Origin of the sequence: Phenylobacterium sp. (assembly GCF_016124325.1) — a bacterium.
Taxonomy (GTDB): Bacteria; Pseudomonadota; Alphaproteobacteria; order Caulobacterales; family Caulobacteraceae; genus Phenylobacterium.
Genome location: NZ_WGNY01000036.1, coordinates 54,860 through 110,299, shown reverse-complemented (window position 1 = coordinate 110,299; position 55,440 = coordinate 54,860). Strand labels below are relative to the sequence as shown.

Genomic DNA, 55,440 nt, shown 5'->3' with positions numbered 1-55,440 from the left:
CCGGGGTGGGGAAGTGTCCTGGAACGCCTGTGCGCGGCCGGACAGGCGCGGCGTGCGGCTTCCCCACCCGTCGCCCCCGGATCAGGTCCGGGGGCGCCACCCTCCCCATGAAGGGGAGGGAAAGCGCCGGGCCGAGGCGGGGCTGTGTCCTGCGCGCCACCTTCCCGGCAAACGGCGGAAAACGCGAATCACGTTCCTTGACCGCCACGGCGACGCCGCCTAGCTTCCGCCTCCTTCGAGGCTCGAGCAGGAGGTACAGCATGGCATTGTTTGTCTCGCCGAAACTCCGCGCGCGCCTCGGACCGCCGCCGCTCCGTTAAGTCCGAGCCGCTTCGCCGCGTGGCCTGACCGGGCCGCCCCGCGAAGCGATCCCGCGCGCCCGCGGCCCTCCGAGCCCCCAAAAGCTCCGACCCGCCACCCCAATTCCATCCGTTCCGCGCCGCGCCGGCGCGCGCTCCTCGTCAGGAGCCCCGGCGCGGCGCCCCGATTTCGAGACGTGTCATGACCGACCACTACGAGGACACCGAGGACCAGCGCGAAAGAGTGCTGAAGAACCGGCAGGTCCTGGGCTTCATCGCCAGCTTCTGGACCCGCCGGCCGATCCTGCTGACGGGCACGGTGGTGTTCACCCTGATCGCCATCGCCTTCGACCTCGCCCTGCCCAAGGCGGCGGGCGCGCTGGTGGACGCCGTCGGCGAGGGGCCGGGCAACGCCGATCCCGTGTGGAAGGCCTGGGCCTTCTTCGTCGGCGTCTACCTGGGCTTCTCGGTGATCCGGAACCTGGCCATGCGGTTCCTGATCCCGATGTCGGCCTCCAACATGAAGGAGATGACCGACGAGGCCTTCCAGCGGGTGCAGTCGTTCAGCGCCGACTGGCACGCCGACACCTTCGCCGGCGCGACCGTGCGGCGGGTGAGCCGCGCCATGTGGGGCTACGACGTCGTCACCGACGCGGTGCTGATCTGGTTCGGCCCCGCGGCGGTGGTGCTGCTGGGGCTGTGCGCCATGATGGTGGCGCGCTGGCCGTCGGTGGGGGCCTTCGCCTTCGTCATGACCGTGCTCTACATCGTCGCCAACCTGGTGATGACCTCGCTCTACGCGCGGCCGGCCAACCTGCGCTCGGTAGCGCTGGACTCGCGGATCGGCGGGGCGCTGGCGGACTCCATCTCGTCCAACGCGACGGTGAAGGCCTTCGGCGCCGAGCCGCGCGAGGAGAGCCGGATCGCCGGCGTCACCAACCTGTGGCTGAAGGCCACGATCAGGACCTGGACCCGCTTCACCAACCTCTGGCTGGTGAACAACCTGATCCTGGTGGTGCTGCAGGCCGGCATGACGGGCCTCCTGCTGCTGCAGTGGGCGCAAGGACGGGCGAGCCCGGGCGACGTCGCCTTCGCCATCACCTCGTTCATGCTGATGACCGGCTATCTGCGGAACATCGGCGACAACATCCGCATGGCCCAGCGCGGCCTGGACGACACCGAGGACGTGGCGCGCTATTCGCAGATGGCACCCGAGGTGCTGGACGCCCCCGCCGCGCCGGCCTTCCGCGCCGACCTGGGCGAGATCGTCTTCGACCGGGTGACCTTCCGCTACAAGTCGGCGGCCGCGCCGCTGTACGACCGCTTCACCCTGCGTATCGCGCCGGGCGAGCGGGTGGCGCTGGTCGGGGCCACGGGCTCGGGCAAGTCGACCTTCGTGAAGCTGATCCAGCGGCTCTACGACGTGGAGGCGGGCGCGATCCTGATCGACGGCCAGGACATCGCGACGGTCACCCAGGGCTCCCTGCGGCGCGCCATCGCCGTGGTGCCGCAGGACCCGGCGCTGTTCCACCGGACGCTGGCCGACAACATCAGCTACGCGCGCCCCGGCGCCACGGCCGATGAGATCGCGCTGGCGGCGAAGCGGGCGCGGGCCGACGAGTTCATCGCCAAGCTGCCCCAGGGCTACGACACCCTGGTCGGCGAGCGGGGCGTGAAGCTGTCGGGCGGCGAGCGGCAGCGGGTGGCCATCGCCCGCGCCTTCCTGGCCGATGCGCCGATCCTGGTGCTGGACGAGGCGACCAGCTCGCTGGACGTCGAGACCGAGCGCCAGGTGCAGGCGGCGATGGAGGAGCTGATGGTGGGCCGCACCACCATCGTCATCGCCCACCGCCTGTCGACCATCCGCGGCGCCGACCGCATCCTGGTGTTCGACAACGGCCGCATCGTCGAGGAAGGCCGCCACGCCGACCTCGTCCGCCAGGGCGGCGCCTATGCGCGGCTCCACGCGGTGACGGAGGGGGTGGCGTAGAAGCCCCCTCCGTCTCGCGGCTTGCGCCGCGATCCACCTCCCCCGCGATGCGGGGGAGGAGCGAGAGGTGATCTGCTCCTCCCCTGCGAAGCGGGGGAGGGGGACCGCGCGCAGCGTGGTGGAGGGGGCGCTACGCCGCGCCGCGCCGGAGCCAGTCGGCGACCGCATCCGGATCCTTCAACACGTCGACCGCCGCAATACGAACCACGCGAACACCTCGGCTTTCCAACCAGGCGTCTCGTCGCCCGTCTCGTTCCGGCCGATCGGCGGTCATGTGGGCAAGGCCGTCGACTTCGACACAGAGGCGAGCCGTCGCACAGAAGAAGTCGAGGACGTAGGGGCCGATCGGATGTTGGCGGCGGAAGGTCGGAATGCCAGCCTCCCGACGGCGGAGGCGAACCCAGAGCAGCTTCTCAGGCAGGCTAAGGTCTTGGCGGAGCGCGCGGGCGCGCCGGTGCGTGGATCCAGGCGCTCTCATGCTTCACGCCCCCTCCGTCTCGCGGCTTGCGCCGCGATCCACCTCCCCCGCGATGCGGGGGAGGAGCGAGAGGTGATCTGCTCCTCCCCTGCGAAGCGGGGGAGGTGGCGGCGAAGCCGACGGAGGGGGCGTTTCAGATCGCATCCGCCAAGGTCGCCGACAGATCGCCGCGCTTTTCCACGCGCACCGAGTCCAGGCCCAGCCACCCGGCCATCCGCTTCAGCTCGTGGGCCAGGCGCGCGGGCGTCTCGGCGTTGGCCCAGGGTTCGGCGTGGCTGGCCTGGACGACCAGCACGCCGGCCTTGCGGTCGGCCTTGAGGTCGACGCGGGCGGTGAGGGCGTCGCCCTCCAGGAACGGCAGGACGTAGTAGCCGTGCTGGCGCTTCTCGGCCGGAACGTAGATCTCGATGCGGTAGCGCACGCCGAACATCCGCTCGGTGCGCTCGCGGAACCAGATCAGGTTGTCGAAGGGCGAGAGCAGGGCCTCGGCGTGGATGCGGCGCGGCCGGCGCGCGGCGGGATCGAGATAGGCCGGCTCGCGCCAGCCCTTCACGCTCACGGGTAGGAGGTCGCCCGCTTCGACCAGCTCGGCCAGGCGGTCCTTCGCGCCCTCGACCGGCATGCGGAAATAGTCGCGCAGGTCCTTGGCGGTGGCGACGCCCATGGACCGCGCGGCCATGCGGTAAAGCTGGCGGTGGGCCTCCGCGCGGTCGGGGGTCGGCGCATTCAGCACCGCGCGCGGCAGCACCTTCTCCGGCAGGCCGTAGACCCGCTCGAACGTGCCGCGCCGGGTGGCGGTGGTGAGCTCGCCGGTCCAGAACAGGCATTCGACGGCCCGCTTGGCCTCGCTCCAGCCCCACCAGCCGCCTTCGCCCTTGTGGCCCATGTCGAGCTCGCTGGCGGCCAGCGGGCCCCGGTCGCGGATCTCGGCCAGCACCCGGTCGACGAAGTCGCGCCGCTCACGCAGGAACCTGGCGACGCCCTTCCAGACGCCGACGCCGTCGTGCGCGTCCTCCATCCGCCAGCGGAACAGCGGCTGGCTGCTCAGCGGCAGCAGCGAGGCCTCGTGCGCCCAGTATTCGAAGAGCGGCCGCTTCTTCGCCCAGGCGATCTCCTCCAGCAGTTCGCGCGGATAGGCGCCCAGCCGCGAGAAGGCCGGCAGGTAGTGGGTGCGCGAGACGACGTTGACCGAGTCGATCTGGACGACGCCCAGGCGCTCGACGAGGCGGGTGAGCTGGCGGCGACCGATCTCGCCGTCGCGGGCGGCGCCGAAGCCCTGGGCCGCGAGCGCGATGCGGCGAGCCTCGCCGGCGGTCAGCGTGTCCTTCATCCGAATCCTGTGGCGCGAGTCCCGGAAGGCTACCGACCGAACAAAGAAAGAACAATCTTTCCTTAGCGAATGGTTAACGGCGGCTCGCGCCTCTCGGCGTCACCCGGAACATTTGCAGATTATACGCGACAATTTCGCCCACTCGCCCTAGAGGCGAGCGCATCGCGGTCAGAGGTGATCGAGCACCGGCTTGGCCTGGTAGGGAGCCTCCAGGGTCTTGATCTCGTCGTCGCTCAGCTTGACGTCGAGGGCCGAGACCGCCTCCTCCAGGTGCCCCAGCTTGGAGGCGCCGATGATCGGCGCGGTGACGGTGGGGTTCTTCAGCACCCAGGCCAGGGCCACCTGCATGTTGGAGAGCCCCCGCGCCCGGGCGACCTCGGTCACGGCGTCCACCACCTTGAAGTCGGAGTCGCGGTAGTAGAGCCGCGGGCTGAACTCGTCGGTGCGCGCGCGCTCGGTGTTGCCTTCCTTGGGCGCGCCCCGGCCGCCGGCCAGGAAGCCGCGGGCCAGCGGCGACCAGGGGATCACGCCGACGCCTTCGTTCCGGCAGAGGGGCAGCATCTCGCGCTCCTCCTCGCGGTAGACGAGGTTGTACTGCGGCTGCATCGAGACGAAGCGGGTCCAGCCGTTGGCGGCGCTGACCGCCAGCATCTTGGAGAACTGCCAGGCGAACATCGAGGAGGCGCCGATGTAGCGGGCCTTGCCGGCGCGGACCACGTCGTGGAGCGCCTCCAGCGTCTCCTCGATCGGCGTCTCGTAGTCGAAGCGGTGGATCTGGTAGAGGTCGACGTAGTCCATCCCCAGCCGGGTCAGGCTGGCGTCGATCTGGGCCATGATCGACTTGCGGCTCAGGCCCTTCTCATTGGCCCCCGAGCCCATCGGCCCGTTGACCTTGGTGGCCACCACGATCTCCTCGCGCTTGGCGAACTCGCGCAGCCACCAGCCCGTCACCACCTCGCTCTCGCCGATGGAATAGATGTTGGCGGTGTCGAAGAAGGTGATCCCCTTCTCGATGGCGGTCTGGAAGAAGGGCTTGGAGGCCTCCATGTCCAGCACCCAGGGCCGCCAGTCGGGCGAGCCGTAGGTCATGCAGCCCAGGCACAGGCGGGAGACCTTGAGGCCGGTGTTTCCGAGGCGGACCTGTTCCATGGCGGGGTTCCTTTGATTCAGCGCTCCAGTCGCCCGTCGGTGAGGCAGGCGATCTCGAAGGGGAAAAGGACGTCGGGGTCGGGCTCGGGGATGCCGCGGGCGATCTTGCCCGGCGCCAGGATGTCGACGAGGTAGCTCAGGATCGCGAGCTTGGCGGCCTTCTTGTGGTCGGAGCGCACGCAGATCCAGGGCGCGTTGGGCGAGGCCGTCCGGCGCAGCATCTCGTCGCGCGCGGCGGTATAGGCGTCCCACTTCTCCTGGGCGGCGGCGTCGAGCGGCGAGGACTTCATCGCCTTCAGCGGATCGGTGCGGCGTTCCTCCAGCCGTTTGGCCTGCTCGTCCTTGGAGACGTCCAGCCACAGCTTCACCAGCTTGATGCCGCTCTCGGTCAGCATGGCCTCGAAGGTGGGCACGTCGCGCAGGAACACCTCCTGCTCCTCGGGCGTGGAGAAGCCCATGACGCGCTCCACGCCGCCGCGGTTGTACCAGGAGCGGTTGAAGACGACGGTCTCGCCCGCGGCCGGCAGGTGGGCGGCATAGCGCTGGAAGAACCACTGGCTCCGCTCGCGGTCGGATGGCTTGGCGAGGGCCACGACCCGGGTGTTGCGGTTGGAAAGGTGCTCGGTGAGCACGCGGATCGTGCTGTCCTTCCCGGCGGCGTCGCGCCCCTCGAAGATGATCAGCACCTTGTCGCCGTCCTGCATGGCCTGCTGTTGCCAGCGGACCAGGGCGAGCTGATGCGCTTCGAGTTCGGCCTCGTGATCTTTCGACATGAGGTGACCCTAGGCCTCTTGAGGGGCGGGAGGCTAGAACCAGCGCATGATCCGCCTGTTCGTTCCGCACGATCTCTCCGCCGGGGCGCGCCTCGATCTCGACGAGGGCCAGAGCCGCTATCTGGCGGCGGTGATGCGCCAGGCCGTCGGCGACGAGGTGGCGGTGTTCAACGGGCGCGACGGCGAATGGCGCGCGCGGGTCGCCGCGGTCGGCAAGCGGGCGGTGGCGCTGGACGCCGAGGAACGGACCCGGCCGCAGAGCGAAGGCCCCGACCTGGACCTGATCGTCGCCCTGGTGAAGCGGGCGCGCCTGGAGACCATCGTGGAGAAGGCGGCCGAGCTGGGCGCGCGCCGGGTCCGGCCGGTGATCACCGAGCGCACCAACGCCGACCACACGCGCATCGACCGGTTGCAGGCCATCGCCGTGGAGGCGTCCGAGCAGACCGGCCGGCTGGACGTGCCGCAGGTGGTCGAGCCCGTGAAGCTGCCGCGGATGCTGGCCGACTGGGAGGCGGGACGGCGGCTGCTGTTCTGCGACGAGGCGGGCGATGCGAAGCCCGTGCTGGCGGCGGTGGGCGAGCCGGGGCCGTGGGCGATCCTGATCGGTCCCGAGGGCGGCTTCTCGCCGACCGAGCGCGAGATCCTGCGGGCGCTGCCCTACGCCACGGCGGCCACGCTGGGCCCCCGGATCCTGCGCGCCGACACCGCCGCGATCAGCGCGCTGACGCTGTGGCAGGCCGCGATCGGCGACTGGCGCTCTTGAGCTTGGCCGAATTGCGCCCACCTATCCTGACGGCGTAAAGACGCTCATCGGCGCGGGGCCCACCCGGCGAGACGGCGTTGCGGCCGCGGAGGAAATATATGGCCGAGGTCGTGTGCGGCGATCGTCCCCTGGTGTTCGACGATCTCGTCGCGTGGATGGCCGAAGGGGCCAAGCCGGCGAGCGAATGGCGCGTGGGCGCCGAGCACGAGAAGTTCGTCTTCAGGCTGGATAGCCACGAGCCGGTCCCCTACGAGCCGCGCGGCATCAAGGCGCTGCTGGAGGGCCTGACCCGCTTCGGCTGGGCGCCGGTCTACGAGGGCGACAACGTCATCGCGCTGGAGCGCGCCGGCGCCAGCGTCAGCCTGGAGCCCGGCGGCCAGTTCGAGCTGTCGGGCGCGCCGCTGGAGACGGTGCACGACATCTGCGAGGAGACCGGAACCCACCTCAGCGAGGTGAAGGCGGTCGCCGACGAGCTGGGCCTGGGTTTCCTGGGCCTGGGCTTCACGCCCACCTGGAGCCGTGCCGACGTGCCGGTGATGCCCAAGGGCCGCTACAAGATCATGCGCGCCTACATGCCGAAGGTCGGTGGGCTGGGCCTCGATATGATGTTCCGCACCTGTACGGTGCAGGCCAACCTCGACTTCGCCGACGAGGCCGACATGGTGGCGAAGTTCCGCGCCAGCCTCGCGCTCCAGCCGATCGCCACCGCGCTGTTCGCCAATTCCCCGTTCATCGAAGGCAAGCCGTCGGGCTTCGTGTCCAGCCGGGCCAATGTCTGGACCGACACCGACCCCGACCGCACGGGAATGCTGGATTTCGTGTTCCAGGACGGCTTCGGGTTCGAGACCTACGCCCGCTATGCGCTCCAGGTGCCGATGTACTTCGTCAAGCGCGACGGCCGCTACATCGACGTGGCGGGGCGCTCGTTCGCCGACTTCATGGAGGGCAAGCTGCCCGAGCTGCCGGGCGAGCGGCCGACGATCAAGGACTGGGCCGACCACACCACCACCATCTTCCCCGAGGTTCGGCTGAAGAAGTACCTGGAGATGCGCGGCGCCGACTCCGGGCCCTGGAGCCGCCTGTGCGCCCTGCCGGCCCTGTGGATGGGCGTGCTCTACGACGACGCCGCCCTGGCGGCGGCCTGGGACCTCTGCAAGGACTGGAAGATCGAGGATCACGAGCGCCTGCGCGCCGACGTGGCCCGCCGCGGCCTCAGAGCCGAGATCGCCGGACGCACGGCCCAGGACGTGGCCAAGGACCTGCTGGCCATCGCGCGGGCGGGGCTGAAGGCGCGCAACCGGCTGTCGGCGGGGATGGTCGACGAGGCCAACTACCTCTCCGAGCTGGAGGCCATCGCCGACAGCGGAATCACCCCGGCCGAGCGGCTGCTGGAGCTGTACGAGACCCGCTGGGCCGGCGACGCCAGCCGCGTCTACGAGGACTTCGCCTACTAGAGGCCTTCCCACTCACGATGAGGCGTCGTGAGTGGGCGAGAAGGCCTCTAAACTCAAAGACGTGTTCTGGGACCACTTCCGCGGGTCTGGCGCTGGCGCGCCGGCTTGCGGCCGCTCACGCTGGCCGGATGGGCGAGTGGTCGGGTTCCTGTCACTGCGGGGCGGTGCGCTTTCGGGGCGAGGCCGAGATCGACGAACTCACCCGCTGCGACTGCTCGCTGTGCCGCCGGCGCGGCGCCCTGATGGCCAAGGTCCACGAGAGCGCCCTGACGATCGAGGCCGGCGAGGACGCGCTGGTCCTCTATCAGTGGAACACGAGGCGGGCCCGGCATTGGTTCTGCGGCCGATGCGGCATCTATCCGTTCCACCGCAAGCGCGCGGCGCCCGACTTCTACGGCGTCAACGTCGGCTGTCTCGAAAACTTCGACGTGGAAGCCTATCCGTGGCGGGTGGCCGATGGGTTGACGATGAGCGTACGCTCCGGCGAGGCTCGATCCGAGTGGAGCGGCCCGCGCGAGGACTGAGATGGTGGACCTGCCGAAATACGCCCACTGGGTGGCCGAGCGGCGCTTCCTGGTCGATCCCGCGCGGTTGCCGCCGCTGGAGCCCGGCGAGAGTCGGCTGATCGAGGATCTCTACATCGACGGCGGCCGCCTGCGGCTGCGGTCGATCACCTATGCCAAGACCGGCGAGAAGGAGTTCAAGCTCGCCAAGAAGTACGCGCCGGACAATCCGATGGTCGGGCCGATGACCAACCTCTACCTGAGCGCCGAGGAATACGCCGTGCTCAACGTCCTGCCCGGCGCGCGGATCACCAAGCGCCGGCACAAGATCGGCGCCTTCACGGTCGACATGTTCGAGGGGCCCCTCGAGGGCCTGGTGACCGCCGAATGCGAGGCGACGAACCGCATGGCGGCCCTGCGCTTCGACGTGCCCGACTGGTGCGTGCGCGAGGTGACCAGCGAGATCGAGTACACCGGCTGGAACCTGGCCCAGACCCAGGCCCTGCCCACGCCGGCATGATCCGGGACGTCATCCCGGCCGGAACGCTCGCCAGGGCGCGGAGAGCCGGGCGCCAGCCGCACGCACGGCGTTGACGCCGCTCCGGCTCGCTGCATCGGCATCTGAGCGGCTGGGTCCCGGATCTTCGGGCGCCTTGCGCCCTTCGTCCGGGATGACGCGGGGCGGCGGCCTGACCTACCGAACCCCGCCGTCCGCTTCGGAGACGTTGGGAGGCCAGCGGTCGCGCTGCGAAAGGCCGTCGCCTTCGTCGGTGTGCTGGACGGCCGCGTCGACGTCGGCGTTTGCGTGATGCGGATTCACCGCCGCGTCGTCGACCGCGTAGATCTCGACCTTGTTCGGATAGAACGCCAGCCGGCCCGCGATCTGGGCCATGGCCGGGAAGGGGGCCTCGTAGGACCAGACCGCGTTCTCGGCGACGTCGCCGTCCATGGCGATGGAGTAGTAGCTGGCGTCGCCCTTGTAGGGGCAGTGGGTGCTGTGATCGGTGCGGCCGAGGAACTCCATCGAGACGTCTTCGCGCGGAAAGTAGATCACCTGCGGGTAGGTCGCCTCCTTCAGCACCAGGGCGTCGCCGCTGTCGGCGATGACGTGGGGGCCGTAGCGCACGCGCCAGCGCTGCTTCGCCGCGGCGATGGTGATGGGATGGTCGGGCCCGGGCAGTTTCATCGTCTCGCTCCTCATTCGCCTATCGAACGAACGTCCGGCGCCGCGGTGAAGCTTCATCGCCGTCGCTTGCTTGTGCCGGAAACCGTGGCGTGGTCATCTCCGCGAAAATCCAGGCCCTCCGCCGCGGCCGGTCCCCGGGATCCCCGCGCGTCTCTGAGGGCGCCTTAGGGATCCTCTCACGCATGGATATCGTCTTCCTCGCCGGCGTGGTCATCACCCTGGTGACCGCCATTCCCGTGGTGATGCAGTTGCGCACCCACCCGAAGGGGCTGGTGATCCTGTTCTTCGCCGAGATGTGGGAACGCTTCTCCTACTATGGAATGCGCGGCCTGCTGATCTTCTACCTGACGCAGCATTTCCTGTTCGACGACAAGACCGCCCAGGGCCAGTACGGCGCCTACACCTCGCTCGTGTACCTGCTGCCCCTGGTGGGCGGCTTCGTCGCCGACCGCTGGCTGGGCACGCGCAAGGCGATCGCGTTCGGCGCCCTGCTGCTGGTGGCGGGCCACTTCACCATGGCGTTCGAGGGCAAGCCCGCGATCCAGCAGCTCACCTACCAGGGCGCGACCTACGAGTTCCAGACGACCGGACGCGGCGACGCGCGCGAGGTGAAGCTGAAGGTGGGCGACGGCGTCTACGACTACGGGCCGGCGCCGGACGGCGGCCTGGCGATCAAGGGGCTGCCCGAGGCCAGCCCGCTCCCCGCGGTCCTGCCGAAGGGCGCCTACGACCTGTCGGTGCGCGAGCAGACGCCGATCTTCAAGGACGTGCTCTATCTGGCGCTGGCGCTGATCATCATGGGGGTCGGCTTCCTCAAGGCGAACATCTCCTCGCTCGTCGGCCAGCTCTATCCGCAGGGCGATCCCAAGCGCGATCCGGGCTTCACCCTCTACTACTACGGCATCAACCTGGGCTCGTTCTGGGCCGCCATCGCCTGCGGCTGGCTGGGCCAGAACGTCGGCTGGAACTGGGGCTTCGGGGCGGCCGGCCTGGGCATGCTGCTCGGCTTCGTGGTCTTCGTGCTGGGCAAGCCCATGCTTCAGGGCAAGGGCGAGCCGCCGGATCCGGTGAAGCTCGCCACGCCGGTCGCCGGCCCGATCACGACGGAATGGCTGATCTACCTCGGCGGGCTGGCCGGCGTGGGGCTGGTGTGGCTGCTGGTCCAGAAGAACGCCGCGGTGGGCTATATGCTGGCGGTGGGCGCGGTGGCGGTGCTGGGCTACCTCGGCGTCTTCATGGCGACCAAGTGCTCCAAGGCCGAGCGCGAGCGGATGATGCTGGCGCTCGTCCTCGTGGCGGGCTCGGTCGTGTTCTGGGCGCTGTTCGAGCAGGCGGGCTCGTCGCTCAACCAGTTCGCCGAGCGCAACACCGACCTTTCGATCGGCTTCGGCCAGTCGATCACGGCGGCTCAGACCCAGAGTTTCAACGCCGGCTTCATCCTGATCTTCGCGCCGGTCTTCTCGGCTATCTGGGCCGCGCTCGGCAGCCGCCGGCTGGACCCGAACCCGGCGATCAAGTTCGGCCTGGGCCTGCTGCAGGTTGCCGCCGGCTTCTTCGTCCTGGTGCTGGGCGCCAAGTTCGCGGGTCCAGACTTCCGGGTGCCGGTGATCTTCCTCATGCTGGCCTACCTGCTGCACACCACGGGCGAGCTTTGCCTGTCGCCGGTGGGCCTGTCGCAGATGACCAAGCTGGCGCCGGCGCCGGTGCTGGCGACCATGATGGCGACCTGGTTCCTGGGCACCTCGGGCGCCCAGTGGGTGGCCGGGCTCATCGCCCAGCTCACGGCCACCGAGACCGTGGCGGGCCAGGTGCTCGATCCCGGCAAGGCGCTGGCCACCTACGTCGAGGTGTTCGCCAAGATCGGGGGCGTGGGCGTGGCGGCCGGCCTGCTGATGCTGGCCTTCTCGCCGATCCTGAAGAAATGGGCGCACGGCGTGAACGACCCCCACGCCCAGCAGCCCGAGCCGATCGCCCCCACGCTGGACGGCGAGCGGCAGGCGGTGAACCCGCAGGCGATGCGGGCCGACCGCAACGCCTAGGGGGCCTAGCCACTCTCGATGAGGCATCGTGAGTGGACAAGAAGGCCTCCAAATTCAGAGCAGCGAGCGCGTTGATCCCAGTCGGCTTGATTCAAGCCGACTGGGACATGCTCTAGGTGGAAGTCCCGCTCGATCGCTTGAAGACATTTCAGGTCGTCATGGCCCGGCTTGTCCGGGCCACCCATGAACATTGACCCCGCGGGACAGGACGCTGCGCCGCCGCCGCCAAACCGGCCGATATCGGTGTTCATGGGTCGCCCGGACAAGCCGGGCGATGACGGCGAAGGTCGGTTGGTCGAGTCGTCGACCTAGAGCGCGTTAGGCGAAAGTGTGAGCGGTTTCGCAGCTTGAACGCGCTCTATACTTTTGGATCTCGAGCACGGTTCAGCGGTCAGGTGATTCCACCTGACCCCATCTTGCTCTAGCGGGTGGTCGCCGGAGGGCTGGCGCTAGCCGAACTTCTTCTGCAGCCGGATGAAGGCGCCGTAGGGCGTGCGCGTCTGGTCGCGGGCCTGAACGTCCGGCGCCCCGCCGGCGTTGCGCGGCCCCGGATAAGTGGCGGTGTAGTCGCGCAGGCCGCGCTGGGTGGCGTTGAACAGCTCCAGGCGCAGGTTCAGGTCGTCACGCGGGCGGATTTCGATGTAAGGCCGCACCAGGGCCGAGAGCTTGAAGTCCTCGATCTGGTTGAAGCGGTAGTAGCGCTCGCGGAAGCTGCCGTAGACGTCGACGCCCCAGGTCATGTTCCAGCGCGGCACGTCCTGGCTGAAGCTCACGTTCCAGTCGATGGGGTGGTAGCCCGAGATGCCACGGCTCTCGTGCGTGGTCGGATCGGTCACGTCGGTCCAGCCGCGCCGCACGTCGCCCTTGAGCTGCCCGCGGGCCACGCCCAGCTTGTCGGTGGGCAGGGTGAGTTCGAGCTTGAGCTCGTCCTTCGACCCGTCGCCGATGTTGGCCGGGGCGTCGAACACCGCGCCGGACGGATCGAAGACCGGCGCGCGATCGACGACGTCGGAAAGCTCGTAGTGGCGGGCGGTCAGCACGATCGAGCCCGAGGTCCAGAACCGCTGCTCCAGCGCGACCTCGGCGGCCCAGGCCTGTTCGGGATTGAGGTCGGGATTGCCGGCGTAGATCGATCCGGTCGTCGTCAGGTTGGCGCTGGCGACGAAGTCGTTGAAGTTGAGCTGTCCTACCTCTCGTTCGCCGCGTAGCCGAAGCTGGGTGGTCGCCGTCGGCGCCCAAGTGACCGTGAGGCGCGGCTTCGCATAGCGCAGCGTCTTCTTCAGTGTGACGTCGCCATCCGATGAGATGGTCGAGGTCTCGTAGCGCAGACCACCGTCGATGGTCCAACGGGGCGCCGGCCGCCACGAAGACTTCAGGAAGACCTCGCCTCGCTTCTCCTCGACCTCGACGTTGGCGGCCGGCAGGGGGACGGGCGCGCCGTCGACGGCCAGCCGGCTTTCGGAGTCGAGTTTGTTGACCGCGCCTTCGCCGCCCAGCTCGAAAGACAGCCGCTCGCCGAAGCGCCGCTTCAGCACCAGCCGCCCGATGGTCTCGGTCTGGTCGCTGGACCGGGAGAAGTCGCTGAGGCTCGCGCCGGTGAAGAAGCGGTCGCTGAGGTCGACGTTGTGCGTCTGGCGCAAGGCGATGGCTTCCAGGTCGGCCGCCTCGCCCAGGGGCCGCCCGAACCGGCCGCCTACTTCGCTTTCGTGGGTCAGCCGGGTGAAGTTGTCGGTCTCGGCCGGCGGGATGCGGGTGAAGAACTGGTCGGCTTCCTCCGACTTGTACTTCTCGGAAAAGAGCCGGCCGTTCAGGCGCAGCCGGCCGCCGGCCAGCGGGGTCTCGTAGGCGGCCGTGCCGAGGTACTGCACCTCGTCGCCCTCGGCGTCGATATAGTAGGGCTGGGCGGGGGCGCCCGAGCCGAACGTCCGCAGGCCGGGGCCATCGCCGGCGCCGTCGTCGATGAACTTGCGGGCCTGGGCCGATAGCTCCCAGTTGCGCCCGTCCGAGGTCCCGGAGGCGTCGACGCGCAGGCCGCCGGAATGGCGGCCGTCGTGCACGATGAAGTCCTTGGCCTCGACCAGGCCCTTGGCGCCGCCGGAGCGCGTGCGGACGATGTTGGCCAGCACCGTCTTGCCCTGCATGTCGACGCCCGGCGCGCCGCCGCGGATCACGTCGATGCGCGCGACGCTGGAGGCGGGGATGCGCTTGAGGATGTCGTCCAGGTCGTCGCTCTTGCTGGCCGGCCGCTGGCCGTCGATCAGGACGTTGCCCGCCGCCCCCTCGAAGCCGCGGACCGCATCGCCCTTGTCCAGCGTGAAGCCCGGTATCCGGTTGACCATGTCGAGCGCGGTGGTGGGCTGCTGGGCGGCGAAGAACTCGGGGCCATAGCTGACCACGCCCTGGGCCGGGGCCTCGGCGACCGGTCCCGCGATGGCGGCGGCCTGCGCCAGGACCTGCGCGATCAGCATTCGTCTCCTCCCCGCCCGGCAACCTCGCCGTGTGTCGGAGCACAGGCGGTGAAAATGGCTAACGACATCTGAATCGCCGGCCCCTTGCGGGGCGGCTTACATTCGTGATCCGTCGGCGCCAATCCCGAGGGCTGTCAGCCTCCGAACGTGTGGCGCACGCGGATGTAGACGTTGTGGCCGGGTTTCAGATGCCGGTCGTCGACGTAGCTCAGCGCGCCGGTGTCGCGTGGGCCGTCGTAGGCGGCGGTGGTGATGCGGATGCCGCGCTTGGTCCAGTTGCCGATCTCGAAGCGCACGATGGTGTCGGGGTCCAGGCGCTTCTCGACCCAGGTGGTGAGGTAGGCGTCCTCCAGCTTCACCTCGGTCACGTACTGCACCTGGTAGGTCTTGCGCTGCCAGCCGCCGTAGACGTCGAAGCCCAGGCTGGCGCCCAGGTCGGGCAGGTCCTGGCTGAAGTGCGCCTCCCACTCCAGCGGCCGCAGCCGGGTGATGTTGCGGTGGGTGAGGGTGGTCGGGTCGGTGACCGAGGCCCAGCGCCGGTTGATCTCGCCGCGCAGCAGGGCGCCGTTCCAGCCGAAGTGGTCGAAGGGCAGGTTGAGGGTCGCGGTCAGCTCGTCCTTGGTTCCGTCGCCGATATTGGTGGGCTGGTCGAAGACCACGGCGGTGGGCTGGCCGGTCACCGGGTCGGGGACGGTCAGGCGCACCGGGCCGCGATCGATCACGTCGCTGAGCTCGGAGTGGCGATAGGTCAGGGTGACCGCCGCGCTCTTCCAGAACCGCTGCTCGATCGCCGCCTCGCCGACCCAGGCCTGTTCGGGGTTGAGGTCGGGGTTGCCGGCCGAGACGCCGGTGCCGCCGCTGAAGTCCGAGCCGGCGACGAAGTCGTCGAAGTCGAGCTGGCCCACCACCCGCTCGACGCGGAAGCGAAGCTGGGTGTTCTTGACCGGGGTCCAGGTGGCCGCCAGCCGCGGCTTGAGGAAGCCCAGGCTCTTGGACAGCGCCACGTCGCCGTCGGAGGTGATCTTCGAGGCCTCGTAGCGGAGGCTGGCGTCGAAGGTCCAGGCGGGCGAGAGCCGCCAGGTTCCCTTGCCGAATACTTCGGCGCGCTTCTCCTTAACGCGTACGTCGGCCGCTGGAAGCGGAATGGGCGCGCCGTCGGAGAACACCGAGGTTTCGCTGTCCAGGTCGTTCAGGGCCGCCTCGCCGCCGAATTCGAACGAGAGCGCGCTCGACATCTGGTGCTTCAGCACCGCCCGGCCGATCGTCTCGCTGGAGTTGCGCTTGTTGCGGAATTCGTCCGCGCCGCCCCGGAAGGTGAAGAGGTCGAAGGTGTGGTAGTCGGTGTCGGTGCGCAGGCCGACCAGTTCGAGCTTGGTCCGGGCGCCCAGGTCGCGGCTGTAGCGGGCGCCGAGCTCGGTCTGGAACTCGTCGTACGGATTGACGTCGTTCGACGCGCCGAAGTCGGCCGGCTGGGTGAACCGGTCCGTCTCCTCCGACTTCCAGCTGTCCCAGAAGGCCCGGCCGTTGAGTGAGATGCGGCCGCCCAACAGCGGCTGGGAATAGGCGGCGGTGAGGATCTGCTGCAGCCCGTCGCTCTCGGATTTCACGTCGGCGCGCCGGATGACCTGGCCGTCGGGGCCCAGGCGGACCAGCGGGCCGAACTCGCCGCCGTCGTCGTTGCCGTACCCGTAGCGGGCCGTGGCCTCCCAGGTGCGCGTCCCGTCGCCGCCGGAAAGCTCCAGACGCATGCCGGTCATGTTGCGCCCGTCCCAGAGGTGGTTCTCGACCGCCTGGTAGAGCCCCCGCCAGCCGCCGCCCTTCTTCTTGATGACGTTGGCGATGACGGTCTTGCCCTGCATGTCGATACCGGGCGCGCCGCCGCGGATGATGTCGATCCGCTCGACCTGGGAAACGGGAATGCGGCGCAGGATCTCTTCGAGGTTGTCGCTCTTGCTCGCCGGTCGCTGGCCGTCGATCACCACATTGCCCGCCGCGCCTTCGTAGCCGCGCACGTCGTCGCCGGTGTCGAGCGTGAAGCCGGGCACGCGGGCCAGCATCTCGGCCGCGTTCGCCACCTGCTGGCCTTCGAAGAACGAGGCCGGATAGCCGATGACGCCGTCCGGCAGCGCCGTCGCGGGCTGCGGCGCGGCCGCGACGGCGGCCTGCGCCAGGAGGGTGGCGATCAACATGCAGGTACTCCCCAATGGGGAACACCTGACCCGCGCCGGCGCCGCGAGCCGAGTTAAATGCCCGTAAGGTGCATTAAATCGCGGAAATCTTTGCGCCGCTCAGATTGACAGATGTAGTTTATCCGGCCGCCGGCGGCCAGGTCTCGAACTGCGGCGCATCGTCGGCGATCACCTCCCAGCGGGCCTTCGAGCCGACGAAGATGTGACCGGAGATGGGGAGGTCGCAGTCGCCGTCCAGCATCCCGGCCGGGACCAGGACCCGCCGCCCGTCCCGCAGGATATGCGGCGCCGGACTGCCGCAGGTGCGGCAGAACAGGCTCTTCCAGCCGCTCGGCGTGGCGTAGACCTGGACGTTGTCCTCGCCCGACAGCCACTCGAACCGCTCGCGGCGCACGTTCAGTACGGCGTTCGAACCCGTCCCCGAGACGCGCCGGCAGAGCGAGCAGTGGCAAAATCCGACCGCGGGCAACTTGTCGCGGAGGCCGAAGCTCACCGCGCCGCAGAGGCATCGGCCGGTCGCGACGAACGCCTCCCCGGACATCAGACCGCCGTCCCGCCGACCGTCAGGCCGGTGATCTTCAGCGACGGCTGGCCCACGCCCACGGGCACGCTCTGGCCCGCCTTGCCGCACACCCCGACGCCGGGGTCGAAGTCGAAGTCGTCGCCGATCATGGTGACCCGGGTCAGAGCCGAGGGGCCGTCGCCGATCAGGGTCGCGCCCTTCACCGGCGTGGTCACCTTGCCGTCCTCGATCAGGTAGGCCTCGGTGCACTGGAAGACGAACTTCCCGTTGGTGATGTCCACCTGGCCGCCGCCGAAGTTGGCGCAGTAGAGGCCGCGCTTCGTCGAGGCGATCATTTCCGCCCGCGGGGTGTCGCCGCCGAGCATGCCGGTGTTGGTCATCCGCGGCATGGGCATGTGGGCGTAGGACTGGCGCCGCGCGTTGCCGGTGGGCGAGAGGCCCATGAGCCGGGCGCTCATCCGGTCGTGCATGTAGCCCACCAGCACGCCGTCCTCGATCAGGATCGTGCGTTCGGTCGGCGTGCCTTCGTCGTCGACGGTCAGCGAGCCGCGGCGTCCGGCGAGGGAGCCGTCGTCGAACACCGTGACGCCCGGCGCGGCCACCCGCTGGCCGATACGGCCCGAGAACGCCGAGGTGCCCTTGCGGTTGAAGTCGCCCTCCAGGCCGTGGCCGACCGCCTCGTGCAGCAGCACGCCGTTCCAGCCCGGGCCCAGGACCACGTCCATCTCGCCGGCGGGGCAGGGGACGGCGTCGAGGTTGACCAGCGCTTGGCGCAGCGCCTCGTCCACCTGGGCCTGCCACTTGTCGGGGGTGATCCAGGTCTCGAAGCCGGCGCGGCCGCCGGCGCCGGTGTAGCCGGTCTCGCGGCGCCCATCGCGCTCGACCGTGATCTGGACGTTGACGCGGCTGAGCGGGCGAACGTCGCGGATCAGCCGTCCGTCGGCGCGCAGGATCTCCACCATCCGCCGCTCGCCGGCGATGGAGGCCATCACCTGCACGACGCGCGAATCCCGGGCGCGGGCCCAGGCGTCGATCTCCTGCAGCAGGGCGACCTTGTCGGCGAAGGCCGGCGAGGCCAGCGGGTTCTCCTCGCCGTAGAGCCTGGCGTTGGTGGCGCGTGGGGCCTCGGCGGCGGTTCCCGCATAGCCGCGCTTGGCCAGGCGGGCCGAGTCGGCGGCGCGGCGGATCGCGGCCTCGGAAATCTCACTGGCGTGGGCGTAGCCGGCCGTCTCGCCCGCCACGACGCGCAGGCCGAAGCCCTCGGTCGAATCGTAGGCGGCCGACTTCAGCCGCCCGTCGTCGAACAGGAACGACTCGCTTTCCGAGCGCTCGACGAACAGTTCGCCGTCGTCGGCGCCCGCCAGGGCGTCGGAGAGGACCTCGCGGGCGCGGTCGGCGTCGACGCCGGCGGATTCGAGAATGGAGGGGGCGGTGACAGGGGCGTTCATGACGTGAACATAGGCGCCGCGTCGGGGCGAGGCCAGCGCGACTGGCGCCCGCATGTCTCGCCCCCCATGTCTGCCCCCCAAGCCAAGCTGGAGCGCCTGATGGCCTATTCCCTGTACGACGCCTCGATCCCGGTCTTCCTCCACATGCTGCGCAACCTGGACGCCATACTGGACAAGGCCGAGGCGCACGCGAAGGCCAACGGCGTCGACCTGCAGACCTACGTCGACGCGCGGCTGGCGCCGGACATGCATCCCCTCACCAACCAGATCCAGCTCGCCAGCGACGCGGCCAAGAGCGGCGCAGCGCGCCTGGCCGGCGTGACCCCGCCCAGCTTTCCCGACACCGAGACCACCTGGCCCGAGCTGAAGGCGCGCATCGCCAAGACCATCGACTTCCTCGAAGGCGTGAAGCGCGAGCAGGTCGACGGCCGCGAGGACGCCGTCGTCGAACTGCCGCTCCCCGGCCGGACGCTCTCGTTCAGCGGCCGCGATTTCCTGGCCCGGTTCGCCGTGCCCAACTTCCTGTTCCACGTCACCACGGCCTACGCCCTGCTGCGCGCCCAGGGCGTGCCCCTGGGCAAGCTGGATTTCCTGAACGGCGCGGGCGCGATCGCTATCTAGCTGCGGCGGCGTGTCGCGGCCGACCGACCGATTCGCTCAACGCGGCCGGTTCCGGATCAGCCCCGGTCGCGCCCCGGCCGGCCGGACGGCGGCCGACCCCGGAAAACCCGGCGATCGCCGCCTCCGCCGCAGGGCCGGACCGCCTGCGGCCCCCGCTCGCAGAACGGGGGTCGGCGCTCTGTCGCGACGTAAGCGCCTCTGACGCCTTGGCAAGCCCAAGCGATGCGCGTATGGACCCCGACGAAGGGGCCGGTCGGGCGTCGGGTGAGCTGCGTCCGCGCGACCTGTTCGTGATGCTGGCGGAGAGCTGCGGATCACGCCTCACGGGGCGCCGCCGGCTCAAGCACACCGAGGGGACATGACGTCGAGCTTTCATGGATTGCGGACGCGGGCGGCCGGGGCCCTCGCGGGCGCTGGGGCGGCGTTCTGGGGCGCGACCGCCTGGGCGCAGGACAAGTTCGGTCAGCCGACCGACGGCGCCATCGACCTGCAGCCCGGCGTGACGCCGCTGCGCGAACAGGCGATCTGGTTCCACAACATCATCCTGCTGCCCATCATCACGGCCATCGTGCTGTTCGTGCTGGGCCTGCTGGTGTGGGTGATGATCCGCTACAACAAGCGGGCCAACCCGACCCCGGCGAAGTGGAGCCACAACACCCCGATCGAGATCGTCTGGACGGTCGTCCCGGTGATGATCCTGATGGTCATCGCCGTGTTCTCGTTCCGGCTGCTGTTCGCCTACAACGACATGCCGAAGCCCGACCTGACCATCAAGGCGACGGGCTACCAGTGGTACTGGGGCTATGAGTACCCCGACCAGAAGATCGGCGAGTTCATCTCCAACGTCCTGCCCGAGGACGAGGCCAAGGCGCGCAACGTGCCCTACAAGCTGGCCGTGACCGAGCCGCTCTACGCCCCCGTGGGCAAGGTGGTGCGGGTGCAGGTGACGGGCGCCGACGTGATCCACGCCTTCGCCGTTCCGTCGTTCGGGATCATCACCGACGCGATCCCCGGCCGCCTGAACGAGACCTGGTTCAAGGCCGACCGCATCGGCGTCTACTACGGCAACTGCCGCGAGCTCTGCGGCGTCGACCACGCCTTCATGCCCATCGAGGTGCACGTGGTCAGCCAGGCCGACTTCGACGCCTGGGTCGCCAAGAAGGGCGGCGAGGTCGCCGGCGCGGCTCCCGCGCCTGAGGCGGCCCCGGCCGCGGACGCCGCTGGCGAGCCCGCCGCGGCGACGGCCCCGGCCGCCACGCCCGTTTCGACCACTCCTGCGGCGCCCGCCGCCGCAACCCCTGCGCCCGCCGCGGCGCCGGGCGCGCACTAAGCCAGGATCCGCGTAACATGGCTCACGCTGCTGCTCACGACACCCACGACGACCACGGCCACACGCCGGGGTTCTTCACCCGGTGGTTCCTCTCCACGAACCACAAGGACATCGGCACGCTGTACATCCTGTTCGCCATCATGGCGGGCCTGGTGGGCGGCGCGCTGTCGGGCCTCATCCGCGCCGAGCTGATGGAGCCGGGCATCCAGATCTTCCGTGAGGGCTCCTGGCTGGCCCAGATCAAGATCGCGGGCTCCCCGCTGATCGAGCCCTCGAAGCAGGGCTACAACGTCGTGGTCACCGCCCACGCCCTGATCATGATCTTCTTCATGGTCATGCCGGCGATGATCGGCGGGTTCGGCAACTGGTTCGTGCCGATCATGATCGGCGCGCCGGACATGGCCTTCCCGCGGATGAACAACATCTCGTTCTGGCTGCTGGTCGCGGCCTGGGTGCTGCTGGTCACCTCGATGTTCGTCGACGGCGGGCCGGGCAAGGGCTTCGGCGGGGGCTGGACGCTCTATCCGCCGCTCTCCACCTCGGGCCACCCCGGGCCGGCGATGGACTGCGCGATCCTGTCGGTCCACCTGGCCGGCGCCAGTTCGATCCTGGGCGCCATCAACTTCATCACCACCATCTTCAACATGCGCGCGCCGGGCATGACCCTGCACCGGATGCCGCTGTTCGTGTGGTCGGTGCTGGTGACGGTCTTCCTGCTGCTGCTCTCGCTGCCCGTGCTGGCCGGCGCGATCACCATGCTGCTGACCGACCGCAACTTCCACACCCACTTCTTCGATGCGGCCGGCGGCGGCGACCCCGTCATGTACCAGCACCTGTTCTGGTTCTTCGGCCACCCCGAGGTGTACATCCTGATCCTGCCGGGCTTCGGCATCATCAGCCACATCGTCTCGACCTTCTCTAAGAAGCCCGTCTTCGGCTACCTCGCCATGGCCTACGCCATGGTCGCCATCGGCTTCATCGGCTTCGTCGTGTGGGCCCACCACATGTACACGGTCGGCATGTCGATCCAGCTGCGCGCCTACTTCGTGGCCGCGACCATGGTCATCGCCGTCCCGACAGGGGTGAAGGTGTTCTCGTGGATCGCCACGATGTGGGGCGGCTCCATCGACTTCAAGGTGCCGATGCTCTGGGCGATCGGCTTCATCTTCCTGTTCACGGTGGGCGGGGTGACGGGCGTCGTCCTGGCCAACGCCGGCATCGACTACAGCCTGCACGACACCTACTACGTGGTGGCCCACTTCCACTACGTGCTGAGCCTCGGCGCCGTGTTCGCGATCTTCGCGGGCTTCTACTACTGGTTCGAGAAGATGTGGGGCGTGAAGTACCGCGAGTGGCTGGGCGCGCTGCACTTCTGGGTCACGTTCATCGGCGTGAACCTGATCTTCTTCCCGCAGCACTTCCTGGGCCTCCAGGGCATGCCGCGCCGCTACATCGACTATCCGGAAGGCTTCGCGACCTGGAACAAGGTGTCGACCATCGGCTACGAGATCACCGCCGTCGGCGTCCTGATCTTCCTGCTGGTGCTGATCGACGCCATGGTCTTCCGCCGCAAGGCCGAGGCCAATCCCTGGGGCGAAGGCGCCACGACGCTGGAGTGGACCCTGTCCTCGCCGCCGCCGTTCCACCAGTTCAGCGAACTGCCGGTGATCAAGCCCGACGTCCACTGAGGCGCGGCGGACCGATCGCCTGACACGATACGGAGGGCGCGTTCCGCACGGAGCGCGCCCTTCGGACATTCTGAGAGTATGATCGCATGGCCATGGCCACGGCCCATCCCACATCCCGCGTCCCCGCCCGCTGGCAGGACTACGTCCAGCTGCTGAAGCCGCGGGTGATGTCGCTGGTGGTGTTCACCGCGCTGACGGGCCTCGTCTGCGCGCCGGCCCACGTGAACCCGATCCTGGGCGCGGTGGCGATCCTGTGCATCGCGGTGGGCGCCGGCGCGAGCGGCGCGCTCAACATGTGGTACGACGCCGACATCGACGCGGCCATGCGGCGCACGCGCGGCCGGCCGGTGCCGGCGGGCCGCGTGCAGGGCGCCGACGCCCTGGCCCTGGGCGTGGTGCTGTCGCTGTTCTCGGTGATGCTGATGGGCATGGCGCTGAACTGGTTCGCCGCCGGCCTGCTCGCCTTCACCATCCTGTTCTACGCCGTGGTCTACACCATGTGGCTCAAGCGCTGGACGGCGCAGAACATCGTCATCGGCGGGCTCGCCGGGGCGTTGCCGCCGGTGATCGGCTGGGCCGCGGCGACGGGCGCGGCGCCGGCCAACGCCTGGCTGCTGTGCGCGATCATCTTCATGTGGACGCCGCCCCACTTCTGGGCGCTGTCGCTCTACACCTCGGAAGACTACGCCAAGGCCGGCGTGCCGATGCTGCCGGTGGTGAAGGGCGCGGCGGCCACGCGGCTGCAGGTGCTGATCTACAGCCTGATGCTGATACCGGTCTGCGTGGCGCCGGCCTTCAGCGGCCTGGGTGGCGCGATCTACCTGGGCGTCTCGGGCCTGGGCGGGCTGGTGTTCCTGCTGCTGGCGTGGCGGCTCTACCGCAGCCGGGCGGGCGAGGCGGCCGATCCGCGCAACGACGACGGCCTCTACGACGTGCGCGCCGGGGCCCGCGACGCGCGCAACCTGTTCGCGTTTTCGATCCTCTACCTGGCCCTGCTGTTCGCGACGCTGCTGGGCGAACACCTCATGGGCGCAGCGCCCCTGGAGCTCTTCCGATGAGCGATCCCAATCGCGAGGCCGAAGATTTCGCCCGCGCCCGCCGTGGCCGCAATATCGCCTTGGCCTTGGGCTTGGTCGTCTTCGTCATTCTGATCTTCGTGGTGACCATCGTGAGGCTGGGCGGCAGTGTCGCAGAACGAACCTTCTGATCCCAATCGTCGGCGCAATACGCGGCTGGCGCTGATCTGCGCCGGGACGTTCTTCGGCATGGTGGGCGCGGCCTTCGCGGCCGTGCCGCTCTATCAGGCCTTCTGCCAGGCGACCGGGTTCGGCGGCACGGTGCGCCGGGCCGAGGCGGCGCCGACCGAGACGCTGGGCAAGACCGTCGTCGTGCGCTTCGACGCCAATGTCCGCGACCTGCCGTGGAGCTTCGAGGCCAGCCAGATCCAGCAGACGGTCAAGATCGGCGAGACCAAGCTGGCCTTCTTCCGGGTGACCAACCACGCCGATCATCCGATCACCGCGCGGGCCGTCTACAACGTGGTGCCCGAGCAGGCCGGGGCCTATTTCGAGAAGCTGCAGTGCTTCTGCTTCTCGGACCAGACCATCGCCGCCGGGGCGACGGTGGACATGCCGGTGCTCTATTTCGTCGAGCCGGGCTACGCCAAGGACATCAACACCAAGGGCAAGCCCGAGATCACGCTGAGCTACACCTTCTATCCGGCCACCGACGTGGCCACCCAGCCGCCGCCCGCCAACGGCAAGGCGGCGAGCTAGAGGCTTTCACCCTCACGGTGAAGCATCGTGAGGGGATCAGAAGGCCTCCAAATCGAAAGACGCGAGCACATTGATCCCGGCTGGCTTGATTCAAGCCAGCCGGGACGTGCTGTAGGGCGCGCCCCGCCTCAGAAGGCGTATTGGGTGCGGAACGACCAGATCCGGAAGTCCTGGCCCACCTGGGCGCCCGCGGGCGGCGTGAGCGCCCCGGCGCCGAAGGCCGTGCCGCCGGGCGAGAGGCGATCGACGCTGACGTCCTGGAAGTTGGCCTGGAAGCGCACGGCGGCGTTCGGGTACCAGTTGAGGCCCAGGGTCCAGACCTGCTGCTCGCCGCCATAGATCGGCGAGGTCCCCGAGGTGTCGTTCAGGTCGAGGTCGGAGTAGCGCGCGGCGATCTCCCAGGCGCCCCAGTCCCCGGTCTTCAGATTGAACGGCTTCTTCGGACGCGGCACGTCGAAGGCGCCAGAGGCCATGGCGTAGCGGCGCGGTTCGCCGGTGAGCGTCCAGGAGCCCTGCACGTACCAGCCCGAGAAGTCGGGATTCGACAACGCGCTGGCGCGGCGCTCGACGCCAATGTGCGAGTATTCCGACTGCAGCGTGACGGCGCGGAACTGCGCGCCGGCCTCCAGGCCCCAGGCGACGACGCGATCGGCGTCGATATTGCCGGTGTCGACCAGCCGGGTCCCGTCCACCCGCGACTCCGTCCGCTCGCGCAGCCGCACCGGGGTGGCGGCGCCGGCCGGCGCCACGTCGGGGCCGGTCGCCGACGGATGGATGATCACCGAGGTGTTGGCGCCCAGGTGGAGCAGGCCGTTCTCGCCCTTCCACGGCAGGAAGGCGACGCGCCCGACGAAGCCGAGCTGGTCGTCGAATCCCTGCTTGGTGACGAGGTTGCCGCTGAGCGCGGCCGAGGCGGTCCAGCGTTCGCCGCCCGCCAGCAGCGCCACGGCCGTGCGCCCGTCGCCGGCGGCCAGGCCGCGCGTCAGCTCGGAAATCGCCGCGCGCTCGAGGAACACGGTGCTGTAGGCCGAGGTGGAGTCGTCCATGCCCGCGAGCGGGGCGAAGGCCCCGACCTTCACCTTGACCGGGCCCAGGCCGTTGTACTGCAGCCAGGCCTGGTTGATCTGGCCGGCGCCTTCGACGCCCGTGCCGCCGAAGTCGTAGAGGAAGGCGTAGTTCCAGTCGCCGAAGGCCTTGCCCTCGATGCCGATGCGGACGCGCCGGAAGTTGGCGCCGTCGGTGAGGTCGCGGGCGTGGTCGGCCTCGGCGGCGTCGCCGAACGAGCCGCGGCGGTAGTCGGTCGCCAGCGGGCCGGCCGAGTGCTGGTCGTAGAGCGCGGTGTCGAGCTGGAAGACGCCGCGGAACGCCGCCGTGAACTGGCCGTCCGCCGAGGCGATCTGCGGGCGGGCGTTGTTGAAGGTGATCTTGGGCTGGGCCGCGACCTGCTTCTTGAGCGCCTCGTCACCGGCCGTCGTCGAGGCCTTGAGCGCCTGGACCTCGCGCTCGAGTTCGTCGTTGCGGCGCTCCAGGGCGTCGAGCCGTGCGCTCAGCGCGAGGGCCTGTTCCTGGCTGACGCCCGACCCCTGGGTGGGCGCGGTCGAGACGGCCTGGGCCATGGCTTGCGGCGCGGCGCTGCAGAAGAGGAGCGCGGCCACGGTCGGCCAGACGGTCTTGGCGAGGGTTCGTGCGAGCATGGGAATTCAGCCGTTCGATCGTTGATTGGGAGACTTCACGCGTTGGCCGCGCGAGCGGGGGACTGACGGCGGCGACGCGATCGGCGCCGCCGCACTGCGAACTGGCCCTGGGAACTCGCTATCCTGAGTCCGCGGGCGCGGACGACGCCTAGAACTCGTCCCAGACGTCGGAGGGTTCGGGCTGCGGCTTCGGCGCGGCGCCGCCCCGGGCGCCGACCGTCTTCATCTGGCGAACCGGTGCTGTTCGGCTCTGAGGCGCGGTCTTGCCCTGGGGCGCGCGGCTGACCACGCCGACCTGGAAGCGGCTGATCGACTGGTCGAGCACGTCGGCCTCGCGGCTCAGCGCGTGGCTGGCGGCCGTGGATTCCTCCACCATGGCGGCGTTCTGCTGGGTGAGCTGGTCCATCTGGTTGACGGCGGTGTTCACCTCGGCGATGCCGCGAGCCTGCTCCTGGGCGCCGGCCGCGATCTCGGTGATCAGCGAATCGATCTGCGCGACCCGCTCGATGATCCGCTCCAGCGACTCGCCGGTCCGGCCCACGCGGTCCACGCCCTCGCGAACCTGGGTGCTCGAGGCCGAGATGAGGGCCTTGATCTCCTTGGCGGCCTCGGCCGAGCGCTGGGCCAGGGCCCGGACCTCGGAGGCGACCACGGCGAAGCCCTTGCCGGCGTCGCCGGCCCGGGCGGCTTCCACCCCGGCGTTGAGCGCCAGCAGGTTGGTCTGGAAGGCGATCTCGTCGATCACCCCGATGATGCTGCTGATCTCGTTGGCCGAGGTTTCGATCTGGCTCATGGCGGAGACGGCCTCCGACACCACCGTGCCGCTGGCCTGGGCGTCGGTGCGCGCCGCCTGGACGACGCTGGCGCATTCGTTGGCGCCCTCGGCCGACGTCTTCATGGTGGAGGTGATCTCCTCCAGCGCCGCGGCGGTCTCTTCCAGGCTGGCGGCCTGCTGCTCGGTGCGGCGCGACAGGTTGTCGGCGGCGCTGGCGATCTCGCCGGAGCCGGCGCGGATGGCCCGCACGTTGCCGACGACCACCGTCATGGCGTCCTGCAGCTGGGTCATGGCGGCGTTGAAGTCGTCCTTCAGCTTCCGGTAGTCGTCGGGGAACGCCGCCTCGATGCGGTGCGTCAGGTCGCCCACGCTGAGGCGTTCCAGGCCGCGGCCCAGGTTCTGCACCACCTCGGCCAGCTCGGCCGCCGCCTGGGCCTTGGCGGCCTCGTTGCGGGCGCGCTCCTCGTCGGCGGCCTTGCGCTGCTCGGCGGTCAGGCCTTCCAGCCGCAGCTTCTCGACCCCGGCGTCCTTGAAGACGCCGACGGCGGCCGCCATCAGCCCGAGCTCGTCGCGGCGGCCCTGGGCCGGAACGTCGACCGTGAAGTCGCCGCCCGCCAGCCTGCGCATCGCCTCGGTCAGCGCGGTCACCGGCCGCGCGATGGCGCGGGTCAGCAGCACGCCCAGCGCGGCGGCGATCAGCAAGCCGAACAGGATGCAGCCGGCCAGCGACAGGTTCGCGATGCGGGTCACCGCCGTCTGGTCGGCCGCCAGGGCGTCCATGCGCTTGGATTGGGTCTCGAACAGCGCCGCGATGCCGTCCTCGGCCGGCGCGATCAGGCCGTCGGCGACCCCATCGGGACCGACCATCGCGACGGCCGCGTCGTGGGTGGCGGGATCACGGGCCAGGGCGACGCCCGCCTCGACCACCTTCGCGTGCCAAGTGTCGGCCGCGGCGAGCACATCGTCCACGCCCTTGACCTGGTCGGCCTCGCCCGCCAGCAGCGTCTTGCTGTTCGCGAGGCTCTTTTTGAAGTTGCCGCGGTGCTGGGCGATCTTGCCGAGATAGAAATCGTCGCCTGACAGGAGGTATCCGCGATAGCTGTTCTCCTGCCGCGCCAAGTAAAATTTGGCCTGTTCCAAGGTGGCGATGGTGTCTTGGGTCTTCTCGACCTCTTTGCGGGCCTTCTCCAGCGAGGTGAGCGAGTAGAACGCCGAACCGCCCATGCCGGCCATGGTCAGAACGACCGCGGCGAAACCGATGGCGAGCTTGCGGGAAATGCGGAGATTGTCGAGGAGCACCTGGGAGACCTCAAATTGGATTCAGCAGTCCTTTCCTTCATCGCGGAGGGAAGTCGCCGGATGGTTACCGACGGGGCCGACCCGCCTGGACCAAATGTCGCAGGGCGATGGTCCGGCGCTTCGGCGGGGCTTCTGCTGCGACTTGTGCGGCCTTTCCCCTTGGCGAACGGTCCGAGGCGGCGCTATAGCGTCCGCCATTGAGCGCGTCCGACTCTGCGTGTCGGCGCGTGGGGGTAGCTACGAGGGGTAAGGATCGCGATGGCCGCCGGCGTGAAGCACGACTACCACCTGGTCAATCCGAGCCCGTATCCGCTGATCGGTTCGGTCGCCGCCACGGTGATGGCGCTGGGCGGCGTCACCTGGATGAAGGGCCTGTTCGGCCTGCCGCAGCATACGGCGTGGCTGTTCTTCGCGGGCCTGGCCGGCGTGCTCTACACCATGGTCGGCTGGTGGAGCGACGTGGTGAAGGAAGCCAACCAGGGCGACCACACCCCCGTCGTGTCGATCGGCCTGCGCTACGGCATGGTGCTGTTCATCGCCTCGGAGGTGATGTTCTTCGTCGCGTGGTTCTGGATCTTCTTCGAGATGGCCCTGTTCCACGGCAACCGGACGCTGGCGCCCATCGAAGAGGTGCGCGCCGCCTGGGCCACCTTCCCGCCGAAGGGCATCGAGACGGTGGCGCCCTTCCAGCTCCCGCTCGTCAACACGCTCACCCTGCTGCTGTCCGGCACCACCGTGACCTGGGCCCACCACGCCCTGCAGCAAGGCGACCGCAAGAGCGCCAAGATCGGCCTTCTGCTCACCATCCTGCTCGGCGTGATGTTCACCTCGGTGCAGGCCTACGAGTACAGCCACATCTTCGAGCACCACTACTTCTTCGGCGGCGCCGGCGCGGAGAACTCCGGCCTCTACGGTTCGTCCTTCATCATGGCGACGGGCTTCCACGGCTTCCACGTGCTGGTCGGCTCGATCTTCCTGACCGTCTGCCTGATCCGCCTGATGGGTGGCGGCTTCACGCCCAAGCAGCACTTCGGCTTCGAGGCGGCGGCCTGGTACTGGCACTTCGTCGACGTGGTGTGGCTGTTCCTCTTCGCCTTCATCTACGTGATCTTCGGGGCGCACTAGCCGAGCCATGTCCAAGCCCAATCCGCTGCTGTCTGGGATGGCGGGCCGCTGTCCCAACTGCGGAGAGGGTCATCTCTTCGACGGGTTCCTGAAGGTCGCCCAGACCTGCGAGGCCTGCGGCTACGATCTGTCCAAGGCCGACAGCGGCGACGGGCCGGCGGTGTTCGTGATCATGATCGCGGGCTTCATCGTGGCCTTCGCCGCGCTGTTCACCGAGTTCACCATCCACCCGCCGATCTGGGTGCACCTGGTGATCTGGCTGCCGATGACGCTGGTCGTCTGCCTGGGCCTCCTGCGGCCGTTCAAGGGCGCCATGCTCGCGGCGCAGTTCATGAACAAGGCCTCCGAAGCCCGGCATGACTGAGCGCCGGGGCTTTCCCGTCGGCCTGACGATCACTGTCGCCATCGCCTTCGTCATCCTGATGGGCCTCGGGACCTGGCAGGTCCAGCGGCTGCACTGGAAAGAGGACATGCTGGCGCGCATCGCCGCGCTGCAGGCCGCGCCCGCCCGGCCGATCGGCCCCGTGCTCGACCGCGTGGCCCAGGGCGGCGACGCCGACTTCACGCGCGTCAAGGTCGCCTGCGCCGGACTTTCGAAGGCGCCGTTCCTCGAGCTCTATTTCGTCACCGAGGGCCAGGCGGGCGTGCGGCTGATCTCGGCCTGCCGCCTGGACGGCGGTCCCTATCGCAGCATCCTCGTCGACCGGGGCTTCACGGCCGACACCGAGGCCGCGCGGCCGGCGGTCGACGCCGCCGACGCCACGCCCGTCGAGCTGGTCGGCGTCCTGCGCAAGATGGCGCACGGCAACCCCTTCTCGCCGAAGAACTCGGCCGGCCACTGGTACACCCGCGACCTGCCGGCCATGGCCGCGGCGCTGAAGGCGCCCGATCCCGCGCCGCTGTTCCTGATGGCCGAGACGGCGACCAATCCCGACACGCCGACGCTCGTTCCGGCGCCCGTGCCCTCGGACATCCCCAACAACCACCTGGGCTACGCCATCACCTGGTACGGCCTTGCCGCGGCCTTGCTCGGCGTTTATGCGGCCATGCTCCTTCGCAGGCGGAAAACCTGATGCGCTACGTCTCAACCCGTGGGCAGGCGCCCGCGGTCGGTTTCGCCGACGCCGTGCTCGGCGGGCTCGCGCCCGACGGCGGCCTCTACGTGCCCGAGATCTGGCCCACGTTCAGCCGCCAGGAGATCGCGGGCTTCGCCGGCCAGCCTTACGCCAAGGTCGCCGCCCGGGTGCTGGGCGCCTTCGCCGGTGACGAGATCGCCACGGCCGACGTCGAGGCGATGTGCGAGGAGGCCTATGCGACGTTCAGCCATGCGGCTGTCGTCCCGCTCGTGCAGATCGCGCCGCAGGCGTTCGTCGCCGAGCTGTTCCACGGGCCGAGCCTGGCGTTCAAGGACGTGGCCATGCAGCTGCTGGCGCGGCTGTACGATCACCTGCTGGCCGGGCAGGGCCGCACACAGACCATCCTTTGCGCGACGTCCGGCGACACGGGCGGGGCGGCGGTCGAGGCTTTCCGCGGCTCGAAGTCCACGCGGGTGGTGGCGATGTTCCCGGAGGGCCGGATCTCCGAGGTGCAGCGCCGGTTCATGACCACGGCCGAGGAGGCCAACATCGCCTGCGTGGCGGTGAAGGGCACCTTCGACGACTGCCAGGCCATCCTGAAGGACGCCATGGCCGACAAGGCGTTGCGCCAGGCGGTCGACCTGGCGGCGGTCAACTCGATCAACTTCGCGCGCATCGCCGCCCAGGCCGTCTACTACTTCACCACCGCCGTGGCGCTGGGCGCGCCCGGGCGCGAGGTGAGCTTCGTGGTGCCGTCGGGCAACTTCGGCGACGCCTTCGCGGGCTACGTCGCGCGTCGCATGGGCCTGCCGATCGGCCGCATCGTGGTGGCCACCAACGCCAACGACATCCTGGCGCGCGCCTTCCGCACCGGCCGCTATTCGCGCGGGACGGTGCAGCCGACCATTTCGCCGGCCATGGACATCCAGTCGGCGTCGAACTTCGAGCGCCTCTATTTCGAGGCCGTGGAACGGGAGGCGACCGACACCGCGCGCGCCTTCGAGGCCTTCGCCCGGGCCGGGGTGATCGACATCCCGCCGCGCGCGCTCTCGGCCATGCAGGCGGTCTTCACCGGCGTCGCGATCGACGAGGCCGACACCCGCCGCACCATGGTTTCCACCCTCAACGAGACGGGTGAACTGATCGACCCCCACACCGCCGTGGCCGTGGCCGCCCTGAACCGCCAGGCGCCCGACGGCGTCGCGGTGGTGCTCTCCACGGCCCATCCGGCCAAGTTCCCGGAGGACGTGGCCAAGACCTGCGGAGTGACGCCGCAGCTTCCGCGCGGGGCGGCCAACCTGGAAGGGCGGCCCGAACGCTTCGACCGCCTGCCCGCCGACGCCGACACCATCAAGGCCTACGTCCGCGCCTTCGCGGAGGGCTGAGCCTTGGCCCCCCGCGTGCACAGGCTGAGCAACGGCGTGCGCGTCGTCTGCGATCCCCTGCCGGGCTGGCAGACGGTGGCGCTGTCGGTGGTGGCCGGCCGCGGCGCGCGGATGGAGGACCCGGCCCGGTCCGGCTGGTCGCACCTGCTCGAGCACATGGTGTTCAAGGGCGCGGGCGCGCGCTCGGCCAAGGCGATCGTCGAGGTGATCGAGGCCGGCGGCGGCCACATCAACGCCGCCACGGGCTACGAGCGCACCAGCTTCCAGGTGCGCGCCCTGAAGGACGGGCTGGACCTGGGATCGGCGGTGATCGCCGACCTCCTCCAGCGGCCGGCCATGGACCCCGAAGACCTGGTCCGCGAGAAGCAGGTGGTGGGCCAGGAGATCGCCGAGGCCGCCGACACGCCTGACGATTTCGTCTTCGAGCTCGCCCAGGAGGCGGCGTTCGACGGTCACGCCCTGGGCCGGCCGATCCTGGGCACCGTGAAATCGATCGGCGCGGCGACGCCGGAGACCCTCGACGCCTGGCGGGCCCGCCTCTACGCGGCCGACACGCTGGTGGTCAGCGCCGCCGGGGCGGTGGACGAGGACGAGCTGCTGCGCCTGGCCGAGCGCGACTTCGGGGCCGCCGCCGCCGCGCCCGCGCCGCCGCCGCCGCCCGCGCCTTTCGTCGGCGGCCTGCGGCCGGTGGCCAAGCGGCTGGAGCAGGCCAATGTGGTGCTGCTGCTGCCGGCGCTGGGCGCCCAGGACCCGGATTACTTCACCCTGCGGCTGCTGGCCGAGATCCTCGGCGGCGGCATGGCCTCGCGGCTGTTCCAGGAGGCGCGGGAGGCGCGGGGCCTGGCCTACACGATCGACGCCTACGCCGAGACCTACAGCGACACCGGCGTGCTGGGCGTGTTCGCCGGCTGCGCGGCGTCGGACGCGGCCGAGCTGGCCGAGGTGACGGCCCGCGAGATCCGGGGGCTCGCCGAGCCCGTCGGGGCGGCCGAGCTTTCGCGCGCCAAGGCCCAGCTGAAGGGCGGGCTGTTCATGAGCCGCGAGGCGGCGCTGGCGCGGGCCGAGCACGCGGCGGGCCAGGTATTGCTGTTCGGCGCGCCGCTGGACCCCGACACCCTGGCCAACGAGATCGACGCGGTCACGCCGGACCGGCTGGCGGCGCTCACCGCGCGGATCCTGGCCGAACGGAAGGCCGCTGTGGCGGTGCTGGGCCCAAAGGCTGCGACGCCAGCCGCCGCGGCGTTCGAACAGGCGCTGTTCGGCTGAAGCGCGCGCCGCGCTCAGGCGGCGGGGCTCTGCCCGATCAGTTTGCCGAGGGCTTCCAGATACCTGGCGAACGCGTCGCGGCCCGCCGGCGTGATGCGGGCGCGGGTGCGCGGCTTGCGGCCCAGGAAGCTCTTCTCGATGGCGACATAGCCGGCTTCCTCCAGCTTTCGCAGCTGGATCGACAGGTTGCCCTGCGTGACCTCCAGAACCGACTTCAACTCGTTGAAGTCGGCCACCTCGGCGTCGGCCAGATAGGCCATGACCCCCAGACGCAGGCGTCCGTGGATGACGTCGTCGATCCGCCCGATGTCGAAGCGGTCGGCCATGGGGTCAGGCGGTCCGGCCGTCGCGCAGCAGGGCGAGGCCTGGGACCAGCATGAAGGCGATGAACCCGAAGGCCGCGAGGGCCATGTAGGCGGGGACCACGTCGATGGCGAAGCCCATGGCGATCCCGGTGGCGAACCAGCCGCCCGCGATGGCGCCGAACCAGCGGCGACGGCGGACATGCCAGGCGACGAGCCACGCCGCCCCCTGCAAGACGAAGACCGCGCAGGGGAAGATCAGCCAGATCTGGAAGCTCTGCGCGCGCCATGCCGCGCCGCCGACCACGGCGGCGAGCGCGAGGTTCGCCAGGCCGGCGGCCTGGAACGCCGCCCCGATCGCCCGGTTGGCGGTGTTGGGCGGAGCGCCCCGCCGGCGCCACAGGAGCCACGACAGCAGCGCCAGGAAGACCAGGGTGGGGCCCAGGCCCACCAGCATGGCCGCGGCGGGCGCGGTGAACCAGCCGGCCCAGGCCTGCAGCATGTGCAGCGCCATCTGGGTTCCGTAGCAGGCGCCGCCGACCGCATAGCCCTCGCCGAGCTGGCGCTGGAAGTTGTTGTCGCCGCCGGTCACGAGGCCGCGCAGGAAGGCCAGGTCGTCGCGCGCCTCGTCGGCGGGGGTGCGGGCGGTCATCGGGCGGCCTCCAGGCGGCTGGGCTCGGCCTTGGGCGTGCGCCAGGGCCGACGGCGGCCGTTGAGTACGCCGCCGACGAAGGTGTGGCGGACCAGCAGTTCGTAGCTGGCGAACATGATCGCGAAGCCGATGGCCAGGACCGTCACGAACTTGGCCTCCCATGGCCAGTCGAAGCGAGAGACCCAGGCCTGCAGCACGATCACCAGCGGCAGGTGGATCAGATAGATCCAATAGGACGAGTCGGCGATGTAGCGGCGCATCGGGCTGTGGCCGGACAGGAACCGCAGGGCCAGGCCGATGACGGCGAAGGTCCAGGCCCAGCTCGCCAGGGCATAGGCCGCCGCGAGGGCCCATTTCGCCGCGCCCGGCGGCTGGGGCGTGACGACGGGCGCGAGCCCCAGAACGGCGAGCAGGCCGCCGGTGAGGGCCACGGCCAGCGCGAGGTTGACCGGCCAATGGCGCCGCCAGGCCTCCAGCGCCCCGACCTGGCGATGGACCAGCCAGCCGAAAGCGAAGGCGGCGAAGAACTGGATCGCCGCCGGCGGGTTGGGGATCAGGTTGGAGTCGGGGGTCGGCACGCCGAACCAGGCCAGCCACCCCGGGAAGAGAGCCAGGGCGACGGCGGCGGGCGCGGCCAGGGCGAGCGCGCCCAGCGGATGGCGCGCGACCGCGCCCACGATCGCGTCGACGCCGGCCCGCAGCTTCCCTGCGCGGTCGGCCCGGGCGAGCCCCGCCCGCAGGACCAGGACCGCCGCGTACAGCCAGAGCAGGGCGTAGAGGAACCACAGGTGGGTCAGGGGGAAGGCGCCGGGCGGCTGCGGCGGCGAGGGCGGCGGCTTGGTCGGGAAGACGCCGGTGGCGACATAGACCGCGTAGCCGCCCGCCAGGAGGATGGCGAACAGCAGGATCGGCCAGCCGACGACGAGGGGCAGGGCGATGCGCTTCAGGCGGTCCATGACGAAGCCGCGCGCGCCCAGGCGATGGAAGCTCATGTGCGCGAAGAAGCCGGCGATCAGGAAGAAGGTCGTCATGCGGAACATGTGCGAGACGAAGAAGACCCCGCCCAGCAGGGGCGAGCGGGCGACGTCGGTCACCAGCCATACGGACGGTCCGGGCAGGAACGACATGGTGGCGTGGAAGACCACGCCCAGCATCAGGGCGTAGCCGCGCACGGCGTCGAGGCCGTGCAGGCGTTCGGATCCGTCGGGCATTGCGGTCTCCGGTGCGAAAGGGTCGCCGGGCGCGGCGCGCCCGGCGCAGTGAGGAGACGGGCTTGGGGTTCCGTCGACCGTCCAACTACGACAACTAGTTTAAATTGTAAACTAGTCTATTCGACCTCGAGGTGTCTTGACGCCCCCGGCGATTGGAGGGTGTCTTCCCGTATGGCTCTGCTGGACTGGATCGCGCCCGAGAGCGGCCTTCGCATCGAAGGCCAGGGCGTGCGCCTGCGCCCCCCGCGCGCGTCGGACTTCGCCGAGTGGCGGGAGCTGCGCGCGGCGAGCCGGTCGTTCCTGCAGCCATGGGAGCCGACCTGGCCGGCCGACGACCTTTCGCGCGCGGCGTTCCGGCGGCGGCTCCTGGCCTACGCGCGCGACCGGGAGGCCGGCGTGGCCTATCCCTTCTTCATCTTCCGCGCCTCGGACGACGCCCTGACGGGCGGGATCACCTTGTCCAACATCCGCCGTGGCGTGGCCCAGATGGGGGCGGTGGGCTACTGGTGCGGGCAAGCCTACACCCGGCAAGGACTGACCCTCGGCGCCGTGCGCGCGCTGTCGGAATTCGCGTTCCGCACGCTGGGCCTGCACAGGCTGGAAGCGGCCTGCATTCCCGACAACCAGCCCTCCCGCGCGCTGCTCGGCAAGGCGGGCTTCGTCGAAGAGGGATTTGCGCGGGCTTATCTGAAAATTAACGGCGCTTGGCGAGATCATGTTCTGTTCGGCCAAGTGAGCCCCTACCCGGGGCGAGAGGGTCTGGACGAAGGGGTGTCGGTCTGACCCGACGCCCGCAACGCAGGCGCAAATACGGGACTGAATGGCCAACGAGCGCTGGATGTGGGACGCCACGGCCACCCTCGAGGCCCTGGGTGCGGCGCAGGTCGCCCTGTGGGTGTGGGAGCCGGAGAAGGACCGTCTGCGCCTGACCGGCGCCACCCGGGCCCTGGGCCTGGGTCCGCTCGCGCCCGACTGCTCGTCCGCCGCTTTCCGCGCCCTGGCCATGCCCCAGGACCGCGCCATCGCCGAAGACATCCTGCGCGTCCAGCCGCCGGGCGGCGAGGTCGCCGTGCGTCTGCGCCTGCGCGGCGGGGGCCCGTGCATCTGGCGCGGCGAATGGCTGGAGGAGGGCGTCCGCGCCGCGGGCGTGGTGGCCGCCGAGGTCCGCTTCGCCGCCTCGGGGCTCGACAACCTCACCGGTCTGGCCGATCGCCGCAGCTTCATCACCCTGGCGCGCGAGCGCCTGCAGACCCCCGGCCAGCATGAGCTGATCGTGGCCGACCTCGACCGCCTGCGCCGCCTCAACGAGGCGCTGGGCCATGAACGCGCCGACCTGGTGCTGGCGGCCCTGGGCTCGCGGCTGTCGGCCGCCTTCCCGCCCGGCGCGCTGCTGGCGCGGATCGGCGAGGACGAGTTCGCCGCCCTGGCGCCCGCGGGCGTTTCGCCGGGCGCAGAGGGCCTGCGCCGCGCCCTGGAGCAGCCGCTCCGGGTCGCCGGCTTCGACATCCACCCGACGCTCTCGATCGGCGCCGTGGAAGCCGCCGGCGGCGAGGAGGCCCCGGAGGCCGCCGAGCTGCTGCGCCGCGCGGAGCTGGCCGTGGAATCCGCCAAGAGCAACGGTCGCGGCGGCGCCGCCGCCTATGGCCGCGGCCTGGAGACCGACGGCCTGTCGCGCCTGGCGCTGGAAGGCGACCTCAAGGGCGCCCTGCGCCGCGGCGAGCTGATGCCCTTCTACCAGCCCATCGTGCGCCTCTCGACCGGCGCGCTCTCGGGCTTCGAGGCCCTGGCCCGCTGGCGCCACCCGCGCCGCGGCCTGCTCATGCCCGAACAGTTCCTGCCTCTCTGCGACGAGATGGGGCTGATGAGCGAGCTGGGCGCCATGATGATGCGCGAGGCGGCCAAGCAGCTCTCGGTCTGGCGCAAGCGCCACCGCGCCGCCGGCGAGCTGACCGTGGCCGTCAACCTGTCGACCGGCGAGATCGACCGGCCCGACCTGGTCTCGGACGTGGTGTCCATCCGCCGCGAGACCGATCTGCCCCCCGGCGCGCTGAAGCTGGAGGTCACCGAGAGCGACGTGATGCGCGACCCGGACAAGGCCGCCGTGGTGCTGCGCAACCTGCGCGCCGCCGGCGCGGCCCTGGCGCTGGACGACTTCGGCACCGGCTTCTCGTCGCTGAGCTATCTGACGCGGCTGCCGTTCGACACGCTCAAGATCGACCGCTACTTCGTGCGCACCATGGCCACCAACGAAGGTTCGGCCAAGATCGTCTCCTCGGTGGTCAAGCTGGGCCAGGACCTGGCCATGGAAGTGGTGGCCGAGGGCGTCGAGAACGCCGGCATGGCCCGCCAGCTGCTGGCGCTGGGCTGCGACTACGGCCAGGGCTTCGGCTATGCGCCGGCGCTGTCGGCCCAGGAGGCCGAGGTCTATCTCAACGAAAGCTACGTCGACGGCGCCGCCCCGGTGAAGGCGCGCGGCTAGAGCCGCCCAAGTCTAGGCCTGCCCGGCCTCGCTCGACAGGAACTGCGGATCGACGCCCAGCTTGCCGAGCGCCCGCGACCACTTGGTGTCGTAGTCGTCGTCGAACACCAGATCCTCGTCGGCCTCGACGGTCAGCCAGACGTTCTCGCGGATCTCGCGCTCCAGCTGGCCCGCGCCCCACCCGGCGTACCCCAGGGCCAGGATCGCCCGGCGGGGGTGGGTGTTGTGGCCGCCCATGGCCTCCAGCACCTCGCGCGTGGTCGTCAGCGCCAGGCCGCCCTCGACGTCCAGGCTGAACTCGGCGTGGTAATCGTCGGTGTGCAGCACGAAGCCGCGCTCCACCTCCACCGGCCCGCCCATCAGGACGAGGCCGTCCTCCAGGTCGTCGGCGACCTTGATCTCCAGCCGTTCCAGGAGGTCGGGCACCGTCAGCCCCTCGACGGGGCGGTTCACCGCGATGCCCATGGCGTGTTCCGGATCGTGCTCGCAGATCAGGATCAGCGCCCGCTCGAAGCGGGGGTCGCCAATGCCCGGCATCGCGATCAGCATCTGGCCGGAGAGGAAGGCGCTTTCCATCCCCTACAGGATTCTGCCGGAACGTGGCGACTTCAAGGGGGCTCGCACTTGAAGAGTGCTTTCGCGCCGCCATGTCGCTATCAGCGAGAGCAAAGCCGGAAGGAGACCCCGATGACGATCAAGGTTGGCGACAAGCTGCCGAGCGTGACCCTGACCCAGGCCACCGCCGAGGGACCGAAGCCGGTCCAGACCGACGACTTCTTCAAGGGCAAGACCGTGGCCCTGTTCGCCGTGCCGGGCGCCTTCACGCCGACCTGCTCGGCCAAGCACCTGCCGGGCTTCAAGCAGCACGCGCCCGATCTGAAGGCCAAGGGCGTGGACACCATCGCCTGCGTGTCGGTCAACGACGCCTTCGTGATGCGCGCCTGGGGCGAGGATCAGGCGGTCGGCGACGACATCATCATGCTGGCCGACGGCAACGGCGACTTCACCAAGGCCGTGGGCCTGGGCATGGACGGCAGCCGGTTCGGCATGGGTCCGCGCTCGCAGCGCTACTCCATGATCGTCAAGGACGGCGTGGTGAAGGAGCTGAACGTCGAAGAGGGCGGCGAATTCCGCGTGTCGGCCGCCGACTACATGCTGGCGCAGCTCTAGGTTCTGGCCGTGAGGGGCGGGGCGCTCGGCGCCCTCGCGCTCGCCGCGGCGGTGCTGATACCCGCCGTGGCGCCCGCCGCCGGCCCGCCGGCCGACAGCGACGAGTACCGCAAGAGCTGGGGCCTGGAGGCCATCGGCGCCCGGGCGGCCTACGACGCCGGCTTCACCGGCAAGGGCGTCACCGTGGCGGTGGTCGACTGCGGCCTGGCCGGCGCCCAGCGGGAGTTGATGCGCAACGTCTCGCGCCGATCGCACGACGTGGTCGGCAACCGGGCCCTGCCGCCCACCGACCGCCACGGCGGTTACGTGGCCGGGCCGCTCGCCTCGCCGCTCAACGGTTCGGGCATGGTGGGCGTGGCCTACAACGCCACCCTTCTCGAGATCCGCGCCGACATCGACGGCGGGCTGGACGGGGCCTGCGCCTTCCGCCCCGACGACCTGGCCCGCGCCCTCGACTACGCCCGCCTGCAGAAGGCGCGTATCGTCGTCCTGCCGCTGCAGCACGGAAAGCCGCTGGGCGAGGCGTTCGAGACCGCCCTCAAGCGGCTGGTCGACAGCGGGGCCGCCGTGGTGATCGCCGCGGGCAACCGCAACGGCCCCGATCCCAGCTGGCCGGCGCGCTATGCGATCGATCCCCGCTACGCCGGCGGGATCGTGGTGGCGGGGGCCTCCAGCTACCACGGCGACCTGGCCTCATGGTCGAACCGGGCGGGCGCCGTGCGCGCCTGGTACGTCGCCGCGCCGGGCGAGTGGGTGCTGACCGACTGCCGCGACAAGTGCGCCCTGGTCTCTGGGACCTCGTTCTCGACGTCGTACGTCGCCGGGGCCCTGGCCCTGCTGATGGAGGCGAGGCCGAAGCTGTCGGGCCCGCAGGCCATCGAGGCGATCCTGGACGCCGCCCGCGACGGCGGCGAACCGGGGACCGACGAGGTCTACGGCCGTGGCGTCCTGGCGCTGGGCGGCCTCTTCCCCGCCGACTGAGGCAGCGGCCGGCTGAGGAACCGCGAACCGGCCTCGCCGAACCGCCAGGGCGTTTCGACCCCCTTGGTGATCCCGATGCGCGGACCGACGGCGACGCCGGCCGCCGCGCCCGGCGAGATCGCGAACGGCGCCCGGTCCAGCGCCAGCCCATCTTGCGCGCGGGTGACGCCGAGCGCCTGGCACAGCTTGCCCGGACCCGAGCACAGGCCGCGTGGATCGACGAGGCCCCGCCGCGCCGCCATGGCTTCCAGTCCGGCCGTCGGCTCCAGCGCCCGGATCAGCACCGCATTTCCCGGGTCCTCGCCGCAGACGAAGTTGAGGCACCAGTGGATTCCGTACGAGCGGTAGACGTAGGCATGGGCGACCGGCCCGAACATCGCCGCGTTGCGCGCGGTGCGGCCGGAAAAGCTGTGCGAGGCGGGGTCCTCGTGGTGGTAGGCCTCGGTCTCCACGATCCGTCCGCCGACCCCGTCCACCAGCACCGTCCAGCCGATCAGGTCGCGGGCGACCAGGGCGGGATGGCGCGTCCAGAAGCCTTGACGCGCTGGGTTCGAACGTTCGGAATGGCGGGCAACGAGAGACGACGACATCCGGGGGAGGATGCGCATGGCTTACGTCGAAGGCCAGACGGTGCACGACGCCGACAGCCACATCATGGAGCTGCCGGGCACGATCAACCGCTACATCGAACCCCGGTTCCGCGACGCCTTCGTGGAGAAGACCGGCCGCAAGGACGTGCTGCCCGAATGGTTCGCCAAGGCGGCCGACAAGCAGCGCGACCCCGAGTTCCGCGCCGGGGCCGAGGCCAACATCCTGCTGCGCAAGAACTACGAGGCCCTGGGGGCGTTCGTCGCCGAGGACCGGCCGAAGACGCTGGACTACCTGGGCTTCGCGAGCCAGCTGGTCTTCACCACCGCCTGCCTTTCGAACTTCGGCCTGGAGCAGATGGGCGAGGCGGAACTGGCCCTCGAGGCGGCCCGCGCCCACAACCGCATGATGACCGAGTTCTGCGCGGCCGACCGCCGCCTGCTCGCCACCGGCTACGTGCCGCTGATCGACAGGGCGGCCGCGCCGAGGATCGCCCGCGAGGCCATCGCCCTGGGCGCGAAGGCCCTGGTGATCCCCTCGCGCCATCCGCCGGGCTTCTCGCCGAGCCATGTGGAGCTCGACCCGCTTTGGGCGGTGGCCCAGGACGCCGGCGTTCCGATCCTCTTCCACGTGGGCGGGGAGGAGAAGATGAGCCGGGACTACCTGGAGAACGGCCTGCCGTTCGTGAAGGATTTCCACGGCGGGGACGAGAATTTCACCTCGCTCACCTTCATGGCGATTCCGCTCTCGGTCTGGCAGACGCTGTCGGCCCTGGTGATCGACGGGGTGTTCGACCGGTTCCCGCGGCTGAAGTTCGGCGCGATCGAGCTGGGCGCCTCGTGGCTGCCCAGCCTGATGAAGTTCCTGGATTCCGGCTGCGCCGCCTTCGGCAAGGAGGCGCGGCTGCAGAAGCTCTCGGCGACGCCCAGCGAGATCCTGCGCCGCCAGCTGCGCGTGACGCCCTATCCGCACGAGGACGTGGCCTGGATCATGGCCAACGCCGGCCAGGAGATGGTGCTGTTCTCGTCCGACTTCCCGCACGTCGAGGGTGGTCGCAATCCGCTCAAGCGGTTCAACGACAACCTGGCGGGGGCGAGCGAGGCGGCGAAGCGGGCGTTCTACCGCGACAACTTCATCGACCTGATGGGAGCGGGGCTCGATCCGGCCCTGCACGACCTGCCGGAGGTTCAGGCCGCCTGATCGTCCGCCCGGGGCGCGGCCGCGGCGCGGACCACGGCGCTCAATAGCTCCTGGAGCTGGATCGGCTTGGCGCTGTGCTCGGTGAAGCCCAGTTCGAGATAGCGTTGGCGGCCGCCCGAGGTCACGTCGGCCGTGAGCGCGATCACCGGGGCGAACTGGTTGGGGCCGGGCGTCGCGCGCAGGCGCTGCAGCACCTCGATGCCGGTGATCTCGGGCATCTGGATGTCGGTGAGGACGAGGTCGTAGGGCGTCTCGGCGAGCGCGGCGAGCGCGTCGACGCCGCCCGTGGCCTTGTCGACCGCCAGGCCCAGGCTGGCGAGCAACTGCTCCAGCACCAGCAGGTTCACCGCATTGTCGTCCACGGCGAGCACCCGCAGGGTCTCCAGCGCGATGGCGTGAGGCTCGTTGGGCTCGTGTTCCGCCGGCGCCGGCGCGGCGTCGGCGACGGCGAGCGGCAGCTCGACGTGGAAGGTCGAGCCCTCGCCCAGGACGCTTTCCACCCAAACCTGTCCGCCCATCAGATCGACGAGCTGCTTGACGATCGCCAGGCCCAGGCCGGTGCCGCCGAAGCGCCGGGCTTCGGCCTCCTCCACCTGGGAGAACCGGTCGAAGAGGTGCGGCAGGTGGTGCTCGGCGATGCCCGGGCCGGTGTCGCGCACGGCCAGGTGCAGGCGCACGTGCTCGGCGTCCTCGTGCGGCCGCACGGCGGCGCTCACCACCACTTCGCCCCATTCGGTGAACTTCAGGGCGTTGCCCACGAGGTTGAACAGGATCTGGCGCACGCGCAGCGCGTCGAACACGAGCGCGCGCGGCGTCTCGTCGGCGATCTCCAGCGCCAGCCGCACGCCCCGCTCGTCGGCGCGCGCCGACCAGAAGCTGACCAGCCGCTCCAGCAGGGCCCGTGGGTCTTCGGGCGCCGGGTTGATCTCGAGCTTGCCCGCGTCGATCTTGGAGACGTCCAGGATGTCGTTGAGGATCTGCAGCAGGTACTCGCCGGAATCGATCAGCACGTCGAGCCGGTCGATCTGCTTGGGCTCGGTCTCGTCGCGCTTGAGGAGCTGGGCCATGCCGAGCACCCCGTTCATGGGGGTGCGGATTTCGTGGCTCATGGTGGCGAGGAAGTTCGACTTGGCCCGGTCGGCGTGGCGGGCCGCCTCGCGCGCGGTGTCGGCCTCGGCCCGCTCGGCCAGGGCGTGGTCGCGGGCGGCCTGCAGGTCGTCCACCATCTTGACGTTGGCGTTGAACGCGGCGTGCCAGGTGGAGATCGCCGTGGTGGTGCTGTGCGAGATCATCGCCAGCAGGACCACCAGCGACGCCAGGCTCAGCGTCATGCCCGTCGCCACGAGCGGCGGGAACAGGGCCAGGCCGATCACTGCGGCCGCGACGACCAGCGGGGTGACGAAGCCCCAGAACACCGCGCGCGACAGGGCGCTGGCGCCCATCGCCACGACCAGCAGCGATGCGAACTGCAGCCCGAAGAACGCGAGTTCCAGGACCCCCTGGTGGCGCAGGACGAGCGTCGTCGCCGGCGCGATGTAGATGCTCGCCCGCACCATGCAGAGCAGGCCCAGGCGTCGGAGCCCCTTGCCGGGGTCGAGGCCGGCGCTGCGCGCGAGCCAGCGGCGCAGAAGGACCTGCTGGATGGCGTCGAAGCCCGTGGTGCAGGACACCAGGATGGCGGCGGCGACGGGATGGCCGATGAGGGCCAGGCTCGCGGCGGCCACGCCGTTGAAGACCAGGTGCGCCCAGAGCGGGAACACCATGCCGGCCAGGCTCAGCTGGTAGGGATTCGCGTCCGCGCCGATCAGGCCCGTCACCCGTGAGGTGGGATCGCTGAAGACTGCGGCGGATTGACCCATGACCTAGCTACGCTAGGCGGCAAAGATGAATCTCCGGAGAACGCCGCTACCCGTATCGCGGGAATGTGTGCAACTAGCCAGCGAGAGCCGTCGCCAAGGTCTGTTCCAGATCGTCGGCGCCCTCGCCGAGGCTGTCGGCGAGACCCGGCGAAACGCTGAGGACCTGGCTGGCGTAGAGCCGCGCCGTGGCGGCCTTGGCGACCAGCCAGGGATCGTCGCTCCCCGCCGCCTCCAGGGCCTGGCGGCCCAGGATCCAGCCCCCGGTCACGTCGCCCGCCAGCTTCAGGTACGGCGTGGCGGCGGTCAGCGCCTCGTCGTTGGACGCGCCCAGCAGCCAGTCGGTCGCCCGTTCGAGGGCGGCGACGCCCACGGCCAGGCGGCGGCCCACGGGGGCCAGCCCCGGCGCGTCGGCCAGCGCCTGCGCCGTCGTCGCCATCTCGGCGCACAGCGCACGCATGGTCTCGCCGCCGTTCGCCCGCACCTTGCGGCCGATGAGATCGATCGCCTGGATGCCGTTGGTGCCTTCGTAGATCGGGGCGATGCGGGCGTCGCGGTAGTGCTGGGCCGCCCCGGTCTCCTCGATGAAGCCCATGCCGCCGTGCACCTGCACCCCCATGGAGGCGACCTCCACGCCCACGTCGGTGGACCAGGCCTTGGCGATCGGCGTCAGCAGCTCCTGGCGCGCCTTGGCGGCGGCGCGCACGGTCTCGTCGGCGGCCTTGTGGGCGACATCGGCCAGGACGCCGGTGGTCAGGCAGATGCCGCGCGCCGCCTCGATCTTGGCCTTCATCAGCATCAGGCTGCGGCGCACGTCCGGGTGGCCGTAGATCATGCCGTCGTCGCCCCAGGCGGCGCGGCCCTGCTTGCGCTCCTGGCTGAAGGCCAGCGCCTGCTGGAACGCCCGCTCGGCGATCGCCACGCCCTGGACGCCCACCTGCAGGCGCGCGGCGTTCATCATCACGAACATATGGGCCAGGCCCTGACCCAGCTCGCCCACCAGTTCGGCCTGGGCGTCCTCGTAGAGCATCACGCAGGTGGGCGAGCCGTGGATGCCCAGCTTGTGTTCGATGGAGGCGGGCCGGAAGTCGTTGCGCGGACCCAGCGAGCCGTCGTCCTTCACCTGATACTTGGTCGCGAGGAACAGGCTGATCCCCTTGACCCCCGGCGGGGCGTCGGGCGTGCGCGCGATGATCAGGTGGCAGATGTTGTCGGCCGCGTCGTGGTCGCCCCAGGTGATGAAGATCTTCTGGCCCGACAGGCGGTAGCCGCCGTTCCCATCCGGCCGGGCGATGGAGGTCAGGGCCGCCAGGTCCGAGCCGGCCTGGGGCTCGGTCAGGCACATGGCGCCGGTCCATTCGCCGGAGACGAGCTTGGGCAGCACGAGCCGCTTCTGCCGCTCGGTGCCGTGCAGGGTCAGCGCCTCGATGGCGCCCTGGGTCAGCATGGGGCAGAGGCCGAAGGCCATGTTGGCGGCGTGCACCATCTCGAAGACCGCCAGCTCCATGGCCTTGGAAAGGCCCTGGCCGCCATATGCGGGGTCGGCGCTCAGCGAGTTCCAGCCTTGCTCGACGAAGGCGCGATAGGCCTCGGCGAAGCCCGGCGCGGCGGTCACCTTGCCGTTCTCGTAGCGCGCGCCCTCCTGGTCGCCCTTGCGGTTGAGCGGCGCCAGTTCGTTGTCGGCGAAGGCGCCGGCGGCCTCCAGCACCGCCTGGACGGTGTCCTCGTCGAGATCCGGATAGGCCTGGGCGAGCAGGTCGGAATGCCCCATCGCCTTGAGGGCGAAGGCCAGGTCGCGGACCGGTGCGCGGAACGTCATGGGCGCCTCTTCAGTTTCGGCTGCGTTCTAGAGCGCAATGCGCCCAAGGGGAAACCGGTTCGGGCCGAGGTTGTGAGCAAACCTCGACGCCCGCGCAGGTCTTCCGCCCCCGAACCGCCATGCTTGGGCGTATCATGGGTCATCACGACGAAGGGGAGGCTCCGATGCTGCACCGTTCCGCAACCGCGCTTGCGGTCGTGCTTCTGGCGTCGACGGCCGCGGCCGCCGACCCCACCAGCCGTAATCCCGTCGACGTCCCGGCCGGCCGCTACGAGCTGGACCCACGACACGCCAGCCTGCTGGTGCGGATCAACCACCTCGGCGGCTTCTCGCACTACACCATGCGGTTCAACAGCCTGGACGGCGACTTCACCTACGACCCCGCCGACTGGAAGGACACCAAGGTCGCGATCACGGTCGATCCCAAATCGATCGACACCGAGAACAACGGCTTCAACCGCACGGTCGCGGGCTATTTCGAGCCCGACAAATATCCGGTGATCCAGTTCACCTCGACGGGCCTGACCAGTGATGGCGAAGGTCACGGCGAGCTGTCCGGCGATCTCAACTTCCACGGCGTGACCAAGCCCGTGACCCTGGACGTGACGTTCAACGGCGTGGGCCCGGGCCTGCTCGGCGCGGGCACCCGCATGGGCTTCTCGGGCACCGGGACGATCAAACGCTCGGAATTCGGCGTCACCGCCGCGCGACCGTTCGCCGGCGACAATGTCGATCTGGTGTTCGAGGTGGAGTTCGTGAAGAAGTAGCCGGATGAGCGAACCCGCGCCCGGCGCCGAACGCCGACGATACGCCCTTGTCGCCATCCTGTTGCACTGGACCATCGCCGCCCTGATCGTGCTTCAGGTGGCGCTGGCCGGCCGCATGGAGGGCCGGACGCCGGAGGCCTTCGCGGTCGTCCAGCTGCACAAATCGGTGGGGATCACCGTCCTGCTGCTCAGCCTGGCGCGGCTGGCCTGGCGGCTGTTCAAGCCGCCGCCGCCCGAGCCCGCGAGCCTGGCGCTCTGGGAGCGCTGGCTGTCGGCTGTGGTCCACTGGGCGTTCTACGTCGTCATGATCGGCATGCCGCTCACCGGCTGGATCATGGTCTCGGCCAGCCGTATCGAAATCCCGACCCTGCTCTTCGGCGTGGTCCCCTGGCCGCACCTGCCCGGCCTGCCCGACCTCGCCGCGCCGGCCAAGCACGTCTGGCACGAGATCGGCGAGACGGGCCACTCGGTGATCATCAAGTTCGGCTACGTGCTGCTGGGCCTCCACGTGGCCGGCGCCCTCAAGCACCAGCTCTTCAGCCGCGACGAGCCGATCCTGTCGCGCATGGCGCCCGGGGCGAAGAACGGCCGCTGGGCCGAGCCGTGGCTGGCCGCGATCGTCTTGGGCTTCGTGGCCGTGATCGCCTTCGGCCGGACCGTCCATCCGCCGCTTCCGCACATGGCCGCCGGCCCGCCGCCCGGGCCCGCCGTGGCGGAGGCCGAAGCGCCCGCCCTGGCGCCGGCCGACCCGGCTCCGCCTCCCGTGGAGACGCCGGCGTCGCCCGAGCCGGCCGCAGCCGCGCCGGCTCCTGCGGCGCCCGAACCCGCCCAGCCGGCGATCGCCCCGGCCTGGAAGGTGCTGCCCGGCTCGACGGTCGGCTTCTCCACCTCCTGGAGCGGCGACGCCATCCAGGGCCGCTTCGACCGCTGGACGGCCGACATCGCCTTCGGCCCCGACGCGCTCGCCGCGTCGAAGGTCAGCGTCTCCATCGACCTCGCCTCGGTGAACACCGGCGACGAGCAGCGCGACGCCAGCCTGCCGACCGAGGACTGGTTCGATGCGGGCGCCCACCCCAAGGCCACGTTCACCGCCACGCGCTTCGAGAAGACCGGCGAGGGCCGCTTCGTCGCCCACGGCCGGCTCACCCTGCGCGGCGTCAGCCGGCCGCTCGACCTGCCGTTCCGCCTGAAGATCACGGGCGACAGGGCCGAGGTCAGCGGTGTAACCAGCCTCGACCGGACGGCCTTCGGCGTCGGACAGGGCGAGTGGCGGAACACCGATCAGATCCCGGCCAAGGTGAGCGTGAGCATCTCGCTGAAGGCGCAGAAGAAGTAGCCGCCGCGGCGCGGGCGATCCGCGCGGGCGGGCTCGTCCTGATGCCGACCGAGACCGTCTATGGCCTGGCGACCGATGCGGCGAACCCCCGCGCCGTCGCCGCCGTCTACGCGGCCAAGGGCCGGCCTGCCTTCAACCCGCTGATCGCCCATGTGTCCGACGTGGCCATGGCGCGGAGGATCGCCCGCTTCGACCCGCGCGCAGAGGCGCTGGCGGCGCGCTTCTGGCCGGGCCCGCTCACCCTGGTGCTGCCCGTGGCCGACACCGCCGCCGTCTGCGATCTCGCCCGCGCCGGGCTCGACACCGTGGCCGTGCGCGCGCCGGGCCACCCGCTCGCGCACGCCTTGATCGAGGCGGTAGGACGGCCGCTGGTGGCGCCCTCGGCGAACCGCTCCGGGCGGCCCAGCCCGACGACGCTGGCCGACGCGATGGAGGAGACGGGCGCGGCGGCCGGCGCGGCCCTGGACGGCGGTCCCTGCGCCGTCGGCCTGGAGTCCACCGTCGTCGGCCTGTTGGACGCGGCCCGCCTGCTGCGGCCGGGCGCCGTGACCCGGGATCAGATCGAGGCCGTGATCGGCCCGCTGGCCGAGGCGGAGGACGACGCCAAGCGCTCGCCCGGACGGCTCGCCCGCCACTACGCGCCCGACCTGCCCGTGCGGCTGGACGCGACCCAGCCACGCGCCGGCGAGGCCTGGATCGGCTTCGGCGCGCTGGGCGGTCCGGACCTGAACCTCAGCCCCGCGGGCGACCTGGCGGAGGCCGCCGCCAACCTCTTCGCCTATCTGCGCGCCGCCGACCGCTCGGGCGCGGCGGGCATCGCGGTGGCTCCGATCCCAGGCGAGGGCCTCGGCGAGGCCATCAACGACCGCCTGCGCCGGGCGGCCGGGTTCGTGGGTTAGCTAGCGGCCGCGAGAGCCGCGAACAGGGCGTATGACGGGTCGGCCCCGTCCTTGCGGCCGCGCGTCCGGTTGATGTGGGTGAAGGCCACCGAGCCCGGCTGCGCCTCGGCCCAGTCGAACACCACGCGCCGGTGGGCGAAGCGCCATTCGCCGCCTCGCCGCTCGAAGCGGTCGAGGAACCGGGCCCCGGCGTTGTAGTCGAACGGCCCGCCGCCGGCGGCGGCCTGCGGGAACGCCTCGCGCACGGCCTGGGCCGCCTCGGCCCCCATGAAGGTGTCCAGCACCCGCGCCGAGGTCAGCACGTGGTAGGCGATCACATAGGTCTCGCCGAAGGCCTGGTCGCCCGCCAGCTCGACGCGTGAATTGGCCACGAGGTGCATGGTCGACAGGCAGCTGTCGCGCAGGATCGGCAGCACCCGGTCGCAGAACGCCATGGCGGGGCTGTCGCCGGCGCCGTGGTCGTCGACGGCGTCGGGCCAGTAGGTCGAGCGGAGCAGCGCGTCGTCGCCGCGGTCCACGCCGCGGCAGTAGTCGGCGATCAGGTCGGCAATCTTCTGCCGGTCCTCCAGGGCCTGGAGCCGCGCCTGGACATCCACGTCATCCGCCATCCGTGTTCCTCCCAAAATCTTAGCTCTCTAAGTAATAGAAGGTCTTCGAGCGGTTCGGAAGCCGGCAGCGCGAGCGGGCTGCCCCCGGCTGCGCCGCGCCCCTGGCGGACACGCCTGCGCGGGCCTAGGTTTGCGCCCATGACCGCGCCCGTTCCCGCCGATCTCGTCTCGCGCCTCAAGGCCGTGCTGGGCGCGGGCGGCTGGAGCGAGGACGCCGAGCGCATCGCGCCCAAGCTGGTCGAGTGGCGCGACCGCTGGATGGGGACGACGCCGTTCCTGGCGCTGCCGAAGACCACCGACCAGGTCGCCGCGGTCGTTGGCCTCTGCTTCGAGGCGGACCAGGCCATCACCGTCCAGGGCGGCAACACCGGCCTTGTGGGCGGTCAGATCCCGCAGGGCGAAGTGCTGCTCTCGACCGAACGCATGAAGGCGATCCGCGAGGTCGACGCCTTCGACGACGCCCTGACGGCCGAGGCCGGCGTGACCCTGGCCGAGGTCCACGCCGCCGCCGCCGAGGCGCGCCGCCGTTTCCCGCTGGGCCTGGCGTCGGAAGGCTCGGCCACGGTGGGCGGGGTGGTTTCGACCAACGCCGGCGGCACCCAGGTGCTGCGCTACGGCACGACCCGCAACCTGGTGCTGGGCCTGGAGGCCGTGCTGCCGAACGGCGAGGTCTGGAACGGGCTGAAGCGCCTGCGCAAGGACAACACCGGCTATGACCTCAAGCAGCTGCTGATCGGGGCCGAGGGCACCCTGGGCGTGGTCACCGCCGCCAGCCTCAAGCTGTTCCCCATCCTGCCGTCACGGGCGGTGGCGTTCCTGGGGATCGGCGACCCGAAGGACGCCATCGCGCTGCTGGCGCGGGCCAAGGAGACGGCCGGCGGGGCGGTCGAGGCGTTCGAGCTGATGGGCCGCCTGGGGATCGACTTCGCCCTGCGCAACATCGCCGGAACCCGCGACCCGCTGGCCCGGCCGCATCCCTGGTACGTGCTGGCCGAGTTCGAGGCGGCGGAGGCCGGTGCGGCCGAGGCCGCCATGGAGCGGTTCCTCGCCGAGGGGATGGAGGCGGGCCTGATCGGCGACGCCGTCGTCGCCCAGACCGACGCCCAGGCCAAGGCGCTGTGGGCGATCCGCGAGAACCAGTCGCCGGCCCAGAAGCCCGAGGGCGCCACCTGGAAGCACGACGTGGCCGTGCCGGTCAGCCAGGTGCCGGCGTTCCTGGCCGAGGCGACGGCGGCGATGGCGGCCTTCGCGCCGGGCGCGCGCATCGCCGCCTTCGGCCACGTGGGCGACGGCAACATCCACTACGACGTGTTGCGGGCGGACGGCGGTTCGGACGCCGAGCATTCGGCGCGCCGCGACGCGGGCTCGCGGATCGTCCACGACATCGTCCATCGGCTGGGCGGTTCGATCAGCGCCGAGCACGGCCTGGGCGCGATGAAGACGGCCGAGGGCGCGCGCTACAAGAGCGAGGCGGAACTGGCCGCCCAGCGGGCGATCCGCCACGCGCTGGACCCCAAGCGCATCCTGAACCCGCGCGTCCTCTTCTGAATCGTCATCCTCGCCCTGGTGGCGAGGATCCCTCTATCGGCCGAACGTCCGGTTTCCGACTTGTCGCAAGCGAGGCGGCTTCGAGAGGGATGCCAGCACAAGGCCTGGGATGACGGCGATGTGCGGTGCGAACCACCAATCCCTGTGCGCAAACGCTGCGAGCCGCTGGCGCCGCCCGTCAGGGGTGGCTATGCAGCCCCGATGCTGATCGTGCTTTCCCCGGCCAAGGCGCTGAGCTTCGCCGCCGCGCCGCAAGACGCCCCGCTGAGCACGCCGCAGATGAGCGACCAGACGGCCGAGCTGGCCAAGACCGCCAAGCGGCTGCGCGTGGTCGACCTGAAGCGGATGATGTCGCTGTCGGACGACCTGGCGAAGCTGAACCGCGAGCGGTTCCAGGTCTTCGATCCGGAATCGGACGACGGACTGCAGGCGGCCTTCGCCTTCAACGGCGACGTCTACCAGGGGCTGCGCGCCCGCGAGCTGGATAAGAAGGCCCTGGCCTGGGCGCAGGACCACGTGCGGATCCTGTCGGGCCTCTACGGCGTGCTGCGGCCGCTCGACGCCATTCAGCCCTATCGCCTGGAGATGGGCGTGCGGATCAAGACCCGGCGCGGCCAGTCGCTCTACGACTTCTGGGGCGGGCGGATCGCGGAGGCGCTGAATGCGGCGGCCCAGGACCACAAGGACCGCACGCTCGTGAACTGCGCCAGCGAGGAATACTTCGGCGCCGTCGACCGCAAGGCGCTGAAGCTGCCGGTGGTGGCCTGCCGGTTCCTCGAGGAGAAGGACGGCCAGGCGAAGATCGTCTCGTTCTACGCCAAGCGGGCGCGCGGCCTGATGGCCCGCTTCGCCATCGACGAGCGGATCGAACGGGCCGCAGACCTCCGGGCCTTCGACCGCGACGGCTACCGCTTCGTCGCCGATCGGTCGTCGGACGAGGAATATGTGTTCATGCGGCCCCAGCCCCCGCCGGCCGCGCTTGCCAGAAAGGGCGCCTGACCATGGCCGTGGATTATCACCTCGAAGGACAGGTCGCCGTCGTCACCGGTTCGACCAGCGGCATCGGCCAGGCCATGGCGACCGCGCTCGTGGAGCAGGGCGTCAGCGTGGTGCTGAACGGCTTCGGCGACGCGGCGAAGATCGAGGCCGACCGCGCGGCCATGGAGGCCAAGGCGGCGTCCGGCGCCAGGGTGCTCTACCACGCCGCCGACATGACCAAGCCGGCCGAGATCGCCGACCTGATCGGCTATGCGAAGTCCGAGCTGGGGCGGCTCGACATCCTGGTCAACAACGCCGGCATCCAGCACGTCGCGCCCGTCGACGAGTTCCCCGACGAGAAATGGGCCGCGATCATCGCCATCAACCTGTCGTCGGCCTTCCACGCCACCAAGCACGCCCTGCCGATCATGAAGGCGCAGGGGCGCGGACGGGTGGTCAACATCGCCTCAGCCCACGGCCTCGTCGCCTCGCCGTTCAAGTCGGCCTATGTGGCGGCCAAGCACGGGGTGGTGGGCTTCACCAAGTCGTGCGCCCTGGAGGTGGCCCGCCAGGGCATCACCGTGAACGCCATCTGCCCAGGCTATGTGAAGACCCCGCTGGTGGAGATGCAGATCGACGACCAGGCCAAGGCCCGCGGCATCCCGCGCGAGCGGGTAGTGGAGGACGTGATCCTGGCCGCCCAGCCCAACAAGGCGTTCGTGGAGTACGACCACCTTGCGGGGATGCTGCTCTACCTGGTCTCGGACCTGGGCGCCTCCACGACCGGCGCGGCGCTGACGGCCGACGGCGGCTGGACGGCCGCCTGAGCGATCGGCGAGGGCCCGCGCCAGCCGCCGCCCACCCGAAAGCGCCACACACGCTCCGCGCCGAGCAGATCGGTCCGGTCCCACAGGATTTCGGCGGTCCCGCTCAGGTGCAACAGCCGGCCGGCGTCGAGGTCGACGAACAGCAGCCCGGCCCGCGGCTCCAGCAGCAGATTGCCCAGGGTGTTGAAGTAGTGGTTGCCCCGGTAGTCGGGGATCAGCAGCGTGTCGCCGTCGACCTGGACAAAGCCGCCCGGCCCACCACGGTGCGAGATGTCGACACCGCCCTTCGCCACCCCCGACCCGCTGGCGGTGGCGACGAAGAAGGTGTCGGCGGCCTGGACCTGGGCGCGCGCGTCGGCGTCCAGGCCCGTGAAGGACTCGAACGCCGACTCGGTCACCGGCTTGAGCTCCAGCACCCGGCGGTGGATGTACTGCGGGCAGTTGCCGAAGCTCTGGTCGACGCGGACCAGCAGGCCTTCCTCGCCCATCCAGGCGATGGTTCCGTTGGCGCGGTTGCGGCGGCGCGTGTGGGGCTCGATCCCCAGCAGCGCGAACGGCCGGCCCGTCACGAACTCGCGGCCCGATGGATCGGCACTGCGCGCGGCGATGGCCAGGCTCTGCGGGTCGACGCTGGCGATGAAGCCCTCGCCGCCGGCCAGCACCGTCGCGACCGGCGCGCCGGCTTCGTCGACGGTCGCGGCGATCGCGAACGGCAACTGGGCGAAGAACAGGCGGTGCTGATCCGGCATGAAGGGGCGCACGCCGAACCCGCCGCCCGCGGCTTCGACGCCGGCCAGAGCCTGCGCCCGCAACTCGCCCACGTGGAAGGGTCCATCGTCCATGTCAGGCGGCCCTGGGCATGGGCTTGAGGCCGGGCAGGGCCTCCAGCCGGGAGATCCAGGCGCGGACGGCCGGGAAGGGCTCGAGGTCGACGCCGCCCTCCGGCGCGGTCGCCATGTAGGGATAGCAGGCGAGGTCGGCCAGGGTCGGCGTCTCGCCCACCAGCCAGGCGCGGCCGGTGAGGTGCGCATCCATCACCGCCAGCAGGGCCTGGGCGATGGCCTGGGCCGCGGCAAGGTCGCCCGTCCCGCCCAGGAGCTGGATCACCCGCGCGCGGGCCGGCCCGAAGCGGATCTCGCCGGCGGAGATCGACAGCCAGCGCTGCACCTGGGCGGCGGCGACCGGATCGCGCGGCAGCCAGGGCCCGTCGGGATCGTAGCGCAGGGCCAGGTAGACGAGGATCGCGTTGGAGTCGGGCAGCGCGAAGTCGCCGTCCTCCAACACGGGAATCTGATGCAGCGGGTTGAGGCGCGTGAAGGCGTCGGCGGTCCACACATCGCGTGACGTCTCGACGTACTCGTAGTCGAGGCCGAGCAGGCGCAGGAACAGTTCCACCTTGTGGACGTGGCCCGAGATCGGGATGCCGTGGAGACGGAGACGAGCGGTCATTCGAGGGTCCTCGTTGCGGTGAGCCCCAAAGCTAGCCATTGCGCATGCCGACCAGAATGAGCCACAAGCGGAAGTCACTCTTCCAATTCTTGGAATAACGATTGGACCGGCTGGACGAGCTGCAGACCTTCCTGGCGGTGCTGGACGCCGGGAGCCTCGCCGGAGCGGCGCGGCGGCTGCGGCGCTCGCCGCCAGCGGTGACGCGCACCCTCTCGGCGCTGGAGGCCCGGGTCGGCGCGCGGCTCGTCGAGCGGACCACACGCAAGCTGTCGGTCACCGACGCCGGCCGGCGCTTGGCGGACGACGCGCGCGGGGTGCTCGCCGGCTACGAGGCCGCCATCGCGCGGGAGGAGGCCGGGCCGCTTCGCGGCGCGTTGCGGATCAGCGCGCCGCTGGTCTTCGGCCGCCGCCACGCGGCGCCGGTGCTCGCCCGCTTCCTCGACGCCCATCCGGGCGTGACCGCCGAACTGGTGCTGAACGACCGCAACCTCGATCTCGTGGACGAGGGTCTCGACGTGGCGGTGCGGATCGGGGCGCTGTCGGACTCGGGCCTGATTGCGCGGCGGGTGGGCGAGGTGCGCCGCCTGGTCGTGGCGGCGCCCGGCTATCTGGCGCGATGCGGGACGCCCGGGCGTCCGGGCGACCTCGCCGACCACGAGATCGTTCATTCGAGCAGCCAGCCCGGCCCGCCCGAGTGGCGCTTCGGCGGCGAGGTCGTGCGCCTGAAGCCCCGGCTGATGATCAACGCCATCGAGGCCGTCGTCGCCGAGGCCGTAGCTGGCCGAGGCGTAACGCGGGTGTTCTCGTACCAGGTGGCTGAAGAGCTGGCCGACGGCCGCCTCGTGCGGCTGCTGGAGCCGTTCGAACCCGGGCCCATTCCGGTGCAGCTGGTCACAACCACCACGCGCCTGATGCCGGCCCGCGTGCGCGCCTTCCTCGACTTCGCCGCCGGCGAACTGGGGCGGCTGGCCGTTGTCGGCGGCCGGGACGCCCGGCCCGGGAGCCTTTGAGCGCGACGCGGTCAAGGGGCTAGACTGGCGGGCCGCCCGAGGAGACGCCGACATGCCAACCCCCATAGACGTATCGCCGGGCCTGACGGCGCAGGCGCATGACGACCCCACCGACGCCGATCCCGGGGCCAGCGGCGCGCTGCTGTTCGCCCGCGTGCTCGACGGCAAGGGCGGCGGCCGGCCGATCGCCTGGGCCGACGCGCCCGGATGGACGCCCGGCGCGAAGGGGGAGGTGCTGTGGCTGCACCTCGACCGCACCAACCCGGACACGGCGGCCTTCCTGCGCGGGGGGCTCGGCCTGCCCGAGGTCACCGTCGAGGCGCTCACGTCGAACGAGACGCGGCCACGCGTCTATCTGGAGGGCGGCGGGCTGGTGACGATCCTGCGCGGGGTCAACATGAACCCGGGCGCGCAGCCCGAGGACATGATCGCCATGCAGATCTGGGCCGACGCGGGCCGGGTCGTGTCGCTGCGCCGGCGGCGGCTGCAGTCGCCGCGCGACGTCCTGGGGATGCTGGACGCGGGGCGGGGCCCGGCGACGTCGGGCGATCTGGTGACCGAGCTGATCGAGCAGATGGTCGCGAAGATGAGCCCCACCATCGTCGACATCAACGAGCTGATCGACGACCTCGAAGACATGGAGTCGGGCCGCGACAGCCGCGCGACCCTGGCCGAGATCGCCAAGATCCGCCGCTACTGCCTGGCGCTGAAGCGCTACATGACCCCGCAGCACGACGCCTTGCTGCAACTGCTGAAGACACCGCCGGCCTGGATGACCGACGCCAACCGGCGCGACGTGCACGAAACGGTCGAGAAGCTCCGCCGCTACCTCGATGACCTCGATGTCTCGAAGGAGAGCGCCCTGGTGCTGCAGGACGACCTCAACAACCGGGCGGCCGACCAGACGAACCGGACCATGTACATGCTGTCGCTGGTGGCGGCGATCTTCCTGCCGCTGGGGTTCCTGACCGGGCTGCTGGGCGTCAACGTCGGCGGGATTCCCGGCGCGAACGCGAGCGACGGGTTCTGGGTGACGGTGGCGCTGCTGGCCGCCGTGTTCGTCGCCCAGCTGCTGATCTTCCGAAAGCTGAAGTGGTTCTAGAGGCCTTCCCCCTCACGATGAGGCGTCGTGAG

General features: G+C 70.4%; 51 protein-coding genes. 30 read left to right on the top strand and 21 right to left on the bottom strand.

The window, feature by feature from the left end; genetic code table 11:
- Positions 1-501: 501 nt before the first annotated feature.
- A complete protein-coding gene (locus tag GC203_RS19910; RefSeq protein WP_293458258.1) occupies positions 502-2,289 on the top strand; it encodes an ABC transporter ATP-binding protein in 1,788 nt (595 codons plus the stop codon).
- 130 nt (positions 2,290-2,419) lie between these two features.
- Here the strand turns inward: GC203_RS19910 and GC203_RS19905 are convergent, their stop codons facing one another.
- From GC203_RS19905 to ppk2, 4 genes are all read right to left on the bottom strand, one after another.
- On the bottom strand, positions 2,420-2,767 hold the full coding sequence (locus tag GC203_RS19905; RefSeq protein WP_293458256.1) for an endonuclease domain-containing protein: 348 nt from the start codon (positions 2,765-2,767) through the stop codon (positions 2,420-2,422).
- Between the two features lie 133 nt (positions 2,768-2,900).
- Positions 2,901-4,097 carry a winged helix-turn-helix domain-containing protein gene (locus GC203_RS19900; RefSeq protein WP_293458254.1) on the bottom strand — a complete coding sequence of 399 codons (1,197 nt, stop codon included), beginning with the start codon at positions 4,095-4,097 and terminating at the stop codon, positions 2,901-2,903.
- 168 nt (positions 4,098-4,265) lie between these two features.
- Positions 4,266-5,246 carry an aldo/keto reductase gene (locus tag GC203_RS19895; RefSeq protein ID WP_293458252.1) on the bottom strand — a complete coding sequence of 327 codons (981 nt, stop codon included), beginning with the start codon at positions 5,244-5,246 and terminating at the stop codon, positions 4,266-4,268.
- A 17-nt stretch (positions 5,247-5,263) separates the two neighbouring features.
- Positions 5,264-6,019 (bottom strand): polyphosphate kinase 2, encoded by a 756-nt coding sequence (ppk2, locus tag GC203_RS19890; RefSeq protein WP_293458250.1) that lies wholly within the window; start codon positions 6,017-6,019, stop codon positions 5,264-5,266.
- Positions 6,020-6,065: 46 nt separating this feature from the next.
- On the opposite strand from ppk2, the gene GC203_RS19885 reads away from it, so the two are divergent.
- The 4 genes from GC203_RS19885 to GC203_RS19870 all read left to right on the top strand — a co-directional run bounded on the left by GC203_RS19885 (position 6,066) and on the right by GC203_RS19870 (position 9,259).
- The gene (locus GC203_RS19885) at positions 6,066-6,782 is read left to right on the top strand and encodes a 16S rRNA (uracil(1498)-N(3))-methyltransferase (RefSeq protein ID WP_293458248.1); all 717 of its coding nucleotides are present in this window, start codon (positions 6,066-6,068) and stop codon (positions 6,780-6,782) included.
- A gap of 98 nt (positions 6,783-6,880) precedes the next feature.
- Positions 6,881-8,236 carry a glutamate--cysteine ligase gene (locus tag GC203_RS19880; RefSeq protein WP_293458246.1) on the top strand — a complete coding sequence of 452 codons (1,356 nt, stop codon included), beginning with the start codon at positions 6,881-6,883 and terminating at the stop codon, positions 8,234-8,236.
- A gap of 128 nt (positions 8,237-8,364) precedes the next feature.
- Complete coding sequence (locus tag GC203_RS19875) at positions 8,365-8,760, top strand: GFA family protein (protein ID WP_293458244.1); 396 nt, start codon at positions 8,365-8,367, stop codon at positions 8,758-8,760.
- A 1-nt stretch (position 8,761) separates the two neighbouring features.
- Positions 8,762-9,259, top strand: a complete 498-nt coding sequence (locus GC203_RS19870; protein ID WP_293458242.1) for a hypothetical protein — start codon at positions 8,762-8,764, stop codon at positions 9,257-9,259.
- Between the two features lie 174 nt (positions 9,260-9,433).
- On the opposite strand, the gene GC203_RS19865 is transcribed toward GC203_RS19870, so the two are convergent.
- A complete protein-coding gene (locus tag GC203_RS19865; RefSeq protein WP_293458240.1) occupies positions 9,434-9,925 on the bottom strand; it encodes a DUF427 domain-containing protein in 492 nt (163 codons plus the stop codon).
- Positions 9,926-10,107: 182 nt separating this feature from the next.
- Between GC203_RS19865 and GC203_RS19860 the strand changes: the two genes are divergently transcribed.
- Positions 10,108-11,964 (top strand): peptide MFS transporter, encoded by a 1,857-nt coding sequence (locus tag GC203_RS19860; protein WP_293458238.1) that lies wholly within the window; start codon positions 10,108-10,110, stop codon positions 11,962-11,964.
- A 449-nt stretch (positions 11,965-12,413) separates the two neighbouring features.
- Here GC203_RS19860 and GC203_RS19855 read toward each other — a convergent pair whose 3' ends face one another.
- From GC203_RS19855 to tldD, 4 genes are all read right to left on the bottom strand, one after another.
- Complete coding sequence (locus tag GC203_RS19855) at positions 12,414-14,432, bottom strand: TonB-dependent receptor (protein WP_293458236.1); 2,019 nt, start codon at positions 14,430-14,432, stop codon at positions 12,414-12,416.
- Positions 14,433-14,566: 134 nt separating this feature from the next.
- A complete protein-coding gene (locus GC203_RS19850; RefSeq protein WP_293458235.1) occupies positions 14,567-16,621 on the bottom strand; it encodes a TonB-dependent receptor in 2,055 nt (684 codons plus the stop codon).
- A gap of 118 nt (positions 16,622-16,739) precedes the next feature.
- A complete protein-coding gene (locus GC203_RS19845; RefSeq protein ID WP_293458234.1) occupies positions 16,740-17,162 on the bottom strand; it encodes a GFA family protein in 423 nt (140 codons plus the stop codon).
- On the bottom strand, positions 17,162-18,592 hold the full coding sequence (tldD, locus tag GC203_RS19840) for a metalloprotease TldD (RefSeq protein WP_293458232.1): 1,431 nt from the start codon (positions 18,590-18,592) through the stop codon (positions 17,162-17,164). Before tldD ends, GC203_RS19845 begins: the two co-directional genes overlap by 1 nt.
- Before the next feature lie 66 nt (positions 18,593-18,658).
- Here tldD and GC203_RS19835 point away from each other — a divergent pair, with 66 nt between their 5' ends.
- From GC203_RS19835 to GC203_RS19810, 6 genes are all read left to right on the top strand, one after another.
- Entirely contained in the window at positions 18,659-19,213 is a 555-nt protein-coding gene (locus GC203_RS19835) for a DUF1993 family protein (RefSeq protein ID WP_293458230.1), read from the top strand.
- Between the two features lie 358 nt (positions 19,214-19,571).
- The gene (coxB, locus tag GC203_RS19830; RefSeq protein WP_293458228.1) at positions 19,572-20,543 is read left to right on the top strand and encodes a cytochrome c oxidase subunit II; all 972 of its coding nucleotides are present in this window, start codon (positions 19,572-19,574) and stop codon (positions 20,541-20,543) included.
- A gap of 17 nt (positions 20,544-20,560) precedes the next feature.
- Positions 20,561-22,231 (top strand): cytochrome c oxidase subunit I, encoded by a 1,671-nt coding sequence (gene ctaD / locus GC203_RS19825; RefSeq protein WP_293458227.1) that lies wholly within the window; start codon positions 20,561-20,563, stop codon positions 22,229-22,231.
- An 86-nt stretch (positions 22,232-22,317) separates the two neighbouring features.
- Positions 22,318-23,289: a heme o synthase gene (cyoE, locus tag GC203_RS19820; RefSeq protein WP_293458226.1), complete on the top strand. Its 972-nt coding sequence runs from the start codon at positions 22,318-22,320 to the stop codon at positions 23,287-23,289.
- On the top strand, positions 23,286-23,438 hold the full coding sequence (locus tag GC203_RS19815; protein WP_293458224.1) for a hypothetical protein: 153 nt from the start codon (positions 23,286-23,288) through the stop codon (positions 23,436-23,438). Before cyoE ends, GC203_RS19815 begins: the two co-directional genes overlap by 4 nt.
- Entirely contained in the window at positions 23,416-24,006 is a 591-nt protein-coding gene (locus GC203_RS19810; RefSeq protein ID WP_293458222.1) for a cytochrome c oxidase assembly protein, read from the top strand. The genes GC203_RS19815 and GC203_RS19810 overlap by 23 nt, the downstream gene beginning before the upstream one ends.
- Positions 24,007-24,134: 128 nt before the next feature.
- Here GC203_RS19810 and GC203_RS19805 read toward each other — a convergent pair whose 3' ends face one another.
- Together GC203_RS19805 and GC203_RS19800 are read right to left on the bottom strand one after the other, a co-directional pair.
- Complete coding sequence (locus GC203_RS19805; protein WP_293458221.1) at positions 24,135-25,700, bottom strand: porin; 1,566 nt, start codon at positions 25,698-25,700, stop codon at positions 24,135-24,137.
- Between the two features lie 148 nt (positions 25,701-25,848).
- The gene (locus tag GC203_RS19800) at positions 25,849-27,774 is read right to left on the bottom strand and encodes a methyl-accepting chemotaxis protein (RefSeq protein ID WP_293458219.1); all 1,926 of its coding nucleotides are present in this window, start codon (positions 27,772-27,774) and stop codon (positions 25,849-25,851) included.
- 258 nt (positions 27,775-28,032) lie between these two features.
- On the opposite strand from GC203_RS19800, the gene GC203_RS19795 reads away from it, so the two are divergent.
- Genes GC203_RS19795 through GC203_RS19775 form a run of 5 tightly spaced genes read left to right on the top strand, consistent with a single transcriptional unit; the run spans position 28,033 to position 32,626 of the window.
- On the top strand, positions 28,033-28,899 hold the full coding sequence (locus tag GC203_RS19795; RefSeq protein ID WP_293458217.1) for a cytochrome c oxidase subunit 3: 867 nt from the start codon (positions 28,033-28,035) through the stop codon (positions 28,897-28,899).
- A gap of 7 nt (positions 28,900-28,906) precedes the next feature.
- Positions 28,907-29,263: a DUF983 domain-containing protein gene (locus tag GC203_RS19790; RefSeq protein WP_293458216.1), complete on the top strand. Its 357-nt coding sequence runs from the start codon at positions 28,907-28,909 to the stop codon at positions 29,261-29,263.
- On the top strand, positions 29,256-29,972 hold the full coding sequence (locus GC203_RS19785; protein WP_293458214.1) for an SURF1 family protein: 717 nt from the start codon (positions 29,256-29,258) through the stop codon (positions 29,970-29,972). The genes GC203_RS19790 and GC203_RS19785 overlap by 8 nt, the downstream gene beginning before the upstream one ends.
- The gene (gene thrC, locus GC203_RS19780; RefSeq protein WP_293458212.1) at positions 29,972-31,360 is read left to right on the top strand and encodes a threonine synthase; all 1,389 of its coding nucleotides are present in this window, start codon (positions 29,972-29,974) and stop codon (positions 31,358-31,360) included. The genes GC203_RS19785 and thrC overlap by 1 nt, the downstream gene beginning before the upstream one ends.
- A 3-nt stretch (positions 31,361-31,363) precedes the next feature.
- Entirely contained in the window at positions 31,364-32,626 is a 1,263-nt protein-coding gene (locus tag GC203_RS19775) for a pitrilysin family protein (protein WP_293458210.1), read from the top strand.
- A 14-nt stretch (positions 32,627-32,640) separates the two neighbouring features.
- On the opposite strand, the gene GC203_RS19770 is transcribed toward GC203_RS19775, so the two are convergent.
- The 3 genes from GC203_RS19770 to GC203_RS19760 are packed head-to-tail and all read right to left on the bottom strand — an operon-like array spanning position 32,641 to position 34,791.
- Positions 32,641-32,952 carry a transcriptional regulator gene (locus GC203_RS19770; protein ID WP_293458208.1) on the bottom strand — a complete coding sequence of 104 codons (312 nt, stop codon included), beginning with the start codon at positions 32,950-32,952 and terminating at the stop codon, positions 32,641-32,643.
- Between the two features lie 4 nt (positions 32,953-32,956).
- Positions 32,957-33,580 carry a hypothetical protein gene (locus GC203_RS19765; RefSeq protein ID WP_293458206.1) on the bottom strand — a complete coding sequence of 208 codons (624 nt, stop codon included), beginning with the start codon at positions 33,578-33,580 and terminating at the stop codon, positions 32,957-32,959.
- The gene (locus GC203_RS19760; RefSeq protein WP_293458205.1) at positions 33,577-34,791 is read right to left on the bottom strand and encodes an acyltransferase family protein; all 1,215 of its coding nucleotides are present in this window, start codon (positions 34,789-34,791) and stop codon (positions 33,577-33,579) included. The genes GC203_RS19765 and GC203_RS19760 overlap by 4 nt, the downstream gene beginning before the upstream one ends.
- Before the next feature lie 171 nt (positions 34,792-34,962).
- On the opposite strand from GC203_RS19760, the gene GC203_RS19755 reads away from it, so the two are divergent.
- On the top strand, positions 34,963-35,574 hold the full coding sequence (locus GC203_RS19755) for a GNAT family protein (protein WP_293458204.1): 612 nt from the start codon (positions 34,963-34,965) through the stop codon (positions 35,572-35,574).
- Positions 35,575-35,611: 37 nt separating this feature from the next.
- The gene (locus tag GC203_RS19750; protein ID WP_293458203.1) at positions 35,612-37,270 is read left to right on the top strand and encodes a bifunctional diguanylate cyclase/phosphodiesterase; all 1,659 of its coding nucleotides are present in this window, start codon (positions 35,612-35,614) and stop codon (positions 37,268-37,270) included.
- Positions 37,271-37,282: 12 nt separating this feature from the next.
- Here GC203_RS19750 and GC203_RS19745 read toward each other — a convergent pair whose 3' ends face one another.
- Entirely contained in the window at positions 37,283-37,846 is a 564-nt protein-coding gene (locus tag GC203_RS19745) for a YqgE/AlgH family protein (RefSeq protein WP_293458201.1), read from the bottom strand.
- Between the two features lie 111 nt (positions 37,847-37,957).
- On the opposite strand from GC203_RS19745, the gene GC203_RS19740 reads away from it, so the two are divergent.
- Entirely contained in the window at positions 37,958-38,440 is a 483-nt protein-coding gene (locus GC203_RS19740) for a peroxiredoxin (RefSeq protein WP_293458200.1), read from the top strand.
- Between the two features lie 9 nt (positions 38,441-38,449).
- Positions 38,450-39,421, top strand: a complete 972-nt coding sequence (locus GC203_RS19735; RefSeq protein WP_293458198.1) for a S8 family peptidase — start codon at positions 38,450-38,452, stop codon at positions 39,419-39,421.
- Here the strand turns inward: GC203_RS19735 and GC203_RS19730 are convergent.
- The gene (locus GC203_RS19730) at positions 39,373-40,011 is read right to left on the bottom strand and encodes a DNA-3-methyladenine glycosylase (protein WP_293458196.1); all 639 of its coding nucleotides are present in this window, start codon (positions 40,009-40,011) and stop codon (positions 39,373-39,375) included. The two genes, GC203_RS19735 and GC203_RS19730, sit on opposite strands and share 49 nt — an antisense overlap.
- A gap of 16 nt (positions 40,012-40,027) precedes the next feature.
- Here GC203_RS19730 and GC203_RS19725 point away from each other — a divergent pair, with 16 nt between their 5' ends.
- Positions 40,028-41,209: an amidohydrolase family protein gene (locus GC203_RS19725; protein ID WP_293458194.1), complete on the top strand. Its 1,182-nt coding sequence runs from the start codon at positions 40,028-40,030 to the stop codon at positions 41,207-41,209.
- Here the strand turns inward: GC203_RS19725 and GC203_RS19720 are convergent.
- Together GC203_RS19720 and GC203_RS19715 are read right to left on the bottom strand one after the other, a co-directional pair.
- Positions 41,197-43,068, bottom strand: a complete 1,872-nt coding sequence (locus GC203_RS19720) for an ATP-binding protein (RefSeq protein WP_293458192.1) — start codon at positions 43,066-43,068, stop codon at positions 41,197-41,199. The two genes, GC203_RS19725 and GC203_RS19720, sit on opposite strands and share 13 nt — an antisense overlap.
- Positions 43,069-43,141: 73 nt before the next feature.
- Entirely contained in the window at positions 43,142-44,884 is a 1,743-nt protein-coding gene (locus GC203_RS19715; protein ID WP_293458190.1) for an acyl-CoA dehydrogenase, read from the bottom strand.
- 164 nt (positions 44,885-45,048) lie between these two features.
- On the opposite strand from GC203_RS19715, the gene GC203_RS19710 reads away from it, so the two are divergent.
- From GC203_RS19710 to GC203_RS19700, 3 genes are read left to right on the top strand one after another with little or no spacing between them, the layout of a single operon-like run.
- Positions 45,049-45,651, top strand: a complete 603-nt coding sequence (locus tag GC203_RS19710) for a YceI family protein (protein ID WP_293458189.1) — start codon at positions 45,049-45,051, stop codon at positions 45,649-45,651.
- 4 nt (positions 45,652-45,655) lie between these two features.
- Positions 45,656-46,987, top strand: a complete 1,332-nt coding sequence (locus tag GC203_RS19705; protein ID WP_293458188.1) for a YceI family protein — start codon at positions 45,656-45,658, stop codon at positions 46,985-46,987.
- A gap of 17 nt (positions 46,988-47,004) precedes the next feature.
- Positions 47,005-47,886 (top strand): L-threonylcarbamoyladenylate synthase, encoded by an 882-nt coding sequence (locus GC203_RS19700; protein WP_293458269.1) that lies wholly within the window; start codon positions 47,005-47,007, stop codon positions 47,884-47,886.
- Here GC203_RS19700 and GC203_RS19695 read toward each other — a convergent pair.
- Positions 47,883-48,494, bottom strand: coding sequence for a nuclear transport factor 2 family protein (locus GC203_RS19695; RefSeq protein ID WP_293458186.1), 612 nt, complete (start codon positions 48,492-48,494; stop codon positions 47,883-47,885). The genes GC203_RS19700 and GC203_RS19695 overlap by 4 nt on opposite strands.
- A gap of 138 nt (positions 48,495-48,632) precedes the next feature.
- Here GC203_RS19695 and GC203_RS19690 point away from each other — a divergent pair, with 138 nt between their 5' ends.
- The 3 genes from GC203_RS19690 to GC203_RS19680 all read left to right on the top strand — a co-directional run bounded on the left by GC203_RS19690 (position 48,633) and on the right by GC203_RS19680 (position 51,847).
- Positions 48,633-50,042: an FAD-binding oxidoreductase gene (locus GC203_RS19690; protein ID WP_293458184.1), complete on the top strand. Its 1,410-nt coding sequence runs from the start codon at positions 48,633-48,635 to the stop codon at positions 50,040-50,042.
- A 201-nt stretch (positions 50,043-50,243) separates the two neighbouring features.
- On the top strand, positions 50,244-51,041 hold the full coding sequence (yaaA, locus tag GC203_RS19685; protein ID WP_293458182.1) for a peroxide stress protein YaaA: 798 nt from the start codon (positions 50,244-50,246) through the stop codon (positions 51,039-51,041).
- 2 nt (positions 51,042-51,043) lie between these two features.
- A complete protein-coding gene (locus GC203_RS19680; protein WP_293458181.1) occupies positions 51,044-51,847 on the top strand; it encodes a 3-hydroxybutyrate dehydrogenase in 804 nt (267 codons plus the stop codon).
- Here the strand turns inward: GC203_RS19680 and GC203_RS19675 are convergent.
- Both GC203_RS19675 and GC203_RS19670 read right to left on the bottom strand, forming a co-directional pair.
- Positions 51,772-52,689 carry a pyridoxamine 5'-phosphate oxidase family protein gene (locus GC203_RS19675; RefSeq protein ID WP_293458180.1) on the bottom strand — a complete coding sequence of 306 codons (918 nt, stop codon included), beginning with the start codon at positions 52,687-52,689 and terminating at the stop codon, positions 51,772-51,774. The genes GC203_RS19680 and GC203_RS19675 overlap by 76 nt on opposite strands.
- Before the next feature lies 1 nt (position 52,690).
- Positions 52,691-53,296, bottom strand: a complete 606-nt coding sequence (locus tag GC203_RS19670) for a glutathione S-transferase N-terminal domain-containing protein (protein WP_293458178.1) — start codon at positions 53,294-53,296, stop codon at positions 52,691-52,693.
- A gap of 101 nt (positions 53,297-53,397) precedes the next feature.
- Between GC203_RS19670 and GC203_RS19665 the strand changes: the two genes are divergently transcribed.
- Both GC203_RS19665 and GC203_RS19660 read left to right on the top strand, forming a co-directional pair.
- A complete protein-coding gene (locus tag GC203_RS19665; RefSeq protein ID WP_293458176.1) occupies positions 53,398-54,306 on the top strand; it encodes a LysR family transcriptional regulator in 909 nt (302 codons plus the stop codon).
- Positions 54,307-54,358: 52 nt separating this feature from the next.
- Complete coding sequence (locus GC203_RS19660) at positions 54,359-55,408, top strand: zinc transporter ZntB (protein ID WP_293458174.1); 1,050 nt, start codon at positions 54,359-54,361, stop codon at positions 55,406-55,408.
- Positions 55,409-55,440 lie beyond the last annotated feature (32 nt).

Coding starts and splice junctions, on each gene's coding strand:
- GC203_RS19785 (WP_293458214.1), top strand. CDS start 29,256: ATGACTGAGCGCCGGGGCTTTCCCGTCGGCCTGACGATCACTGTCGCC.
- GC203_RS19740 (WP_293458200.1), top strand. CDS start 37,958: ATGACGATCAAGGTTGGCGACAAGCTGCCGAGCGTGACCCTGACCCAG.
- cyoE (WP_293458226.1), top strand. CDS start 22,318: ATGGCCATGGCCACGGCCCATCCCACATCCCGCGTCCCCGCCCGCTGG.
- GC203_RS19670 (WP_293458178.1), bottom strand. CDS start 53,296: ATGACCGCTCGTCTCCGTCTCCACGGCATCCCGATCTCGGGCCACGTC.
- tldD (WP_293458232.1), bottom strand. CDS start 18,592: ATGAACGCCCCTGTCACCGCCCCCTCCATTCTCGAATCCGCCGGCGTC.
- GC203_RS19875 (WP_293458244.1), top strand. CDS start 8,365: ATGGGCGAGTGGTCGGGTTCCTGTCACTGCGGGGCGGTGCGCTTTCGG.
- GC203_RS19900 (WP_293458254.1), bottom strand. CDS start 4,097: ATGAAGGACACGCTGACCGCCGGCGAGGCTCGCCGCATCGCGCTCGCG.
- GC203_RS19765 (WP_293458206.1), bottom strand. CDS start 33,580: ATGACCGCCCGCACCCCCGCCGACGAGGCGCGCGACGACCTGGCCTTC.
- GC203_RS19725 (WP_293458194.1), top strand. CDS start 40,028: ATGGCTTACGTCGAAGGCCAGACGGTGCACGACGCCGACAGCCACATC.
- GC203_RS19695 (WP_293458186.1), bottom strand. CDS start 48,494: ATGGCGGATGACGTGGATGTCCAGGCGCGGCTCCAGGCCCTGGAGGAC.
- yaaA (WP_293458182.1), top strand. CDS start 50,244: ATGCTGATCGTGCTTTCCCCGGCCAAGGCGCTGAGCTTCGCCGCCGCG.
- thrC (WP_293458212.1), top strand. CDS start 29,972: ATGCGCTACGTCTCAACCCGTGGGCAGGCGCCCGCGGTCGGTTTCGCC.
- GC203_RS19910 (WP_293458258.1), top strand. CDS start 502: ATGACCGACCACTACGAGGACACCGAGGACCAGCGCGAAAGAGTGCTG.
- GC203_RS19675 (WP_293458180.1), bottom strand. CDS start 52,689: ATGGACGATGGACCCTTCCACGTGGGCGAGTTGCGGGCGCAGGCTCTG.
- GC203_RS19660 (WP_293458174.1), top strand. CDS start 54,359: ATGCCAACCCCCATAGACGTATCGCCGGGCCTGACGGCGCAGGCGCAT.
- GC203_RS19745 (WP_293458201.1), bottom strand. CDS start 37,846: ATGGAAAGCGCCTTCCTCTCCGGCCAGATGCTGATCGCGATGCCGGGC.
- GC203_RS19815 (WP_293458224.1), top strand. CDS start 23,286: ATGAGCGATCCCAATCGCGAGGCCGAAGATTTCGCCCGCGCCCGCCGT.
- GC203_RS19790 (WP_293458216.1), top strand. CDS start 28,907: ATGTCCAAGCCCAATCCGCTGCTGTCTGGGATGGCGGGCCGCTGTCCC.
- GC203_RS19870 (WP_293458242.1), top strand. CDS start 8,762: ATGGTGGACCTGCCGAAATACGCCCACTGGGTGGCCGAGCGGCGCTTC.
- GC203_RS19680 (WP_293458181.1), top strand. CDS start 51,044: ATGGCCGTGGATTATCACCTCGAAGGACAGGTCGCCGTCGTCACCGGT.
- GC203_RS19865 (WP_293458240.1), bottom strand. CDS start 9,925: ATGAAACTGCCCGGGCCCGACCATCCCATCACCATCGCCGCGGCGAAG.
- GC203_RS19795 (WP_293458217.1), top strand. CDS start 28,033: ATGGCCGCCGGCGTGAAGCACGACTACCACCTGGTCAATCCGAGCCCG.
- GC203_RS19805 (WP_293458221.1), bottom strand. CDS start 25,700: ATGCTCGCACGAACCCTCGCCAAGACCGTCTGGCCGACCGTGGCCGCG.
- GC203_RS19720 (WP_293458192.1), bottom strand. CDS start 43,068: ATGGGTCAATCCGCCGCAGTCTTCAGCGATCCCACCTCACGGGTGACG.
- GC203_RS19885 (WP_293458248.1), top strand. CDS start 6,066: ATGATCCGCCTGTTCGTTCCGCACGATCTCTCCGCCGGGGCGCGCCTC.
- GC203_RS19835 (WP_293458230.1), top strand. CDS start 18,659: ATGTCTGCCCCCCAAGCCAAGCTGGAGCGCCTGATGGCCTATTCCCTG.
- GC203_RS19855 (WP_293458236.1), bottom strand. CDS start 14,432: ATGCTGATCGCGCAGGTCCTGGCGCAGGCCGCCGCCATCGCGGGACCG.
- GC203_RS19750 (WP_293458203.1), top strand. CDS start 35,612: ATGGCCAACGAGCGCTGGATGTGGGACGCCACGGCCACCCTCGAGGCC.
- GC203_RS19705 (WP_293458188.1), top strand. CDS start 45,656: ATGAGCGAACCCGCGCCCGGCGCCGAACGCCGACGATACGCCCTTGTC.
- GC203_RS19905 (WP_293458256.1), bottom strand. CDS start 2,767: ATGAGAGCGCCTGGATCCACGCACCGGCGCGCCCGCGCGCTCCGCCAA.
- GC203_RS19690 (WP_293458184.1), top strand. CDS start 48,633: ATGACCGCGCCCGTTCCCGCCGATCTCGTCTCGCGCCTCAAGGCCGTG.
- GC203_RS19770 (WP_293458208.1), bottom strand. CDS start 32,952: ATGGCCGACCGCTTCGACATCGGGCGGATCGACGACGTCATCCACGGA.
- ctaD (WP_293458227.1), top strand. CDS start 20,561: ATGGCTCACGCTGCTGCTCACGACACCCACGACGACCACGGCCACACG.
- GC203_RS19850 (WP_293458235.1), bottom strand. CDS start 16,621: ATGTTGATCGCCACCCTCCTGGCGCAGGCCGCCGTCGCGGCCGCGCCG.
- coxB (WP_293458228.1), top strand. CDS start 19,572: ATGACGTCGAGCTTTCATGGATTGCGGACGCGGGCGGCCGGGGCCCTC.
- GC203_RS19845 (WP_293458234.1), bottom strand. CDS start 17,162: ATGTCCGGGGAGGCGTTCGTCGCGACCGGCCGATGCCTCTGCGGCGCG.
- ppk2 (WP_293458250.1), bottom strand. CDS start 6,019: ATGTCGAAAGATCACGAGGCCGAACTCGAAGCGCATCAGCTCGCCCTG.
- GC203_RS19730 (WP_293458196.1), bottom strand. CDS start 40,011: ATGTCGTCGTCTCTCGTTGCCCGCCATTCCGAACGTTCGAACCCAGCG.
- GC203_RS19760 (WP_293458205.1), bottom strand. CDS start 34,791: ATGCCCGACGGATCCGAACGCCTGCACGGCCTCGACGCCGTGCGCGGC.
- GC203_RS19860 (WP_293458238.1), top strand. CDS start 10,108: ATGGATATCGTCTTCCTCGCCGGCGTGGTCATCACCCTGGTGACCGCC.
- GC203_RS19895 (WP_293458252.1), bottom strand. CDS start 5,246: ATGGAACAGGTCCGCCTCGGAAACACCGGCCTCAAGGTCTCCCGCCTG.
- GC203_RS19755 (WP_293458204.1), top strand. CDS start 34,963: ATGGCTCTGCTGGACTGGATCGCGCCCGAGAGCGGCCTTCGCATCGAA.
- GC203_RS19715 (WP_293458190.1), bottom strand. CDS start 44,884: ATGACGTTCCGCGCACCGGTCCGCGACCTGGCCTTCGCCCTCAAGGCG.
- GC203_RS19710 (WP_293458189.1), top strand. CDS start 45,049: ATGCTGCACCGTTCCGCAACCGCGCTTGCGGTCGTGCTTCTGGCGTCG.
- GC203_RS19880 (WP_293458246.1), top strand. CDS start 6,881: ATGGCCGAGGTCGTGTGCGGCGATCGTCCCCTGGTGTTCGACGATCTC.